The sequence below is a fragment of the Halomonas sp. G11 genome (assembly GCF_001663515.1).
Taxonomy (GTDB): domain Bacteria; phylum Pseudomonadota; class Gammaproteobacteria; order Pseudomonadales; family Halomonadaceae; genus Vreelandella.
On record NZ_LYXG01000014.1, the window covers coordinates 1 to 54898 of the forward strand.

Below are 54898 nucleotides of genomic sequence, written 5' to 3' on the forward strand. Positions count from 1 at the left end.
GACGAGTTCGCCATCTACCTGCGCCAAGGGCGGTTCATCCCCGCCCGTGCGGGGATCGGTTCATGCTTCGCCTTACACGCCTCCTCCGCTGCGGTTCATCCCCGCCCGTGCGGGGATCGGCGAATGCGAAGAAAAAAGAAAAGGAGAGAAAGCGGTTCATCCCCGCCCGTGCGGGGATCGGGGATGCAGTTTGCGCACCATTTATCGTGAAATGGGTTCATCCCCGCCCGTGCGGGGATCGGCTCTCCACGTAGACGCGGGCAAATTCGTTTATCGGTTCATCCCCGCCCGTGCGGGGATCGGGCATCTCCCATGATTAACGTGATATCCGTTATCGGTTCATCCCCGCCCGTGCGGGGATCGGATCAGCAAAACCCTCTATAGCCTCACTCAATTCGGTTCATCCCCGCCCGTGCGGGGATCGGTATCACATCTTCTGGGTAAAACCAAGTGCCATCGGTTCATCCCCGCCCGTGCGGGGATCGGACGATGATCCGGTATGGGTGCCCGCCAGTGAGCGGTTCATCCCCGCCCGTGCGGGGATCGGGGCGGGGTCACGACTCATGCCTGCGTACTGAACGGTTCATCCCCGCCCGTGCGGGGATCGGCGAATCGACGATGCTCGGCCTCTGTATCACCACGGTTCATCCCCGCCCGTGCGGGGATCGGTGGTGGCATTGCCATCAGTTAACGTTACCGTACGGTTCATCCCCGCCCGTGCGGGGATCGGGGTGAATAGGGCGTGTAGTCCTTGTCGATGCGCGGTTCATCCCCGCCCGTGCGGGGATCGGCGGCCAACAGGTCCAGGTCGGGCGCCTGCAGGCGGTTCATCCCCGCCCGTGCGGGGATCGGGCCATCGAGCAACTGGCATGGCCGCACGTTGACGGTTCATCCCCGCCCGTGCGGGGATCGGGGGCACGTTCCACCATTCGACAACGACTGAATCGGTTCATCCCCGCCCGTGCGGGGATCGAGCGACTTCGCCTGCCGTCAGCTGGTCCATCGGCGGTTCATCCCCGCCCGTGCGGGGATCGGCGAGAGAATGGAACAGCCAGCCCGACTAACAGCGGTTCATCCCCGCCCGTGCGGGGATCGGATGCCTGCCGTCGTGCCGACACCTATGCGGCACGGTTCATCCCCGCCCGTGCGGGGATCGGATGCCGTGTCACATATCACTGAGCAAAGAGCGCGGTTCATCCCCGCCCGTGCGGGGATCGGGAAGTCACGATCAGCCGCAAAGAGTACGACCGCGGTTCATCCCCGCCCGTGCGGGGATCGGAACGCTGACGATGACAAGCATCTTCATGGTGCCGGTTCATCCCCGCCCGTGCGGGGATCGGTTGCAAGTTCTCGCTGTGTTGCTGTGTGGAAACGGTTCATCCCCGCCCGTGCGGGGATCGGAGCAACGCCACCAGCGCAATCCCCGCCAATCGCGGTTCATCCCCGCCCGTGCGGGGATCGGGTTGAAGTCATCACGCTGTATCAGGCAAGGTGCGGTTCATCCCCGCCCGTGCGGGGATCGGAGGGGTCGTCAGAAGTTGGCACTGACGTAAGGCGGTTCATCCCCGCCCGTGCGGGGATCGGGTGGGTTCGAGCTTGAGTTCGAGTCGTGATTGCGGTTCATCCCCGCCCGTGCGGGGATCGGTGGTCAATGGCAGTCGGCATCGCCTTAGCTGGCGGTTCATCCCCGCCCGTGCGGGGATCGGCTGGGCTTTGCGCTTGAGCAGAAGGCGACACACGGTTCATCCCCGCCCGTGCGGGGATCGGCAAGAAGGTAACGCGCAATGACACCACGAATGCGGTTCATCCCCGCCCGTGCGGGGATCGGCAAGCACGTCAACGGCGCCACCTGTCTCGTCGCGGTTCATCCCCGCCCGTGCGGGGATCGGTCGATGCCAACTACGACAATCTGACAAATGCGCGGTTCATCCCCGCCCGTGCGGGGATCGGATCGTGTCGGGCTCTACAAACCCGCCGCAAGGCGGTTCATCCCCGCCCGTGCGGGGATCGGACTCCTTGCCCACGGTGTCCAGCGCCGTTTTGCGGTTCATCCCCGCCCGTGCGGGGATCGGCACAACGCAAGATCAACTACCTCATCCGGCCACGGTTCATCCCCGCCCGTGCGGGGATCGGTGCAGGAAGCGACTAGACATTGGCAAGTGGAACGGTTCATCCCCGCCCGTGCGGGGATCGGATCCAAGTCGTCCGGGTCTGCGTAACATAGACCGGTTCATCCCCGCCCGTGCGGGGATCGGGGGGTCGCGAGGGGGCACCACAACAGAGCTAACGGTTCATCCCCGCCCGTGCGGGGATCGGACTTGTTGTAGACATTTGATCTACAAGAAGAAAATAGCAGATAAAAAATCTACCAGCTATTTTGCTTACTTTTTAACCACATTAAGTTTTTAAAGAACCAATAAAATCAGCTAGTTAACCTGTGGGGGTAAAAAGCGCACCAAACGTAACCCGTCATGATCGACCGGTTCCCGGCGATTTTCACCATAGGTTTGGAACTCGAAGCCGGATTCATGGTTGCTGGCCCAGGCCATTGCAACGTTGCCGCCTTCTGCGAGGGCTTCCACCTGCTCCCAAATCATTTCGCGAATGCGCCGACTTACATCGCCAACGTAAACACCGGCTCTAATTTCCAAGAGCCATACTGCCAACCTGCCACGTAGTCGCGGCGGCACGGCTTCTGTAACCACTACGAGCATCGCCATTTATCCACTCCTGTGCCCAGCATCCCCCACCGAAGGCGGCTCCGGGATAGCCGGTGGCACCGCGTCGGGTGCAGGCGGAGGAGGCTGTATATCGCCAGCGGCAAGCACATCTTCGATCATGGGGATTAAGCGCTGGAGTATACGGGATTGCTTGAATGCATCGCGGCAAGCAATACGAACTTCTCTTTCCGGCATTGGCGGGTTACGCGCCGCCACTCTAAAGGCCGCAGGTACTACGGTTTCAAACTTAACGATGTCGGCGATATCGTACACGAAACTCAATGGCTTGCCGGTGTGCAGATAGCCAATCGCGGGAGCGTAGCCTGCCGCCAAAATAGCGGCTTCGGTGATTCCATATAAGCAGGCAGTCGCGGCAGAAAGGCATTGGTTAGCCACATCGGAGGCATCCCACTGTTTAGGGTCGTAACGACGTCCGTTCCATTTCACGCCATACTGCTTGGCTAACAGTTGATAGGTTTTGCGCACTCTTGCGCCTTCCATACCCCGCAGTTGCTCAACGCTTCGACGCGAGGGCGGTTCCTCACCAAAACGCAGCTCAAACATTTTGCGTACCACTTTTAGGCGCAGTTTTTCATCCAGCGCCAGCTGCGCTTGGTAGAGCAATTTATCTGACCGCGCGCCGCCCGGCTGGCCAGCGCTATAGAGCCGTACGCCAGCATCACCGACCCAAATCAGTAGCGTACCTACCGTCGCGGCGAGCTTAATGGCGGCATGAGAAACCCGTGTGCCCGGTTCAAGCAACAGGCATGCGACCGAACCCACCGGGATGTGCATGCGCTCGCCATTCACTTCATCAATGACGACGAAAGCGCCGTCGCGCACATCGATCTGCCCCATCCCGATAAAGATCATCGACATTCGGTCTTTTTCGGGAATGGGCTTTAGTGGAATAAAGCCCATGTTGGTCTCCTAAGGTCGGCGCAGTAGTAGCAAACCACCGCCAAATGCCTTGGCCCGCCCAATGCCGTGGGCCATTGTTTCGATCAGCTTTCCTGGATGGGTAACTTCCAACAAGCCTTCGTAATCCACCGTAGAGAACTGAACCGGCTTGCCGCTGCCTTTAGTCAGTACATGCTGGCGGTAGGCACCCAGCTCTGGCGTAACCGGCAAGCTAAAGCCCCATGTTTCAGCACGTCTTTCGAGCCATTCACGGGCCTTGCCGCTCATTGCATCAACACAGGCTTGGCTGGTGCGTTGTCCTGGCGGGAATGGTTTTTTGGCTGCCATTAACACATCGGCGCGCTGGCCGCGTTGCCCTGGCACGGGAACCGCTATCGTGGGGTTAGCACGCAGGCGAAATGCCAGTGTCTCGCCCACTTTGAGCTCAGGTGCGTAGGGTTTGCTCTCAGCGGACAGCAAACCTGGCACTGATGTGGGTTCACGATCTGAAAGAACGTAAAATAGCGGTAACCCTTTAGGGCCTCTGCCCCCTTCGGTTTCTTCCAACTCTTGTCGGAAAATAAATGGCCTTGAGCCTTCGTAGTCGGGAAATAGCTGCCATAAAAGCTGATGGGCCGTATAAGCTTCAGCGTTCATCACATCAAACAGCTTTTCGCGAGAAAGCCCGTTAAGGTCAATACGTACGCGTGAGAGATACATTAGCGCGCCTCCTCTGCTGCTATAACCCGGCGAAACTCTAACCGAGGGCCAAACTGCCAGCGGCGGCGATTGAGTGGTAAATCCCACACATCGTTGTACTCTGCCACTTGGCTGCCGTCTAACCCACTCGCCTCCCCTTCCCAGGCGTATAGTGCCTCATTGGGAAAACGCAGCGCCTTTCTGTCTTCTTGGCAGTTAAACGCCAGCTTAGGGAACGACGTATCAAGCGCCTCTTTAAGCGTGTGGCACTGCCGCACTTGAGGCGCCAATGGCGCGGAGGGCGGGCAGGATTTCCGCCCTAAATATAGCGGGTAATGGGGTGTTTTCAGCGCTTGCTCAAGCTCGGCAAGTGCCAGGGTTGCCGCAGGCGTTAACCATACGGCCACTGTCCATAGGCCATCGCAGCGATAGTCGCGGCTGGAAAGAATCGTTTTCAGCATATCGCGCGGCGCGCTTAGCTCTTCTTTGCGCGTATGATAGCTCACTTTTGACTGTGCCGCGGGCACCTGCACCGTGTGGTAGTCGCGCATCAGCATACCGGGAGTGGACTGTTTGACGCCCATGGCAATGCTTTCACGGAGCTGCATTTGGCCTTCATCGTCATCCCGGCGAATACCTAATGCGGCCCCAAGCAACCCCAAAACAGCCCCTTTGCCGGGGTAAGTAGCGGTAGGACGCGTTTCACCAACGGCGGCTTCCCCCCAACTGGCAAGCGGCGCATAGAGCCGAAAAATAAGATAGTCGGTCATGCGGCCTCCTTACTGGTCGGCTTTTAAGAAAGCGATCAGTTCTGTAAGGCTGCCTTTTTTAACATTGCCTTTTAACTGCGGTTCTTCATAGCCGGTCTCGGCACTGGTGACAAAGCGACTGTCAGCACCTGCGTCATAGGCGCTATCAAACGCGTTAGCTTGCTCTTCAATACGCTTAATAGCATCGAGTGCTTGATCCTGCCCCACGATAGGCCGTAGATAAGCGGTTGAGAGTGAGCGTGGCTGCTGGTTGCCTTTTTCAGCCAGTACGTAGCTCGCATGGGCTCGGGAGCCAAAGCTGTTTTGCTTACCTTTGGGTGACATTTTAGCCGCAGCTTCCACCAATGCAGCAATTGCCTGGTTGGCCAGCTCACTGTTGCCCTGCAGGTTCTCAACAAGCTGCTGCCGGTCAATGCAGATATAGAGATAGAATAGCCCGGCACCATAGCCAGATTCGCCAATATGCGCGGCCCCCCGGTCTTCATCGCCGCTGTTTAAGTCATCGACAGCAGTAAAGTAATCATCTTCCACTTCGGCAGCGTGCACGGTAATCGCGTGGGCAACCTGGCAGGCAGCATCGACGTTGTACTCGGGCACGGCGGCCAACATGCGACCAAACAGCGCCACATCGGCGGCGGCAGGTTTGTGGCGCAATAGCTTTAACTCATCATCGTTTGGCTCACGCTTTTCCGCCGCCAGTGTCTCCACTAAATCGCTGATGGCTTGGCGTTCTTCCAGGCCCACATGGACGAGCTGCTCTATCTCAAACTCTTTGGGTTCGCCTTTTTCTACTTTGCGCAGCTTGCCAAATACGCCCGCTATTTTTTCTGCGCAAGCCCCTGCCATTTTTTGGTCAACACCTTTCGCGACCAACTGATCGTAAGCCTCTTTGCCTAAACGCTTGGTGCGCGTGCCCACATGCCCAGCCAGTGCTTCTTCAAAGAGCGCAGAGGTACGCCAAGTGCGTTTAAGGCTTTGTGATGAAACACGTAGACGCTTAGCACCACCCATCAAGGCAGTTTTGGGGCGGCCTAAATCATCACGGTTCAGATTGGCAGGCGGATAAGAGGTCAGCAGGTGCAGTTGAATAAAATGGCTCATGGATAACTCCGATAGTGAGGTAAGTATGAAACTTAAAAGGATGGAAACTAATCGCTGCGATGGGTATAGCGAGACGTTGCCGCGAAATAGTCATTTGCCAGGACAAAGCCAAGCCGCTGGGTAGGCTTGGCAGATAAACGCCCACGATGCTCGCGCCACCAGAGTGAGATAACACTCGCCAGCAGTACGACACTGACATCCCTCTTCTCTGCAAGCGCCAGTGCGCGACGTAAGCGCTGGATAAACTCTTCCGGCGTACGGCAAGAAAGTAGCTGTTGAAAACGCAGCTCACTCATTAGCGGTTTACCGGTTTGCTCTTTTTGCTGGCCAAGGCGTGAGGCTAACGACGCGCTCTTCTTTTCTTCGCGCAACTCTGCGGCTATTAACGCGATGCATGACCACACTTGCAGCTTTTCATCGCGATAATCCGTTTGTTTCGTCGTCTCCGGCAGCATCGCCCAAAGCTCGCGAAAACCTTGGGTTAACATCACGGCTTCCGCGCTATTACAGCGGCGCAGTACCGCTCGTACACCACGGGGTAGCGGTGGCTGGGGGGTCAATGCTTTCAAAGCCTGTGGCGGCAGCGTCAACCGCTGCCACCAACGACGTAGGGCGACGGCTTCATCCCGTTTCAAAGCGACGAGAGACTTTTTCTCCGCCTCGGTCAATAAATCTTCTTTCTCGGACGTTTCCGGCGTTAACATGTCACTCATCAGGCATCTCCTGTCGTGATTGCAGCAGAGGCCGCGATACGCTTGGCCTGCGCGGAGGGGTCAAAACCACCCTGCTGGATAAAGTCACTCACCACTTTGCTACCTTTACTCTTGCCACCAAGAAAGCTTTGTAGCTGCCTATTAGCAGCGGTGGCACGTTCAAGATCCATGCTTTCCTGGGCACCGCTTAGTGCCAGTTCTTCGAATACGCGCATGGCTTCACGCTTAAGGGCGAAGTACCAACGTTCTGCGATGCCGGGAGGAATATGCGGAGGCGGCGAGTCTTGTTGCAGCACCTGCTGGAGGGCTAGCAACGTTTTAAAAAATTCAGGCTGGGTTACATCGTAAAATTGGTTATCAATGGCGCTCATATCGCCCTTGGCATCTGATGGCCGCGAGAACCAGGCATTTTTCACCTGGGTGCGCACCATCCAGGCGATATTGCGTGAAAGTTCGGTCAACTGGTGAATCCACGAGCGGAGCCTTTCCTGCTGACCGGGTGGAATTTCCACCAGGGGCATTTCCACGCTGTACCACCCCCGCGGCTTCATATTGTCCATGTCGTAGCCAAACACCCATAGCCGCGCCTCTCTCTGCGGCTCCGGAATGCCTGAATCGAAACGACGCGCATCCCTTACCACCACTTGTTTCTCGATGTAACTTTTCAGCACTGCCGCCGCTATCGCGCCGCTGTTGTCCTCGTCATTAAGAACAAAACCTGACCAGTGCCGATAGCCCAGCCCGCCCGGTTGGCCTTTGCCGGAAAGCGGAAGTTCATTAGGCTTTTTGGGATCACGTCTATAGGGGGTTAGCGGGTGTAGCCATGGGCCATCGTAGTTTGCCCCCTGTTTTTTAGCACGTAACTCGCGCACTATTCGCTGCGTTTTTCGCCCGCAAATATCGCACGGGCATTCATCTGCGTCTTCAAATAGCAGCCGGAAGCGGCGCGGCATTGACCAGTAAGCGTGTAGTGGGTGGGTGTCTTCAGGTAGCACCTCGGTGCCTTTTTTATCGCTTACCCGCGTATTAGCCATCCAGAAAAATAGTGAAGGTTCTTCTGGGTGCGGCGTCGACCACTGCTGCCCTTTCTGAATGGTTTCTTTCTGCGTAATGACGTTTAGCCACAGCCGCTCCCACAGGCTGGCATCTGATGACTCCGGCATCACCAGCGTTGTCAGTGGGCCACCACCACGCAAACCCACACGGATACCGGCACCGCCCGCAGGTGCGTTAATCTGCATGGTGTACAGCGCTATGGCCGCGCAGGCGTCACACATCACCTCAACACGGCCGCGCTTGACGAAAAAGTCGGTATTGTTTTTGATGCCGTTAGCACCGGGGGCATCAATTAATAAACCGCTGACAGTGGCGTTTTTCACATCTTCCAGCGGATCAAGATCCTGCATAAAGCGTGGGCCGTCGCCGTCCAGTTCAAAAGCACTACTGAAAGGGACGAACGCTTTTTCCAACGCCTCAACACTGGGAGGCACCATTAACCAATCAAGCCAATCGTCGTGAGTTTTCGGCGATAGCGCTGTTTGTAGCAGGCCGATCAGGAACTGATAGGCCGCCCCTTGAAAGTCCGCTCGCGGCAGAGCGAGGTTAATTACATCAGAATCAGCCACTGCGGAGGGAGGGCGATTCTCTACCTCACCATCTTTCAACAGGAAGGGTAACCATGGGTCGTCAAGTAGGTTCATGAGCACCTCAGAAATGCTATAAATTAAAAAAAGCTGGCCTCATTACTGAGACCAGCCAATACAATCAACTATTTCTTTGGTTTCTTACTTTTGCGTGTTGGCCGAGGTGAGATTGGCCAGGCTTGGTGCCCGTAGTCATGCGCATCGAGAACCTTCCCATTTTTTGTCTTGCGATAGCGTCGGAAAATCATCTTAGCCTCCTTCGAAGGCGTTGAATTCGAAGTAGACGACTTCTACTTGCGTAGTAGCACCGAAGACCTTAACTTTGTCGTTGCGAGCAACAATGCATGGTTTGGTGATTAGTCGCCTTTCTATGCATCAATTTTACAAGGTTCTCTCCAGTTCTGGTTGCTTATAATCATTGAGTGCCTGAGAAGTATGTTCTCCCCATGCGTAACATGTCAACTGTGATGATAAGATGCTTTTCTCTGCTCTAGCGGAGATCAACCGGTTCTGTCCAGAGCTGAAGCACGTTCCCCGCATCTGCGGGGCCACCTAAATATTCATTTTCAGCTTTCTATGTTCATCAGACAGACCTTCTTATCAGCAAACAGCCGAGTGAGGATCAGAACAATGGCGATTCATTATGAGCAGGACGCCTACGCCTGGGCGCTTGAACAGGCGGGGCTGCTGCGGGCTGGAAAACTGGACAAGCTGGATCTGGAGCATCTTGCCGAGGAGATTGAGAGCATGGGGAAAAGCGAGCGACGCGCCTTGATTAGCCAACTGGCCCGCTTGCTGATGCACCTGCTGAAATGGGATCACCAGCCGGAACGCCGCTCGCGTAGCTGGCGGTTGACGATCCAGGATGCTCAAAGCAAAGTAAATCGCCTGCTGCAGGACAACCCCAGCTTGAAGGCATCGCTGCCTGAACTGATGGACGCAGCCTACGATGACGCCCGTCGTGCCGCGGCTATCGAAACTGACCAGGAACCCCAGGAGTTTCCCGAACAGTGCCTGTACAGCTTTGAAGAAGCGATGGACTTTCAACCCAACGAACATTGAACGCCTCATGACGTTTGTTCCTTACTGCCTAACCGTAAGCCCCACTGGGTATCGTAGTCACAACCAGGGTCATCGCTTGGCAACCAGGGCTGGGTATACTTCAGTGCTTTATAGCGCTCTTGAAGGGTAAGCCACTGGCTTTCATAGCGGCTTGACAGTGCTGCCAACTTGGCGGCTTGGCTTTGGCGTAGCTTCACCTGGCTAAGCATATCGGCATGGCGGCTCTCGCCCGCCCATAGCGCCAGCTCGTTATCATCGGTGAGTGACAGCAGCACAACATTAACCGTGGGCTCGTCCATCAGCCTTGTGCCTATCTCTTGCTCTTCCTGCCACTGGTCGCTTTTTATGTAGCCCTCCTCAAGATTGAGGGCGTTGAAGTTCGCTATCGAGCCAGCCGTTCTTTGCATTCCTTTTTGCTCATAGCGCGCTGCCTGCAGGGCATCAGGAATATCATCAGACACTTGTCCATACACCCTCTCAATAAGATCTCTTGCCCTCTCCGGTATACAAATCTCACCCAGGCGGCGCAGCACCCGCTGGGTTAGCCAGCATAGGGACGTATCCCGATAAACCGCCTGGGTGCCTGGCAACGTGCGCTGCAACCATTTTTCGTCAGGATCATCTGCCCAGGGCGGCGCTAGCACCAGTAAGCGCGGCAAACAGCGCTGCCCTCGATGATGGCGTTGTAACCGCCCTGCCCGCTGAATAAGCAGATCAATGGGTGCGATATCGCTAATCATCACATCGACATCGCAGTCGAGAGATTCCTGAAATACCTGGGTACTGATCAATACTTGCCCCTTGCGTATTTCAGGCGTTGAGTCTTTGCCTAATCGATCAATGACCTGGGACTCAATGCGCTGCCTATCTACCATGGCAAAGCGGCTGTGGAACAGCAGGCAGCGCTCGGGTTCAAGGTGGCGGGCAGCGATGGCTTCGAATGCACGAATAGCGTCATCTACTGTATTGCGCACCCAAGCGATACACTCACCGGCCTCCACAGCTTCCAGCACCGCCTCTATCGCCTGCTCTTCTTCGTTAAGCCAAGCGACTGTAACGCTTCTGGACACCTCTTTGCGCGATCCCAGCGGCAACTCCAACGGCTGCTCCTCGCTCACATGGGTCAGTAACGGAAAGTCATCTTTTTGTGGTTTCGTTGCTGGCTGACCAAGCCCTGATTGCCAAGCAACCATTAAGGCACTGCGCATGGCACGGGGGAGCGTGGCCGTTAACAGAATCGCGCTACCGCCCTGGCGAGCATGGTAGACCAGCAGTTGGCTGAGAAGTGTTTGCATGTAATTGTCGTAAGCGTGCACCTCATCAATCACTAACACCTTTCGCGCCAGCCCGTACAAGCGAAGCGACTGGTGGCGAAACGGCAAAATAGCCATTAAGGCTTGGTCAATGGTGCCTACACCCACTTCCGCCAGCAGCGCCTTTTTACGTGAATCCGCTAGCCATTGGTTACAGCGGCTCGTGGCTGATAGCTCTCCAGCGGTGTAATCCAGATCACTAGGCTGAAGTGCGGCAACGGCGGCGATAAAATCGTCGTTTAAATCCCGCGCGCCGTGGGCAAGGACAAAGGAGGGAGAAGATTCTGCTGTATAAAACCGGCGATGCAAATTACCCAACCGCGAATACATGGCGTTAGAAGTCGCCATAGTAGGCAGTGCGAAATAGAGCCCATCGCCGTGACCTGCCGCTAATAGGCGCTGGGTCAAAATGCAGGCGGCCTCGGTTTTGCCTGACCCGGTGACGTCTTCCAAGATAAACAGCTGCGGCCCGCCTGAGATCTCTACTGTCTCGGCAGCCTGCTGCAAGGGCGTTGGCGTTATGGATTGCTTACCAAACCAATCTGACATTCCAGCATACGGCAACGGCTTGGAAACGTTGCTAAACCCTGCTTCTTCCAATGCTTTCTCAGCATTGTGTAACGCAATTTGCCAATAATCGGCGAGAGTAAGCTGCTTTTGGAGGTAGGGAAAGTGATCCTGGTTCGAGCCCAACCAATCACTTATGGTTGCCCAGCCTGCAATTGACCAGCTTAGCGTCTGTAGCGCATACACCCACTCTTCTGAAAAAAGCTGTTCGACTGGCCACTCTGGTGGAACGACGCTGGCCCAATCGGCAATAAATTGGCGCGTTGCTTCAATATCGTCGGCATGCTCGTCACAGCAGAAAAACATCTCTACGTCGATATTGCCTGCGCTTACTGGCTGGCCGTGATGACCAAAGAAAGGAGCACTGATAACAGGAAAGGCCGCGCGAAGCGCTTTGACTGTAGAGCGGCTCGGATCACAAGGCCACTGCAAAGTGCCATCCTCTAACCAGTCTCGCCATTTAGCCTCCCAAACCACTGCCCCTAAGCGGTCATGGCGCTCGGTATAGGCATATTGCGCAGCGGGAGGTACTAATGCCAAGTTTGAGGTCGGTTGAAAAAGCCCCTGGAAAGATCGTGAAAATTTGCCAATGTCGTGCAAGCCCAACCAAAAAACCAATAGATTACGCAGCACTGCAGGCTCAAGACTTAGTTGCGCTGCCAAACACTGTGTCAGGGGTCTATCAGGTGAAAGCAGCCGCCAGCCCACGGCTGCAACATCGAGGTTGTGATACGGCAATAGATGACACTCTACGGCCATTCCCTTGGCTTGCGCTTTGCCCCAATAGCGATAGTAAGTCACCATTGCCCCTCCATCGTTTTTCTAGCCTCATCTAATCATTCTTTATAACGAAACACCATTGACCCTCGTCATACGTCTCTACCCCTAAATCCTCCCCGTCTGATCTGATGGCATCGCGGCATGATTAGCGTTGCCCTGCGCCGCTGAGCGAGTAGAATAATTGGCAAATTTATTGGCATCGCCAATTGTTATGTTATAACCTATTTTGCCATTCACGAGGTCGGTTTAATGAGTGAGCATTCGCATCGCCATAACAAGGAAGGCCCTTGCCATTTTTCGCTGATGTCGCTGTCGGCGTTGCGGCGGCTGCTGTCGGTCTCGGTACCCTTGCTGGTGCTGTGGTTGATGGTGTGGTGGGCTAACGGGTGGGCGTCATGAGTCAGCGTTCACTATCACGCCTGCAGTTGCATAACCTGCATTTGGCCCAGGGGCACCGTACGGTGCTTGAGCATGTGGAAGGCGACTTTCAGCCTGGGGCGATCACCGCCTTGATTGGCGCGAACGGGGCGGGCAAAAGCACCCTTATTCAAGCCATCATGGGTGAACTCCGCCCGATGAATGGCAAGGTCGTATGCACCGTGCCCAAGGAACGCCGGGCCTGGCTGCCACAGCAGTTGGCGCTGGACCTATCCTTCCCGATGAGCGTGGAAGAGCTGGTGATGACCGGCAGCTGGCCGAGCCATGGGGCGCTGAAAGGCTATTGCGCGGCGCACTACCGCAAGGGCCGCGATATCATGGCGCGGCTGGGTATCTCACACCTGGCGCACCGCCCGTTGGGTGAGCTTTCCGGCGGCCAGCGCCAGCGCGCCCTGATTGGCCGTACGCTGATGCAGGAAGCCGAGCTTCTGCTGCTCGACGAGCCGTTTGCCAATGTGGATAGCGAGACGGTGGATATTCTGATCCGTATTCTGCGCCAGATGGCCGACAACGGGGCCACCCTGATTCTGGTGCTGCACGACATGGATCACCTGCGCCGCCTGGCCGATGAGGTGTTGATGCTCAACGGCGGTCACGGCCGCTGGGTCTCGCCAAGCGCCTTGACGCATCAACATGCCCCGGCGGAAGTGGTGCCGTTCACACTGGGAGGCCGTCATGCTGGCACTGCTTGATGCCTGGTTTATCGCGCCTTTCGATTACGGCTTCATGCGCCGTGCGGTGGTCGGCGGCCTGGCGCTGTCGTTGGCGGCGCCCACCCTGGGGGTATTCCTGGTGTTGCGCGGCATGAGCCTGATTGGCGATGCCATGGCCCATGCCATTCTGCCGGGGGTTGCGCTGGGCTTTTTGCTGGCGGGTTTTTCGCTGCCGGTAATGAGCATCGGCGGCGTGCTGTTCGGCGTGATGGTGGCATTGCTTGCCGGGGCAGTTTCCAAGATGGGCGGCCAGCGCGAGGACGCCGCCATGGCGAGCTTTTTCATTATTTCCTTGGCGGCAGGCGTGATGCTGATCTCGATCGGTGGCAGCAGCGTCGATCTGACCCATGTGCTGTTTGGTTCGATTCTGGCGATCAACTCCACCGCGCTGCTGCTGATCGCTGGGATGAGCACCTTGATTGTGCTGACCCTGGCGGTGATTTTCCGCGCCCTGGTGGTGGAATGCCTGGACCCGCTGTTTTTGCGCGGCCAGAGTCGCCGCAGCGGCTGGGTGCACAGCGTGTTTTTGGGGCTGCTGGTGCTCAACCTGACCGCCGGGTTTCAAACCCTGGGAACGCTGATGGCAGTGGGCTTGATGATGCTGCCAGCTACCTCGGCGCGCTTCTGGAGCAAGCGCCTGGAGGGGTTGATCGGGATTGCCGTGGCGCTTGCGATGATTGCCAGTACCGGCGGTCTGTTGCTGTCGTTTCATCTCGATATTCCCTCAGGCCCCAGCATTATTCTGCTGGCCGGCAGTGGCTATCTGTTGTCTGCCCTGTTCGGCCGTTATCACAGCTTGGCGGCGAGGTGGCGGCGTAGAACGGCGCCGCTGCCAGCCGAGCCGAGCACTTGACGTTCGGGCGTGGCCCGCTGCATTTCCACAGGAGTGATGACATGAGATTGCCCCCTTCCCGCTGGCTGGTTGGCGTATCGGCCCTGCTGGCGTTACCCGCCGCCATGGCGTCTGAACGTGTCCAGGTGGTCACCAGCTTTTCGATACTCACCGATATGGTCGAACAGGTCGGCGGCGAGCACGTCGAGGTGACCTCACTGGTCGGGCCCGACGGTGATGCGCATATGTATACCCCGAGCCCGGGGGACGCGCGGGCGCTGGCTGACGCGGACCTGGTGGTGTTCAACGGGCTGCTGTTCGAAGGCTGGATGGAGCGCTTGATCGACGCCAGCGATTACACCGGGGCGCTGGTGACCGCAACCGCAGGCATCGAGCCACTTGGCCGGTCAGGCCACGATGACCACGGGCATGACGACCACGCTCACGATAACCATGGACATGACGATCACGGTCACGCTGATGAACACGTCCATGGCGACGATGACCCCCACGCCTGGCAGGACTTGGCACGCGCTGAAACCTATGTGGCGAATATCCGCGATGGCTTGATCGAAGCCGATGACGACAATCGCGAGGCTTATCAGGCCAATGCCGAGCGCTATCTGGCCGAGATCCAAGCGGCGGATGAAGAAATTCGCACGCTGATCGAAGAAATTCCTGGCTCTACCAGCGTGATTACCGGCCACGATTCGTTTGGCTATTTTGCCGATGCCTACGGCGTGCGCTTTCTATCCCCGGTGGGCCTGTCGACGGAAGCCGACCCCAGCGGCGCCAGCATGGCCGAGCTGATCGACGTCATTGAAGAAGAGAACGTCGAGGCGCTGTTCCACGAGAACATGACCAATCAGTCGGTGCTTGATCAACTGGCGGAAGAAACCGGATTGAGCGTGGCTGGCACGCTATATGCGGATGCCCTGAGCAGCGAGGGCGAAGCAAGTACTTACTTAGGAATGATGCGTCACAATGCCAGAACGTTGCACGATGCGTTAGCCGAGCCCGGTCATGAAGAGACTGACCACGAAGATCATGGTCATGATGATCACGGCCACGACCACGGCGAGCATGACCACTGATCGGAGCCAATCAACCCGCGCTACTCAGGCGTTGGTCGCCTTGAGCAGCCACGCCCGGAAACACGCCATGGCATGGGTTTCGGGGCGTGTCTGCAGGCGCGTCAGCCAGTAACCGCCCAAACTGACAGCGGTGCTGAAAGGCTGTACCAGCGCGCCGCTGCTGAGTTGACGGGGGAACATCAGGGGTGGCGCCAACGCCACTCCCGCGCCTTGCAAGGCTGCCTCCACCATGGCGATGGATGAGTCGAAAACGATGCTTTTCGACATCGGATAGCTGCTGGGCAACCCCGCCGCCAGTAGCCACTCGGTCCACTCATCAGCGCGATAGGAGCGTAGCCAGGTCTCGCCCAGCACATCCGCTGGGGTGTTGAGCCGGGCAGCGATCTCTGGCGTGCACATTACCGACAGCGACGCCGGTAACAAGGGCTGTGCGGCGGTACCATGCCATGCCCCGCTACCAAAACGGATCGCAAAGTCGAGGCCCTCGGCGGCCAGCTCGGCGCGATTGTTATGGGTGGAAAGGCGTAGGTCGATAAACGGGTACTGTTGCCGAAACTCATCCAGACGTGGCAATAGCCAGCCGACGGCAAAGGTCCCCACCACGCCCACATGCAGCACTTCCCGATAACCGCTCTCGCCTATCCGGTCCAGGGTATGTGCCATCTGGTCAAAGGCGCCATTCAGTACCGGCAACAAGCGCTCGCCCTCTTGCGTCAACATCAGCCCTCGGGGCAGGCGTTTAAATAGCGGTACCTTCAACTGGCTTTCGAGCCGTTTGACCTGGTGGCTAACGGCCGCCTGAGTAACGCATAGCTCATCCGCTGCCTGGGTAAAGCTCAAATGCCTCGCCGATGCCTCAAAGGCACGTAACGCGTTTAGCGGCAGATAGGAGCGCGCCATCCAGACCCCCTAATTTTTCTAATGGCTTGGGCAAAATATCGCCGTTTGTGGCCCTCACCTGCCCACCCTATATTAGCGACTGTCAGGCGCGTATCGGCTGGCGACAACACCCGGCCCACTGACACTCACCTTCTTTCACAACCGCAACAGGATCCATGTATGCGCAGGATGTTAGCAGCAAAAACCGGCTTTATCATGACAGGTGCTCTGCTTTTCGCCAGCACTGTCTGGGCGCTTGAAGACGCTGACGAGGCACACATCGAGGCGCTAGTAAACGATACGATCGCTCCGCTCATGGCCGAGCAGCGTATTCCAGGGATGTCAGTTGCGCTTAGCATCAATGGCCAGCCGTATTACTTTAATTATGGCGTTGCCGATCTGGAAGCAAAAACCCCGGTCACCCAGGAGACGCTGTTCGAACTTGGCTCCATCAGCAAGGTGTTCACCGCTACGCTGGCGGCTTACGCGGCCTCCCGCGGCGACCTGTCGCTGTCTGATTCAGCCAGTCAGCACCTGTCGGCCCTTGAAGGCAGCGCCTTCGATGAGATCACCCTGCTGGAACTGGGTACCTACACGGCAGGCGAGCTTCCTCTGCAATTCCCGGAAGCCGTGCAAGATGAAGCGGCGATGGTGGACTATTATCGCCAGTGGCAGCCTGAGTCACCGCCCGGCAGCCATCGACTCTACTCCAACCCGAGCATGGGCCTGTTCGGTTATCTCGCCGCGCAAAGCCTTGGCAAGCGGTTCGAGACGCTGATGCAGGAAGACCTGTTGGCACCGCTGGGCCTTGAGAACAGCTACTACCAGGTGCCCGACGCGCAACAGCCGCGTTACGCCTACGGTTACTCCCAAGATGACGAACCGATCAGGGTGAACCCGGGCGTGCTGGACGCCCAAGCCTACGGCTTGAAATCAACCGCGGCAGACGTGCTGACGTTTGTGGAAGCGAATATGGATGCTACCGGGCTTGATGGACCACTCGGCCAGGCCATGGCGACTACGCGCGCGGGTTACTTTGACGTCGGCAACATGACCCAGGGTCTTGGCTGGGAAAGCTACGCCTATCCGGTCACCCTTGATGCGCTTGTCCAGGGCAACTCGCTTGAGATGATCCTCAACGCCAACCCTGTCAGCCGCTTGAGCCCACCGCAGGCCCCCAGGCAGCAGGCGTTCTACAACAAGACGGGCTCTACCAATGGCTTTGGCGGCTATGTGGCCTTTGTGCCCAGCGAGCAGATCGGTATCGTGATGCTGGCCAACCGCAATTACCCCAATCAGGCACGCATTGAGGCGGCTCATCGACTCCTGACCGCGCTGACTGACGGGCGCTGAGTGCAGGATTGGCATCAGCGAAAGTTGCATTTTTCGCTGTCGATAAGGAGACTAGCACCACTTCCTTTGCCTGCAAGAGTCAGCCCCATGCGTTTAAACGCCGACTTTACCCGCTTTGCCTGTGTGACACCGGAAGATTACCGCTGGGTGGCCTCGCCCAGCGCTGGCGTCGAACGGATGATGCTCGACCGTATTGGCGACGAAGTCGCCCGTGCCACCAGCCTCGTACGCTACGCCCCCAACACCCAGTTCGACCCGCATACCCACGGGGGCGGTGAAGAAATTTTGGTGCTGGAAGGCGTGTTCGCCGACGAGTATGGCCGTTATGCCGCCGGCAGCTACTTGAGGAACCCCATCGGTACCGGCCATACGCCGAAAATTGGCGATGAAGGGGCCTTGATACTGGTCAAGCTGCACCAGTTCGACCAAAACGATGAGCTGCAGCTTGCCGTCCCTGCCCACCGCCTGCCCTGGCAGCCGGACCGTCGCCCCGGCATCAGCTACAAGATGCTGCATACCTTTAAACAGGAGAGAGTCAGCCTGGAACACTGGGAGGCTGGCCAGGCCATTGAGTATCCGGTGCTGACCGGCGGGCTTGAGTTTTTCGTGCTGGAGGGTGCCTTGAGCGACGGCGACCGGGAATACACCGCGGGTAGCTGGTGCCGCTACCCCAGCGGTATGGCCCTGACCCTCACAGCCGGAAAGAACGGTGTGCAGATGTACCTCAAACGCGGCCACCTACCGCCTGTCCAGGACGCTTCAGCCTAAGGCCATAAAGGGCAACAGCGTCAACGCCACCAGCAATACAATGGCCACGCCCACCAGCGTGATTTGCACGGGGTGGGCACTAAAACGCTGCCATAAGGTGGGCGCATCGCCCCGTGCGAGGGCCTCGTTGTGCTCTTGCCTGGCCCGCGCCTGGCGCTCGGCCTGATACTCCGCCAGCAGCGCATTGGCATCATCTAGCTGGCTCAAGTCGTGCAGCCAGATGGCATCCACGCCCAGCCGGAAGAAGCCAGCCTGCGTCTCGTAGGTATCCAGGCCGTGGGCATCGAGCAACTGGCGAACCTCCATGGCCTCTTCGTCGGTCACATGGCGCAGGCGGAAAAGCAGATGCGCCATGCTAATCGCCCTTGTTGACCATCAGATCCGCCTGGACCACTTCAATCCAGTAGCCGTCCGGGTCTTTGACAAAAATCACGTCTTGCATCTTGCCCTGATCGGCACGCTTGACGAAGGTGACGTCGTGCTCGTCGAACCACGCCTGGGCCGCCGCCAGATCGGGCACGCTAAAGCAGATATGGCCAAACCCCTGGGGCTCGGCGTTGCCATCGTGGTAGGCAAAGCCGTCCTGATTTTCCGTGCCCCAGTTGTGGGTCAGCTCCAACAGCCCCTTTTGACTGAACGTCCAGGCGGTTCTTGCCTGCGTCTCTTCAGGCACTTGGTCAGCGTCTTCCAGGTTAGCCAGGAAGTAGAGGGAAAATTGCATTTCTTCAAAATCAAGCCGACGCATCACCTGCATACCAAACACCTGTGAATAAAACGCCAGCGCACGCTCGGGATCCTTGACCCGCAGCATGGTGTGGTTCAAACGGAATCCCTGGGTCTGCTCGGGTGCCGGGGCAACCCCTGGATGCTGCTCACCTTGAAACGACATGCACTATCTCCTTTGACGTATCGGTTACTTTGTACAAGGCTGTAGAATCCTGGCTACCAGTCTTGAGAAACCGTCTGTACCCGCAGCCTTTAACCACCATCGTGACTCGCCCTCATGGTTCACCAGGATGATCGGTGTCTATCGTTTCATCATGAGGGCAGTCTGACAAAATACCAGCCCTTGCGCTAAGGAGGCCTTATGGCCCGCGATCTCAATGTGCTGGGTGAGCCGCTCACCCCGTGCTGCCATGACCCCAAAACCGGCTTTTACCGCGATGGATTCTGTCGCGTGGGGGCGGATGATGTGGGCGTTCACTCTGTGTGCGCCATGCTGACGGAGGAGTTTCTGGCCTTTTCGCTGGCACAGGGCAACGACCTGGTAACGCCACGGCCTGAATTTGGCTTTCCTGGCCTGCAGCCCGGCGACCGTTGGTGCCTGTGCGCGTCACGCTGGCTGGAAGCCGCCGAGGTAGGCCTGGCACCGCCCGTCGTCCTGTCCGGCACTAATCAGAAGACCCTCGACATCATCGGCCTGGACACCTTGCGCCAGCACGCCCTGGATGCCGTGCATTGAGGAGGTTGCGCCTTGGATATTCTGTGCAAACATCCTACACTTCCATTATAAATTTTATACACCCATCAGTTGGTCCCCACCGGACGGGTATCCCACAGGAGTAGGTCATGGCCTCGATTGATACGACCCTTGGCGATCAGATCACCTTGAAGCAGCTTTCCCAGGCGCTCCGCAATGGCTTCTCGCCAATTGTGGAGGTTGAATCAATGGACGGCATCTATAAAGTGCGCTTTCACCATGCCAATGGGGTTTCCGATTTATCCAATGCCCAGGGGCATGTCAGCACCTTTCTGGGTACTGGCGAAATCCGCGATACCCTGGGTGAATTGGGCTTGACCCATGGCGTGCTTACCTTTGCCGATCAATGCGGCGACGAAATGATCGGTGTGGCGGGGAAAGCCATAACGCCCGATGAAATGCTCACCTACGGAACGCGCATCTCGTTTCGTTAAACGAGCCTTTCCAGGGCTTTACAGACTCGTCCAAGCCACGGATAGTAGGGGCACGACAGGGGCGCTCGTCACCGAACGGGCTGAGAAGCACCCTTATAACCTGAACCGGCTAATACCGGCGTAGGGAGTCGTGGTGCCCCGTCACCACCTCCCTGCCGGGAGGACTTCATGACCATCCCCAACTTTGGCGACAGCTTGACGGCGCTGCGCGACACCACCCCGCTTATTCACTGCATCACCAACTATGTCGCGATGAACAGCACCGCCAACGTGCTGCTGGCCACCGGGGCGTCACCCGCCATGCTGCATGCCACCCAGGAGGTTGCTGAATTCACCGCGCTGGCCGATGCGCTGTCGATCAACATCGGGACGCTTTCATCGCCCTGGGCGGAGGCCATGCTGCTTGCCGCGCGCACCGCTCGCGCACACGACACGCCCTGGGTGCTGGACCCCGTCGCCGTGGGCGCGACCCGTTATCGCCAGGAAGTCTGCGCCGACCTTTTAGCCCTTCAGCCCAGCGTCATTCGTGGCAACGCCTCTGAAATTCTGGCGCTGGATGGGCTGGCCCACCAGGGCCGTGGGGTTGATGCCACTGCGTCCACCGACGATGCCGTAACGGCCGCCATGGCACTGGCCGAGGGGCAACAGTGTATCGTCGCCATGACCGGTGAACGGGATAGAGTCACCGACGGAAAAGCCTGCTACACGATCAGCGGCGGGCATCCTTTGATGCCCCGTGTCACGACCTTGGGGTGCGGGCTCAGCGCTCTGGTGGCCGCCTTTGTCGCCGCCAACCCGGACGAGCCGCTGAACGCCAGCAGTGCCGCCGTGGCGTGTTTTGCGGCAGCCGGAGAGCGTGCCGGGGAGACCGCCCAGGGGCCGGGCAGTTTTTACGTTGCCTTGTTGGACGCGCTTTATCAGCTCACGCCTGATGCGCTTAACCACTTCGCCCGGCGGGAGGTCCGCGATGCCCTTTGATCTGTCGCTTTATCTGGTCACCGACGCAACCCTGTGCCAGCACCATGGTCTTGAGCGCACTGTCAGCGAGGCTGTCCGCGGTGGCGTCACCATGGTGCAGCTGCGCGACAAGCAGGCAAGCGATGCACAGATGATTGACCAGGCACGGCGTTTGAAAGCCTTGCTGGCAGGTAGCGGGGTGGCGTTGATCATCAACGACCGCCTTGAGGTGGCGCTTGCCAGTCAGGCCGACGGACTGCATGTCGGTCAGAGCGATACCACGGTACGCCAGGCCCGGGCGGCGATGGGGCCACAGGCCATATTGGGGCTTTCGATCAACACCGTGGAACAACTTCATGACGCGCCCATTGATCAGCTTGACTACGTGGGCATCGGGCCGATCTTTGCCACCCCCAGCAAACAGGATCACGCCCAACCGATTGGTTTTGGCGGCCTTGCTTCCTTGATCAAGGAATGCCCGATTCCCAGCGTGGCCATCGGCGGGCTGAATGCCAGCCATGTGACTTCGATACGGCGGGCAGGCGCTGACGGGCTAGCGGTCATCTCGGCGATCTGCGGCCAGCCCGACCCCGAGGCGGCGGCTCGCGCCTTCCAGCGTTAACAGCCTAGGCCGTTGGGCGGCGCTTCAAGGTGGTTCGCCGGTCGTGATAGGCAATCGCCAGGCCGCTTGCCATGATCAAGGCGCTGCCCACCCATACCCAGAGGTCGGGCAGCTCGCCCCAGAACCACCAGCCGAGCAGCACTGCCCAGAGCATGGCGGTGTAATCGAATGGGGCGGCTATCGCTGCTGGCGCGAAGCGAAACGCCAGGGTAATAAACGCCGTCGCGCCCACGCCCAGTACGCCAGACGCCAAAAACCCCAGCCAGTGCCAGGGCAGCGGCGTCTGCCAGACCCAGGGCAGGGTCAGCCCCGTCACTATAAGGGGCACAGAGGTCATGTAGAACAGCATCGCCCAAAGGTGTTCACGGCCCCCGTAGCGGCGTGCGGTAATCATCATCAGGGCATAGAACAGCGCCGCCCCCACCAGCACCAGGGCGCCCAGTTGAAAGGCATCGCTATCAGGACGAACAATAATCAACACCCCGACAAACCCCACCAGTGAGGCAATAAGCACCGGCGGTTCGATGCGCTCTCCCAACAACGGCACCGATAGCAGGGTGACAAACAGCGGCGCCACGAAGGCGATCGCCGTGGCCTCGGCCAGCGGTAAGAGCGTCAACCCCCATACGAAACAGACCATGGTGGCGGTATAGATCAAGCCGCGTAGCAGATGCACACCCGGGCGCCGGGTCCGCAACTTGCGCAAGCCACCGGCAAAATGAGCAAGCAGCGCAATCAGCGGCAGCGAGACCAGCGCCCGAAAGAAGATGATCTGCAGTGGCGAATGCACCTCGCCCAACCACTTGGAGACAGCGTCCCCCAGTGCCAGGAAAAGGACACCAGTACACATGCAGAGTATGCCTTTCAGCGACGTTGTCACCGCTCCCTCCTTTTTATTGCCTAACATTGATTGACTGAAAACTAAAAAACCCCGCCAAAAGAACCTTTGGCGGGGTTTTTGGCACTTTTCCGCGCTACAGGCTGGCGTTGACGACCATGCAGTCCATTCCCCGCGAGCGAAGCTGTTCGCAGGCCTGGCGCGCCTGCTGCTCTTCAAGCGCCATCAGCCGGGCCCGAAATATCGGGCTTTGCCCTACCGAGGTATCGATCGCCACTTGGCCATCGAGGTCACGGGGCAGGTAGGTGGCAGCTTGACGTGCATAGCGCTGGGCTTGATCTTCCTGGCTGAAGGCGCCCACCTGGATCCCCCAGCCACCTGCCGCACGGGTTGCCATGACACGCTCGCGGTCGATAAAGGCCTGCAACGGATCCGTTTGCGGCGCTGAATCTTGCGTTGTTGCCACCGTCGGCGGCTCAAATGGCGCCGTTTCAGGCGAGTAAGACGCCACAACGGGTGACGCTTCAACCGGTGCAGGCGTTGGTGTTGGCGTGGGCGTATGAGAAGGGGTTGGGGCAAAGGCCATGTATTCTTTGGAAAAATCAAGATCGGCCAACCAGTTAGACTTATCCAGAAGGGCGGCACGGGTGAAGCTACGATCCAGCAGATTGGCCATGTGCTTATCCCGCGACTGGGCGGTAAACCCGCCCATCACAATAGCCATCAAGCGTCGGTCACCCCGCTTGGCCGTGGTGATCACGTTGAAGCCTGAAGCGCGGATGAAACCGGTCTTCAAGCCATCTGCACCGGGGTAGTCACGCACCAGTCGGTTGTGACTGGTGTGCCGGGTGCCGCGATAAGTGAATTCCTGCAGGCCAAAATAATGGTAGTAGTCGGGGAAGTCCCGCATCACGCGGACTGCCAGGGTGACCATGTCGCGTGCTGTCGTAATCTGCCGATCATCGGGAAGCCCGGAGGCATTGCGGAAGGTGGTATGGCGCATCCCCAGCTCGCGAGCTTTTTCGGTCATTAACTGGGCAAAGCGCCGTTCGCTGCCACCCAACGCCTCGGCCATGACGACCGCCACGTCATTGGCAGAACGAACGGCGAGCGCGCGAATGGCTTCATCGACCAGAATCGAGCTGCCTGGGGAAAGCCATAATTTTGTTGCGGGCATGGACGCTGCCTGTGACGATACCGGCAGCGGCTGATCCAGCTGCAATCGGCCTTCTTCAAGTGCTTCAAACGTCAGATAAAGGGTCATGACCTTGGTCAGCGAGGCCGGGTAACGGCGAGCATCCGCGTTTTCCGAATACAGTACCTCACCTTCATCAAGGTCGACGACCATCCCGGCATAGCGTGGATTGGCCGCTTGAAGGGGCAGTGACATGGCAATGAACAACATTCCTGTGATCAGCGATGCTGCCCTGATGGATGCGCCTCGCCAACATTGTCTCGCTCTCATACGTCCCCCTGACATTTTGTTTTATACCACTGCCATGATAATTGCCTTTACTTCAGGCTAATGCCCTGAGTATATACGTTGAACTGGTTAATCGGCACCATAAAAAAACCGACCCACAAGGGGTCGGTTTTGGTGTTGACCAGGTGTCAAAGAAGCGAATTACTCTTCTGCAACGGCCTCTTCAACCACCGGACGATCGACAAGCTCAACGTATGCCATGGGCGCATTGTCGCCGGTGCGGTAACCGCACTTGAGAATACGGACGTAACCGCCCGGACGCTCGGCGTAACGCGGACCCAACTCGTTGAACAGTTTGCCGACGGCTTCTTTAGAGCGCGTGCGGGCAAACGCCAGACGGCGGTTGGCAACGCTGTCCTGCTTAGACAAGGTGATCAGCGGCTCGATAACGCGACGCAACTCCTTGGCTTTGGGCAGGGTTGTCTTGATAACTTCATGTTCGACCAGCGAGACAGACATGTTCTTGAACATGGCCTGCCGATGCGAGCTGGTGCGATTCAGATGACGACCACTCTTACGATGACGCATGGTTGTAATTCCTTACCAAACTGGGACTCGAGTCGACACTCACGCGGAGGCCTTGTCGTCCTTCAGGCTAGCGGGTGGCCAATTTTCCAACCGCATGCCGAGGGACAAGCCGCGCGCCGCCAATACATCCTTGATTTCATTCAAGGACTTTTTACCGAGGTTCGGGGTCTTCAACAGCTCAACTTCAGTACGCTGAATCAGATCACCGATGTAATAAATATTCTCGGCTTTCAGGCAGTTCGCGCTGCGAACGGTCAACTCAAGATCGTCTACGGGGCGCAATAGGATCGGATCGACGTGATCCTCTTCCTCTTCGACTTCCTGCTCTTTATCTGCTTCCAGGTCGACGAAGGCGGCCAGCTGCTCTTGCAGGATGGTCGCACTGCGGCGGATAGCCTCTTCCGGATCCAGAGTACCGTCGGTTTCCAGATCGATAATCAGCTTATCGAGGTCAGTACGCTGTTCTACACGAGCAGCTTCGACCGCGTAGGAAACTCGGCGGACAGGGCTGAAGGTAGCATCCAGCTGCAGGCGGCCAATGGCACGGGACTCTTCATCAGAGCCACGGGCGTCAGCCGGTTCGTAGCCACGACCCATCGCTACCTTAAGCTGAATCTTCAGCTCGGTACCTTCATTGACATGCGCAATGATGTGGTCCGGGTTGACGATTTCGACGCTATGATCAAGCGCAATGTCGCCAGCGGTGACGACGGCTGGGCCCTGCTTGTTCAGCGAGAGCACCGCCTCATCGCGGCTGTGCATCTTGATCGCAACATCTTTCAAGTTCAGGAGGATTTCAATGACATCTTCCTGCACCCCTTCGAGAGCACTATATTCGTGCTCGACACCCGCAATTTCAGCCTCTACCACGGCACAGCCGGGCATGGACGAAAGCAGAATGCGACGCAGTGCATTCCCCAGGGTGTGACCAAAGCCGCGCTCGAACGGTTCGAGAACGATCTTGGCATGATGTGCGCTGATTTCTTCGACCTTGATGTCACGAGGACGGAGAAACTCTGTCACTGAACGCTGCATATGAACACCTTTCAGGCTGCCAAACGGATACTTGATACTCGGTACGGCTGGGTGCCAGTGCTAAACCGGCACCCAGCCGACAAGAAACAGAAAACTGCTTACTTGGAGTAAAGCTCGACGATCAGGTTTTCGTTGATGTCGGCAGACAGGTCACCGCGTTCAGGCAGAGCCTTGAAAGTGCCTTCCATCTTCTTGGCGTCGGTTTCGATCCACGCCACATCACCACGGTTGGCCGCAATGGACAACGCGTTTTGAATGCGAGCCTGGTTCTTCGCCTTTTCGCGAATGGAAACAACGTCACCCGGCTTCACTTGGTAGGAAGCGACATTGACGCTGCGACCGTTCACGCTAATCGCCTTGTGGCTGACCAGCTGACGCGCTTCAGAGCGAGTCGAGCCGAAGCCCATACGGTAGACGACGTTATCCAGTCGGGATTCGAGCAACTGCAACAATACTTCACCGGTCGCGCCTTTCTGGCGAGCGGCTTCTTTGTAGTAGTTACGGAACTGCTTTTCGAGTACGCCGTACATGCGACGTACTTTTTGCTTCTCGCGAAGCTGCAAGCCGTAGTCTGAAAGACGTTGACGGCGCTGGCCGTGTACACCCGGAATCTGCTCGGATTTACACTTTTTCTCGAAGGGAGTCACGCCACTCTTCAAAAAGAGGTCGGTGCCTTCACGACGAGACAGTTTGCACTTCGGTCCAATATAACGAGCCATGAATCTGTCTCCTTAAACGCGGCGTTTCTTCGGCGGACGGCAGCCATTATGGGGGATGGGCGTCGCGTCGATAATGCTTTGCACGCGGAAGCCGGCGGCATTCAGTGCGCGCACGGCGGATTCACGACCGGGACCTGGGCCTTTGACCAGCACGTCGACGTTTTTCACACCATACTCGGCTGCAGCAGTTGCTGCACGTTCACTTGCCACTTGAGCAGCGAACGGGGTGCTCTTGCGAGAACCACGAAAACCCGAACCACCGGCAGTCGCCCATGACAGAGCGTTGCCCTGGCGGTCTGTGATCGTCACGATCGTGTTGTTAAAAGAGGCATGGATATGCGCAACGGCATCCACTACCTGCTTTTTAACCTTTTTACGGTTACTACGCGGGTTAGCCATGTTGATGTCTATTCCTGTCTTTACGCCAGAACGTGCGTGTTATTTGCGGATCGGCTTACGCGGGCCCTTACGGGTACGCGCGTTAGTCTTGGTCCGCTGACCACGCAGCGGAAGACTACGACGATGACGCAGACCACGGAAACAACCTAAGTCCATGAGACGCTTAATGTTAAGCGTGACATCACGACGAAGGTCGCCCTCTACGGTGTACTTACCAACTTCAGAACGCAGGGTGTCGACTTCATCAGAAGACAGGTCCTGGATCTTGGCAGTCGGCGCGATACCGGCAGCAACACAGATGTGTTCTGCACGTGTACGGCCAATCCCGAAGATATAGGTCAGCGAGATCGCCGCATGCTTGTTGTCCGGGATATTGACGCCTGCAATACGGGCCATCAGCTTACTCCGAAATTTGAGCGGCTTGCTCGTTAATCATCTTTAAAAGGCGCAACAGCATACCCCCTTTTTACACCCGAAGGCAAGGGGTATGCCGGCACCCGCTTAATACAGACCAGGAAAATTAACCCTGGCGCTGCTTGTGCCGCGGTTCGATGCAGATGACGCGAACTGCGCCATTGCGACGAATGATCTTGCAGTTACGGCACATTTTCTTTACGGAAGCTCGAACTTTCATCGTTCTCTCCAATACGGGCGGCAGGCGCCTTAGCGCATGATGCCGCCACTACCGTAGCCTTTCAGGTTGGACTTCTTCATCACTGAGTCATATTGATGCGACATGAGATGCGACTGCACCTGGGCCATGAAGTCCATGATGACCACTACCACGATCAAAAGCGAGGTACCGCCAAAGAAGAACGGCACGTTCCACGCTACGATCAGGAACTGGGGCATCAGGGAAACCGCAGTGATGTACAAGGCACCAAACAACGTTAACCGCGTCATGACCTTGTCAATATAGCGAGCGGTCTGCTCGCCAGGACGAATACCCGGCAGAAAAGCACCTGACTTTTTAAGATTGTCAGCTACATCCTTGGGGTTGAAGACCAGCGCTGTGTAAAAGAAGCAGAAGAATACCACTGCCGCCCCAAAAAGCAAGATGTAAAGCGGTTGGCCGGGGCCTAATGCTTGCGAAGCACGCTGCAACCACTCCATGCCATCGCCTGCGCCTACCCATTGGCCGATCGAGGCCGGGAAGAGCAGGATACTGGAAGCGAAGATGGCCGGGATAACACCCGCCATATTCACTTTCAGTGGCAGGTAGCTGCTTTGCCCTGCATACATCTTGTTGCCGACCTGGCGCCGCGGGTAGTTCACTTTAAGGCGGCGTTGACCGCGCTCGATGAACACCACGAACGCAACAGTCGCGATACCCAGTGCCGATAGCGCTAACAGTGGCAGTACGTTCCAGGCCCCTTCGTTGCGGGCCAGTTCAAACGCCTGACCTGCCGCACTGGGCAGCCCGGCCACAATACCGGCAAAGATCAGCAACGAGATACCGTTGCCAATGCCTTTCTCGGTAATCTGCTCACCTAGCCACATCATGAATACCGCGCCCGATACAAATGTAATCACGGCGGTAAAATAGAAGCTGAAATCAGCAGTGTACGCGATACCCTGGCTCGCCAGACCGACAGACATACCGACAGCCTGGATAAACGCCAGCAGCACCGTGCCGTAGCGGGTGTACTGGCTAATCTTGCGGCGGCCGGCCTCGCCTTCCTTCTTGAGCTGTTCAAGATGGGGAGAGACCGCAGTCATCAGCTGCATGATAATCGACGCCGAAATATAGGGCATGATACCCAGGGCGAGGACGCTCATGCGCTCCAGCGCACCACCCGAGAACATGTTGAACATGCCCAGGATGGTGCCCTGTTGCTCCCTGAACAAGGCAGCAAGCTGGTCAGGATTGATACCGGGAACGGGAATGTGGGCACCGATACGGTACACCACGATGGCGAGGAGCACGAAGCGCAAACGCGCCCACAGTTCACTCAGACCGCTGCCCATCGCCGGCATGTTTCCTGACTTGGCCATTTAGTCCTCTACCTTGCCGCCAGCGGCTTCGATCGCTTCACGGGCACCCTTGGTGACCTTGATGCCGCGAACGGTAACCGCTTTTTTCAGTTCGCCAGAAAGGATGATCTTCGCGTGTAGCGTTGCATCCTTCAGCACGTTTGCCTGCTTCAGCGTCTCGAGGGTCACCTCTTCGCCAGCCACCTGGGCCAGCTCAGCCAGGCGAACCTCTTCCGAGACCATCGACTTGGCCGAGGTAAAACCAAACTTCGGCAGACGACGCTGCAACGGCATCTGACCGCCTTCGAAACCTGGCTTGACGCTGCCACCGCTGCGTGCTTTCTGGCCTTTGTGGCCTCGGCCACCGGTCTTGCCCAGACCGGAACCGATACCACGACCAACGCGCTTTGCAGCGTGTTTAGAGCCCGCTGCCGGGCTCAAGGTATTGAGTTTCATGGATTACTCTCCCTCAACGCGCACAAGGTAGTTCACCTTGTGGATCATGCCGCGTACGGCAGGGGTGTCTTCCAGCTCAACCGAATGACCGATGCGACGCAGTCCCAGGCCGTTGATAGTGGCCTTGTGCCGGGGCTGAACGCCGATGGTGCTACGGATCTGGGTAACCTTGATCGTTGCTGCCATGGTGCCTTACCCCGTGATCGCTTCGACAGACAGGCCGCGTTTGGCGGCCACGTCATCCGGTGCTTGCATGGAAGCGAGACCTTTGACAGTCGCTCGCACCACGTTAACCGGGTTGGTGGAACCGTAGCACTTGGCCAGTACGTCATGGACACCAGCGAGCTCCAGTACAGAGCGCATGGCGCCACCGGCGATAATGCCGGTACCTTCAGAGGCCGGCTGCATGAATACCTTGGAAGCACCGTGACGGGCTTTAACCGGGTATTGCAGCGTATGGCCTGAAAGGTTGACCTTGACCATGTTGCGACGAGCTTGGTCCATGGCTTTCTGAATCGCGATCGGCACTTCACGCGCCTTGCCACGACCGAAACCAACACGACCTTTACCATCACCAACGACGGTCAGTGCGGTGAAGCCGAAAATACGACCACCCTTGACCACCTTGGCGACGCGGTTGACCTGCACAAGCTTTTCCTGCAGATCACCGCTTTGCTGTTCGTTCTTCGCCATCGTAAAAACCCTTTAGAATTCCAGGCCGCCTTCACGCGCGGCGTCGGCCAGAGCCTTGACGCGACCGTGATACTTAAAGCCAGCACGGTCGAAGGCCACCTGGGTGATGCCTGCTTCTTTAGCGCGTTCGGCAATCAGTTCGCCTACTTTCGTAGCGGCTTCTGAGTTGCCGGTCGCACCCTCGCGCAGTGCCTTGTCCAGCGTAGATGCGCTGGCCAGCACTTTGCCACCATCCGGCGAGATAATCTGCGCATAGATGTGACGCGGGGTACGGTTGACGCACAGGCGATACACGCCCAGCTCGCGGATCTTGGCGCGAGCGCGGCGGGCACGACGGAGACGAGATTCTTTCTTCGCGTTCATAACCCTGCCTTACTTCTTCTTGGCTTCTTTGCGACGCACCTGCTCGTCGGCGTACCGAACACCCTTGCCTTTATACGGCTCAGGGGGACGGAAGGCGCGGATTTCCGCGGCGCACTGACCGAGCTGCTGCTTGTCCGCGCTTTTCAGCACGACCACGGTGTTTTTCGGCGTTTCCGCTGATACACCTTCAGGCAGTTCGTAGTCGACCGGGTGCGAGAAGCCCAGTGAAAGATTGAGCGTCTGGCCCTTTACTTGGGCACGATAACCGACGCCAACAATTTCGAGGGTCCGTGTAAACCCCTCGGATACGCCCGTCACCAGGTTCTGGACCAGGGCGCGGGTAGTACCGGCCATTGCCCAGCTCTTGGCAGATTCACTCGGGGCGAAGGTCAGCTGGCCATCTTCTTGAGCCACTACCACGTCGTGGTGAATGGTCATTGACAGCGTGCCTTGGCCGCCCTTGGCGGTCAGCTGGTCGGCATCGATTTTAATCTCAACGCCGGCAGGCACTTTAACCGGATATTTCGCTATGCGGGACATTCCAGCCTCCTAGAATACGGTGCAGATGACTTCGCCACCAACACCCGCCTGGCGAGCGGCACGATCGGTCATCACCCCATTGGAGGTGGTCACGATCGCAATACCCAGACCATCGGCGACCTTAGGCAGGTTGTCCTTGCCCATGTAACGGCGCAAAGACGGCTTGGAAACCCGCTGGATATGGTCGATAACCGGCTTGCCCTCAAAGTACTTGAGGGTCACGGTTAATTCGGGCTTGGTGCTTTCAGCCACCGTGAAATCGGTGATATAGCCCTCTTCTTTCAGCACGCGGGCCACTTCCACTTTCAACTTGGAAGACGGCATGGAAACCGTCTCCTTGGTGGCCATCTGCGCATTGCGGATACGGGTAAACATATCCGCCAGAGTGTCTTGCATGCTCATTTAATGTGCGCTCCTGATGATTCTACGTGGCGTTACCAGCTGGACTTTTTCAGACCAGGAACGTCGCCACGCATGGCGGCTTCACGCAGCTTGTTACGGCCGAGGCCGAACTTGTTGTAAAAACCGTGCGGACGGCCTGTGACGCGGCAGCGGTTACGCTGGCGTACCGGGCTCGAATCGCGCGGCAGTTGCTGCAGCTTCAGCGTCGCCTCGAAGCGATCTTCCTCAGAAGCGTTCACATCTACGATGATTGCCTTGAGCTCAGCGCGCTTGGCCGCGTACTTCTCGACCAATTTGGTGCGCTTGAGCTCACGCTCTACCATGCTTTTTTTAGCCATGATCCAACCCTTATTTCTTGAACGGGAAGTTCAGCGCGGATAATAGCGCGCGACCTTCCTCGTCGGTGTTGGCGGTAGTGGTGATAGTGACGTCCAACCCACGGATTCGATCGATCTTATCATACTCGATCTCCGGGAAGATGATCTGCTCACGCACACCCATGGAGTAGTTGCCGCGACCGTCGAAGGACTTCGGGTTGAGACCACGGAAGTCACGCACGCGAGGAATCGCGATGTAGACCAGACGGTCCAAGAAGTCCCACATACGCTCGGCGCGCAGTGTTACCTTGATCCCGATGGGCCAACCTTCGCGCACCTTGAAGCCCGCGATGGACTTGCGTGCCTTGGTCACCAGCGGCTTTTGACCGGACAACATCTCCAGGTCGCCGATGGCATTGTCGATCAGCTTTTTATCGCTGACCGCATCGCCGATGCCCATATTAAGCGTCACTTTCGTGATGCGGGGCACCTGCATTACGTTGGCGTAGCTGAACTGCTCTTTGAGCTGTGCTACGACCTCGTTTTGATAACGTTCTTTCAAGTTCGCCATTTTGCTACCCGACTCGCGTTAGGCGTCGATCTGCGTCTGCGTCGACTTGTAGATACGTACCTTGGTACCGTCTTCCTTCACTTGGAAGCCGACGCGATCCGCCTTACCGGTCTCCGAATTGAAGATGGCTACGTTGGACGCGTGAATCGGAGCCTCACGCTCGACGATACCGCCCTGATTTCCCGCCATGGGATTTGGCTTGGTGTGACGCTTGATCATGTTCACACCGGACACCAAGAAGCGGTTTTCTAGTACCCGCTTAACAGTGCCACGCTTGCCCTTATCCTTCCCGGCGATGACGATGACTTCATCGTCACGTTTGATTTTTTGCATATCCGCCTCGCTCCTTACAGCACTTCAGGCGCTAAGGAAATGATCTTCATGAACTTCTCGTTACGAAGCTCACGAGTGACCGGCCCGAAAATACGAGTACCGACTGGCTGTTCGTTGGTGTTATTCAACAAAACCGCCGCATTTCCATCGAAACGGATCAGCGAACCGTCGTTACGACGGACGCCACTACGGGTCCGGACCACAACCGCTTTCATGACCTGGCCTTTCTTGACCTTGCCACGCGGAATGGCTTCCTTCACCGTTACCTTGATGATGTCACCAATGCGAGCGTAGCGACGGTGTGAACCGCCCAACACCTTGATGCACTGCACCCGGCGCGCTCCGCTGTTGTCGGCGACATCCAGCATTGTCTGAGTCTGAATCATCGGTTTTCTCCAAACCTAATCTGACTGCACTGGTTGAACAGGTGCATGGGTTACCCCTTGGCCTGCTCGACCACCTCGATTAGCGCCCAGGCTTTCTTCTTGGAAAGCGGACGGCACTCCTCAATGGAAACCGTATCGCCTGCCTTAGCCTGGTTCGCCTCGTCATGGGCGTGCAGCTTGGTGGAGCGCTTAACGTATTTTCCGTAGATCGGGTGACGCTCACGACGCTCGATCATTACGACGATGGACTTGTCCATCTTGTCGCTCACCACCTTGCCGGTGAGCGTACGTGCTTTTTTCTCTTCGGCCATCTCAGTCACCTGCCTTCTCGTTGAGCACAGTCTTCACACGGGCAATATCCCGACGGACCTGCTTGAGCAGATGAGTCTGGCTCAGTTGGCCGGTGGCCTTCTGCATGCGCAGGTTGAACTGCTCGCGGAGGAGTTCGAGGAGCTGCTCATGGAGCTCTCCTGCGGACTTTTCACGAATTTCCTGGGCTTTCATCACATCACCGTCCGTTTCGCAAAGGTGGTGGATATGGGCATTTTCTGTGCGGCAAGCTCGAATGCTTCACGAGCGAGCTCTTCAGGCACACCTTCGATTTCATACAGGACCCGACCCGGCTGGATCTGGGCTACCCAGTATTCGACGGAGCCTTTACCTTTACCCATACGAACTTCGAGCGGCTTCTTGGAAATCGGCTTATCAGGGAAGACGCGGATCCAGATTTTACCGCCACGCTTTACGTGACGTGTGATCGCACGACGGCCGGCTTCGATCTGGCGCGCAGTAACGCGACCACGACCGGTAGCTTTCAGGCCGTACTCCCCGAAGCTGATCTTGCTTCCGCGATGCGCCAGACCACGGTTGCGGCCTTTCTGCATCTTGCGGAATTTCATACGCTTGGGCTGTAACATCGACTCGCTCTCCCCTTACCTGGAACCTTTCTTCTTGGGCGCGTTGCCGGAAGGCTGCTGTTGCTTGGCCTTGGCACGTACTTCCTCGATACCACCGAGGATTTCACCCTTGAAGATCCACACTTTGACGCCGATAACGCCATAGGTGGTGTGAGCTTCGTAAGTGGCGTAGTCGATGTCCGCACGCAATGTATGCAACGGAACACGACCTTCGCGGTACCATTCGGTACGTGCGATTTCAGCACCACCCAGACGACCTGACAGCTGAATCTTGATGCCGCCAGCGCCAAGACGCATTGCGTTTTGCACCGCGCGCTTCATGGCACGACGGAACATCACGCGACGCTCAAGCTGGCCCGCTACGTTAGCAGCGACGAGCTTGGCATCCAGCTCCGGCTTGCGAACTTCTTCGATGTTCACGTGAACAGGAACACCCATCAACTCGGTGAGATCGCGACGCAGACGGTCGACATCTTCACCTTTTTTACCAATCACGATACCCGGACGGGCAGTGTGAATGGTGATGCGGGCGTTGTTCGCCGGACGCTCGATGTGGATACGGCTAACGGAGGCGTTTTTGAGACGCTGCTCCAGGAAGCTTCGCACTTCGAGATCGTTATTGAGCTTATCGGCATATGCGCCGCGCTCGGCATACCAGACAGAAGCATGGTCTTTGACGATGCCCAGTCGAATGCCTGTTGGATTGACTTTCTGACCCATCGGTCGACTCCTACTTCTCGGCTACCTTGACGGTGATGTGGCAGGTGCGCTTCAAGATACGATCCGCCCGCCCCTTGGCGCGCGGCTTGATACGCTTGAGCGTCATGCCCTCATCGACGCAGATGGTCGAGACACGCAGCTCGTCAATATCCATGCCGTTATTTTCTTCCGCGTTTGCAATGGCGGACTGAAGCACTTTCTTGACCAGTTGGGCAGCCTTCTTCGGTGAGAAGGTCAGCAGGTCGAGTGCCTCGGCGACAGGTTTACCGCGCACCTGATCAGCCACCAAACGGGCCTTCTGGGCGGATAATCCGGCGCCACGCAGCTTAGCTGTGACTTCCATCTCTCAATCCTCTTTGGCTTACCGTTTGGCTTTCTTGTCCGCCACGTGCCCGCGATAAGTGCGAGTGGCAGCGAATTCGCCTAGCTTGTGACCAACCATTTCCTCGGAGACGTGCACCGGGACGTGTTGGCGACCATTATGGACTGCGATGGTCAGACCCACCATGTTTGGCAGGATCATCGAACGACGCGACCAGGTCTTGATCGGTTTGCGATCGTTCTTTTCCACTGCAGCCTCTACCTTCTTCAAAAGATGAAGGTCAATGAAAGGACCTTTCTTTAGTGAACGTGGCACAGCCGTTACCTCTTAATGTCTTGGCAATTTAGATCAGCTACGAGCCTTGCGGCGACGTACGATCAGCTTGTCGGTGCGCTTGTTCTTACGCGTCTTATAACCCTTGGTCGGCACACCCCATGGAGTGACCGGGTTACGACCACCACTGGTGCGGCCTTCACCACCACCGTGCGGGTGATCCACCGGGTTCATTGCGACACCGCGAACAGTCGGACGCACACCTCTCCAGCGCTTCGCACCGGCCTTGCCAAGTTGACGCAGGCTGTGCTCGGAGTTGCTCACTTCGCCCAGGGTCGCACGGCACTCAGCCAGGACCTTGCGCATTTCGCCGGAACGAAGGCGCAGGGTGGCGTAGTTGCCTTCACGCGCAACCAGCTGAGCGCCAGTACCGGCACTGCGAGCAATCTGCGCGCCTTTACCCGGCTTCAGCTCGATACCGTGAACGGTCGAACCCAGCGGGATGTTGCGCAGCGGCAAGGCATTGCCTTTCTTGATGGGCGCGTTAACACCAGATTCCAGCACGTCACCCGCGCTGACACCTTTCGGTGCGATGATGTAACGACGCTCGCCATCGGCGTATTTCAGCAGCGCAATGTGCGCACTGCGGTTCGGGTCGTGCTCCAGGCGCTCAACGGTGGCAGGAATGCCATCCTTGGTGCGCTTGAAGTCGATCAACCGATAGTGATGACGGTGACCACCGCCCACGTGGCGGGTGGTGATGCGACCGTAGTTATTACGGCCACCGGACTTGGACTGCTTTTCCAAAAGCGGTGCATAAGCACGGCCCTTGTACAGTTCCTCGCCAACGATCTTGACGACGTGGCGACGACCGGCGGATGTGGGTTTGGTCTTGACGATTGCCATTATCCGTACTCCTGCCCTTATTCGGCGCCAGAGAAGTCTTCGAGCGTTTCACCGGCAGCGAGGGTTACATACGCTTTACGGTAACCCTTACGCAAGCCAACGCCGTTTGCAGTACGCTTGGTTTTCCCTTTCACGTTCAGTACCTGAACGCTACCGACCTTCTTGCCGAACAGAACTTCTACGGCCTTCTTGATCTCAGGCTTGGTGGCATCGGTCGCCACCTTAAAAACGTACTGGTTGCGCTCGGCAGCCATCGCGGCCTTCTCGGTCACGTGCGGTCCAAGCAGAACCTTGAATACGCGTTCCTGGTTCATGCCAGCTTCTCCTCGAATTTACGCAGGGCGGAGACGGTGACCAGGACCTTATCAAAGGCAACCAGGCTCACCGGGTCAGCGGCCGCAACATCCACCACATCAACGTGAGGAAGGTTGCGTGCGGCTAGATAGAGCTTTTCGTCAACGTCTTCGGTGACGATCAACACTTTTTCAAGGTTGAGCTCTTTCAGCTTGGCAGCGACCTGCTTGGTTTTCGGCGCTTCAACGTTGAACTCTTCGACCACGACCAGGCGCTCTTGACGTACCAGCTCTGACAAGATGGAGCGCATGGCGGCGCGATACATCTTGCGGTTCACCTTCTGGGTGTAGTCTTGCGGACGCGCCGCGAAGGTGACACCGCCGCTACGCCAGATTGGCGAACGGATGGTACCGGCACGAGCACGGCCAGTCCCTTTCTGACGCCACGGCTTTTTACCACCACCGCGTACATCGGAACGGTTCTTTTGAGCGCGGGTGCCCTGACGACCACCAGCCAAATAGGCAGTGACAACCTGGTGAACCAGCGCTTCGTTGAATTCTTTGCCAAAGGTGGCGTCGGCTACTTCAACGGTACCCGCGCCTGCAGCAAGATTCAGATTCATTGGTAATTATCCCCTTCAGCCTGCTTTAACGGCGCTGCGAACGATAACGTCACTGCCGGTTGCACCCGGCACGGCGCCCTTGATCAGCAGCAGGTTACGCTCGGCGTCGACACGGACGATCTCTAGGCTCTGCACGGTGCAACGGGCGTTACCCATTTGACCGGCCATCTTTTTGCCTTTGAAAACGCGACCCGGGGTCTGACACATACCGATAGAACCCGGCGCACGATGCGACAGCGAGTTACCATGGCTGTTGTCTTGGGTACGGAAGTTCCAGCGCTTAACGGCACCCTGGAAACCTTTACCCTTGGAGGTACCGGTCACATCGATCATCTGACCAGCTTCGAAGAGGGATACGGTGAGTTCGCCGCCGACTTCAGGAGCTTCTTCGCCATCTTCCAGACGAAACTCCATCAGTGAACGACCAGCCTCAACACCCGCTTTAGCAAATTGACCCGCCTGGGCTTTGCTGAGGTGTTTGGCCTTGCGAGAGCCGGTTGTTACCTGAACCGCCGCGTAACCGTCAGACTCGACAGATTTGACGCGTGTAACACGGTTAGGATCAACCTCAATAACGGTTACGGGCACGGATGCACCGTCTTCGGTAAAGACACGAGTCATCCCGGCCTTTTTACCGACTAAACCGATAGTCATTCTCAGTTCTCCTATAGTGTACGGGGCTATCACCCGCTATGGCTGCCCTTTCCAGAGCATTCCACTAGCACATTGTGTAGCGCCTCACGGCGCGGCGGCTGCTGCTCAATGTCAATGCGTAATGAGCGCTGGGCCGCAAGTGTCTAGTGTGGTTAGTCGAGCTTGATTTGCACGTCTACGCCGGCGGCGAGATCGAGTTTCATCAGCGCATCAACGGTTTTCTCGGTCGGCTCGACGATATCGAGCACACGCTTGTGCGTACGAATCTCATACTGGTCGCGCGCGTCCTTGTTGACGTGCGGCGAGATCAGAATGGTGTAGCGCTCGCGGTTGGTTGGCAGCGGAATCGGACCACGAACCTGAGCACCAGTACGCTTAGCGGTTTCAACAATCTCCGCTGTGGACTGATCGATCAGGCGATGGTCGAACGCTTTCAACCGAATGCGAATCTTTTGGTTCTGCATTTGCCCTAAACTCCAATGGATGTCGACGGCGCGAGCCGTCTACCCACGCATTCAAAGGATGCGCATTATAGGCACGCCAAAAGCCCATGTCAAACATTTGCTAGAGGTGCGCAGAAAAGGGGGCTCAACCGAGCCCCCTTTCACATTCAGCGGATCTACTTACTGAATGATTTTGGCCACTACGCCCGCGCCGACGGTACGGCCGCCTTCACGAATAGCGAAGCGCAGACCGTCATCCATGGCGATCGGAGCGATCAGGGTGACAACCATTTTAACGTTGTCGCCCGGCATGACCATCTCAACGCCTTCCGGCAGTTCACAGGTACCGGTGACATCGGTGGTACGGAAGTAGAACTGCGGACGATAGCCCTTGAAGAAAGGCGTGTGACGACCGCCTTCTTCTTTGGACAGTACGTAGACTTCTGCTTCGAAAACGGTGTGCGGAGTGATGGTGCCGGTTTTCGCCAGAACCTGACCACGCTCAACGTCATCACGCTTGGTACCACGCAGCAGGGCGCCAACGTTCTCGCCTGCACGACCTTCGTCGAGCAGCTTGCGGAACATTTCAACGCCGGTAACGACCGTCTTGGTCGTGTCGCGCATACCCACGATTTCGACTTCTTCGCCTGCCTTGATGACACCACGCTCTACACGACCGGTAACAACAGTACCGCGGCCAGAGATAGAGAAGACGTCTTCGATCGGCATCAGGAACGGCTGATCGATGGCACGCTCGGGCTCCGGAATGTAGTCATCCAGCGCCTTGATCAGGTTGGCAACGGCGGTGGTACCCATGCCGTTGTCGTCCTTGCCTTCCAGGGCCATCAGTGCAGAGCCAGTGATGATCGGCGTGTCGTCACCCGGGAAGTCGTACTGGTCGAGAAGTTCACGAACTTCCATTTCAACCAGCTCGAGCAGTTCTTCGTCATCGACCATGTCCGCCTTGTTCAGGAACACGACGATGAACGGAACGCCAACCTGACGAGACAGCAGGATGTGCTCACGCGTCTGCGGCATCGGGCCGTCGGCGGCAGAACATACCAGGATTGCGCCGTCCATCTGCGCAGCACCGGTAATCATGTTCTTGACGTAGTCGGCGTGCCCCGGGCAGTCAACGTGCGCGTAGTGACGCGTCTCGGACTGGTATTCCACGTGAGACGTCGCGATGGTGATACCGCGCTCACGCTCTTCCGGCGCGTTATCGATAGCGTCGAACTCACTCCAGTCACCACCGAATACTTCAGCGGAAACGCGGGTCAAGGCCGCAGTCAGAGTCGTTTTACCGTGGTCGACGTGACCAATGGTGCCGACGTTGATATGCGGTTTGGAACGTTCAAATTTTTCCTTAGCCACTGCTATAACCTCTTTACGTTAGCTAACGGTTAACCGTTTTGGTTGATGACGGCTTCAACGACGCTGGAGGGCGCCTCCTCGTACTTCGCGAACTCCATAGAGTAGCTCGCACGGCCCTGGGTTTGCGAGCGGAGATCGGTTGCGTAACCGAACATCTCACCCAGCGGCACCGTTGCACGAATGATTTTACCAGAAGAAGAATCATCCATGCCCTGGACCAGGCCGCGACGACGGTTCAGGTCGCCCATGACGTCACCCATAAACTCTTCGGGGGTCACGACTTCGACCTTCATCACCGGCTCCAGCAGCACGGCCTTGGCTTTCCTGGCACCTTCTTTCACTGCCATAGAAGAAGCAATCTTGAACGCAGTCTCGTTGGAGTCCACGTCGTGATAGGAGCCATCAAACAGCGTCACTTTAACGTCAATCATCGGGTAACCCGCAATGACGCCATTTTTCAGCTGTTCATATGCCCCTTTCTCTACTGCCGGGATGTATTCCTTGGGAACCACACCACCGACGATTTCCGAGTTGAACTTGAAGAAGATTTCATCATCCCCTTCACCCTTCTCCTCGTAGGTCAACGGCTCGATACGCATGATAACGTGACCGTATTGACCACGACCGCCAGACTGGCGTACGAACTTGCCTTCCTGCTCGACGCTGCCGCGAATCGTTTCACGGTAGGCCACCTGTGGCTTACCGATATTGGCTTCAACCTTGAACTCGCGACGCATGCGGTCGACAAGAATATCGAGGTGAAGCTCGCCCATTCCCGAAATGATCGTCTGACCAGTCTCTTCGTCGGTCTTCACCTGGAAGGACGGGTCTTCCTGGGCCAGTTTACCCAGTGCAACACCCATCTTCTCCTGGTCAGCCTTGGATTTCGGCTCAACCGCTACCGAGATAACCGGGTCGGGGAATTCCATACGCTCAAGCACGATCTTGTGATTGATATCACACAGGGTATCCCCGGTCGTGACGTCTTTCAGACCGATACAGGCCGCGATATCGCCTGCGCGTACTTCCTTGATCTCTTCACGCGAATTCGAGTGCATCTGAACGATACGGCCAACGCGCTCTTTCTTGCTCTTGACCGAGTTGTAGACGCCGTCACCGGAATTCAGCACACCCGAATAGACGCGGATAAACGTCAGGGTGCCGACAAAGGGGTCGGTGGCGATCTTGAACGCCAGTGCAGCAAACGGCTGATTGTCGTCGGCTTCACGGGTATCGATGGTACCGTCTTTATCGTCAAGCTCACCTTCGATGGCCTTGACTTCGGTCGGCGACGGCATGTATTCGATGACGCAGTCCAGTACCGCTTGAACGCCCTTGTTCTTGAAGGCGGACCCGCAGGTGATGAGGACGATTTCGTTAGCCAGGGTACGCGCACGCAGACCGGCCTTGATCTCTTCAGTGGTCAGCTCACCACCTTCGAGATATTTTTCCATCAACTCATCAGAACCTTCTGCCGCGGCTTCGATCATCTGCTCGCGGTAGGTTTCTGCCGTTTCGACGAGCTCTTCGGGAATATCAACCAGGTCATAATTCATGCCCAGGTTCTCTTCGTCCCAAAGGATGCCCTTCATCTGGATCAGGTCGATGACGCCCTTGAAGTTCTCTTCCGTGCCCCAGTTGATCTGGATCGGCACGGCATTGGCACCCAGGCGCTCTTTCAACTGGTCGACGACCATGAAGAAGTCGGCGCCGGTCCGGTCCATCTTGTTGACGAAGACCATGCGCGGCACTTCGTACTTGTTGGCCTGGCGCCATACGGTTTCGGTCTGCGGCTGAACGCCGGAGGAACCGCACAGCACGACAACCGCGCCGTCAAGTACGCGCAGAGAACGCTCGACTTCGATGGTGAAGTCAACGTGCCCCGGGGTATCGATGATGTTGATGCGGTGCTCAGGGAACTGCTTGTTCATGCCCTGCCAGAAACAGGTCGTTGCAGCTGAGGTGATGGTAATACCACGCTCCTGCTCCTGCTCCATCCAGTCCATGGTCGCCGCACCGTCGTGCACCTCACCCACTTTGTGGGAAAGGCCGGTGTAGAATAGTACACGCTCAGTCGTCGTGGTTTTACCCGCGTCGACGTGAGCGACGATACCGATATTACGGTAACGATTTAGTGGAGTCTTGCGTGCCACGGTGGAACTCCCGTTTGTTGGCGATGCTCGTGAATCTGGTGTCGCGTTTTTTGCTTATGCCACCGCCGCCATCGATCACGATAGCGGCGGTGTGTTGCGAACTGGCGCCCAATTGTCTCGACACGGCGCAATACAGCAAAAAAAACAACCCCAGAAAACGCCGAATTTAAAAACGCTGATATTAAAAGCGCCGATCTTAAAAACGGTAGTGCGAGAAGGCCTTGTTGGCTTCTGCCATACGATGCACGTCTTCGCGCTTCTTGACGGCAGAACCTTTGCCTTCAGCGGCATCCAGCATTTCGCCTGCAAGACGCTGAACCATCGTTTTCTCACCGCGACGACGCGCCGCGTCAACCAGCCAGCGCATAGCAAGCGCCTGACGACGTGACGGACGAACTTCAACCGGCACCTGATACGTCGCACCACCGACACGGCGCGACTTCACCTCGACCATGGGCTGGATAGCTTCCAGCGCCTTGTCGAAGATTTCCAGCGGCTCTTCTTTACTACGCTCGGCAACCTTGTCCAACGCACCATAAACAATGCGCTCAGCTATGGACTTCTTGCCGCTGAACATCAGGTGGTTCATGAACTTCGCCAGGCGCTCACTTCCGAACTTGGGATCCGGCAGGATTTCGCGCTTAGCTACAACTCTTCTTCTAGGCATGATAAGCCCTCAATTTAAGGATCCTTCAGGTAAACTCGGAACTCGCACAAATCAATCGCTCAGTGCCGCCCGACCTTACTCTTATCAGACCATCATATACGTGATAAACATCTCGTACGGACGCCACTTGCGCGACCCAGCACCGACTTAAGACTTCGGACGCTTGGTACCGTACTTGGAACGACCCTGCTTACGATTCTGCACGCCAGAGGTGTCAAGGGCACCGCGCACGGTGTGATAACGCACACCGGGCAAGTCCTTCACACGACCGCCGCGAATCAGCACAACAGAGTGCTCCTGGAGGTTGTGACCTTCACCGCCGATATAGGAAGCCACTTCGAAGCCGTTGGTAAGGCGCACACGGCAGACCTTACGCAGGGCCGAGTTGGGCTTCTTCGGGGTGGTGGTGTAAACGCGCGTACATACGCCGCGCTTTTGCGGACAAGCCTGAAGCGCGGGCACGTCACTCTTGGTGACGGGGCGCTTACGCGGCTTGCGCACTAGCTGATTAATCGTTGCCATGGTGTTTAGCTGACTCCAATGGTTGCCTGGCCTTCCAGCGGCTGCGGGCGTACCCACCCCACTGTTAAAGGCTGCGCATTCTAAAGGCTGACCCTAGCCGACGTCAAGTCCTGCCGGTCGCTAAACCGGCAGGACCGTGATGGCAAAAGGTCAGGTCGCAATGTTAGAGCTCGTCGTCGGAATCCAATGCGGTCAACTGAGCTCCCAGCTCCTGCTCTACCTCGGTTGCCGAGGGATTGTACAGGCGCTCTACGTCTTCGCGTTTGCGACGACGTTCCGCGTGGTGAGTCAGACCGGTACCTGCCGGAATCAGACGACCCACTACGACGTTTTCTTTCAGGCCGCGCAGATAATCGCGCTTGCCGGTTACCGCTGCTTCGGTCAATACGCGGGTCGTTTCCTGGAACGACGCCGCCGAAATGAACGATTCGGTGGCCAGGCTGGCCTTGGTGATACCCAGCAGCAAGCGCTGATACTTGGCGGGGAATTTGCCTTCCTTCTCGAGAGCGGCATTCTGCTCCAGTACCCGCACAAGCTCAGCCTGATCGCCGGTGATGAAGTCGGAATCACCCGAGTCGGTGATCTCTACCTTGCGCAGCATCTGACGCACAATGACTTCGATGTGCTTGTCATCGATGCCAACGCCCTGCAGACGGTAAACATCCTGAACTTCGGCAGCGATGTACTTGGCAAGCTCGGCCACGCCCAGCAGGCGCAGGATATCGTGAGGGTTGCTCGGCCCGTCGGAAATCACCTCGCCCTTCTCAACCGTTTCACCTTCGAAGACGGCAATCTGGCGCCATTTGGGGATCAGCGCTTCAAACGGATCACCGGATTCCGGTGTGATCGTCAGGCGACGCTTGCCTTTGGTTTCCTTACCAAAACTCACCACGCCGCTGATCTCGGCCAGAATGGACGATTCTTTCGGTTTGCGCGCCTCGAACAGATCCGCCACGCGTGGCAGACCACCGGTGATGTCCTTGTTGCCCGACGCCTCGACCGGAATACGGGCCACGACTTCACCCACGCCGATCGGCGCACCGTCATCGACGGAAATGATCGATTTACCCGGCAGCAGATACTGAACCGGGGTGTTCGCCCCGGAGACCGAGACATACTCGCCCGCGGTATCCTTGAGCATGACCATCGGGCGCTTGTCGCGACCGGCCATGGGGCGTGCCGCGGCCTCGATCACCTCGATGGACGACAGACCGGTCATCTCGTCGACGGTACGGTGCATGGTGACACCCTCGTCGAGATCGATGAACTGGGCCTTACCTTCCACTTCGGCAACGATCGGGTGAGTGTGCGGATCCCACTTGGCCACCGTGGCACCGGCATCGACGACATCGCCGTCACGTACGGATAGCTCGGCACCGTAGGGCAGTTTGTAGTACTCACGCTCGCGACCGTGGTCGTCAGCAACGGCCAGGGCGCTGGAGCGGGATACCACGACCAGCTTGCCGTCGGCACGCTCGACGTGCTTGATGTTGTGCAGGCGTACCTTGCCGCCGTGCTTGACCTGGACGCTGTCCACCGCGGACGTCCGCGACGCCGCACCACCGATGTGGAAAGTCCGCATGGTCAGCTGGGTACCCGGCTCACCGATGGACTGAGCGGCGATGACGCCGACAGATTCACCGATGTTGACCTGATGGCCGCGAGCAAGGTCACGCCCGTAACAGGCAGAGCACACGCCATGGGGCGTATCGCAGGTAATCGTCGAACGAACGACGATTTCGTCGACGCCCATGGTATCCAGCGACGCGCACCATTTTTCATCGAGCAGCGTGCCGCGCGGGATAAGGACTTCTTCCGTGCCCGGATCGACCACATCCTGGGCCACCACACGACCCAGCACACGCTGGGACAGCGGCACGATGATATCGCCGCCTTCGATGATCGGGTGCAGCGTCAGGCCGTTTTCGGTACCGCAATCGGACTCGGTGATCACCAGGTCCTGTGCGACATCGACCAGACGACGGGTCAGGTAACCGGAGTTGGCCGTCTTCAGGGCCGTATCCGCAAGACCTTTCCGCGCGCCGTGGGTCGAGATGAAGTACTGCAGTACGTTCAGGCCTTCACGGAAGTTGGCGACGATCGGTGTTTCGATGATCGAGCCATCCGGCTTGGCCATCAGACCCCGCATACCCGCCAGCTGACGGATCTGGGCAGCACTACCACGGGCACCGGAGTCGGCCATGATGAAGACGCTGTTGAACGAATCCTGTTCGACTTCGTTGCCGTCGCGGTCAGTTACCGTCTCCTTCGAGATACCGGTCATCATGGCCTTGGCGACTTTGTCGTTGGCCTTGGACCAGATGTCGATAACCTTGTTGTACTTCTCGCCCGCCGTTACCAGGCCAGAAGAGAACTGGTCTTCGATTTCCTTAACTTCCGCCTCGGCGGCGTCGACGATTTCGGTCTTCGCTTCGGGAATGACAAAGTCGTTAACGCCGATAGAGGCGCCTGACATCGTCGCCAGACGGAAGCCGGTATACATCAACTGGTCAGCGAAGATGACGGTCGGCTTGAGGCCCGCACGACGATAGACTTCGTTGATCAGGCTGGAGATCGCCTTCTTTTTCATCGGCTGGTCGATCAGCTCGAACGGCACGCCTTCCGGCAGGATGCGGAATAGCAATGCCCGACCCACGGTGGTGTCGTAAACACGGCGATGGTGAGAGCGCTCGCCCGTCTCTTCGTCGACGTCCACTTCGTCCAGGCGGACTTTAACCCGCGCATGCAGCGATACCGCCTTGGTACCAAAGGCGCGCTCGACCTCGTCGAGGCCGGAAAAGATCATGCCTTCGCCTTTATCGTTGATCCTTTCCCGGGTCATGTAGTAAAGACCCAGAACAACGTCCTGCGAGGGCACGATGATCGGTTCGCCATTGGCAGGCGACAGCACGTTGTTGGTCGCCATCATCAGCGCCCGGGCTTCGAGCTGGGCTTCCAGCGTCAGCGGTACGTGGACCGCCATCTGGTCACCGTCAAAGTCGGCGTTGTAGGCGGCACACACCAGCGGGTGCAGCTGGATCGCCTTGCCTTCGATCAACAGCGGTTCAAACGCCTGGATACCCAAACGGTGCAGGGTCGGCGCGCGGTTGAGCATGACCGGGTGCTCGCGGATAACATCGGCGAGGATATCCCACACTTCCGGCAGTTCGCGCTCGACCATCTTCTTGGCGGCTTTGATCGTTGACGCGTAGTCCAGCGACTGCAGCTTGGAGTAGATAAACGGCTTGAACAGCTCCAGCGCCATTTTCTTGGGCAGACCACACTGGTGCAGACGCAGGGTCGGCCCCACGGTAATCACCGAACGGCCCGAGTAGTCGACGCGCTTACCCAGCAGGTTCTGGCGGAAGCGGCCCTGCTTACCCTTGATCATATCGGCCAGCGATTTCAGCGGACGCTTGTTGGTGCCGGTAATCGCACGGCCACGGCGGCCGTTATCCAGCAGCGCATCGACCGCTTCCTGAAGCATACGCTTCTCGTTGCGCACGATGATATCCGGCGCGTTGAGGTCGAGCAGCCGCTTCAGGCGGTTGTTGCGGTTGATCACACGACGGTAAAGGTCGTTGAGATCCGAGGTCGCGAAGCGGCCACCGTCCAGCGGTACCAGCGGACGCAAGTCCGGCGGCAGCACGGGCAGCACTTCCATGACCATCCACGCCGGCGCGTTGCCGGAGTGGTAGAAAGCTTCCAGCAGTTTCAGGCGCTTGGAGAGCTTCTTGATCTTGGTTTCAGAGTTGGTCTGCGGAATCTCTTCGCGCAGATGGTTGATCTCTTCTTCCAGATCGATGTCTTTGAGCAGCTCCTGAACGGCTTCAGCGCCCATACGGGCATCGAAGTCGTCGCCAAATTCTTCCAGCGCTTCGAAATACTGCTCATCGTTCAACAGCTGACCACGCTCCAGCGTTGTCATGCCCGGATCGATCACCACAAAGCTTTCGAAGTACAACACGCGCTCGATATCACGCAGGGTCATATCGAGGAACATGCCGATACGCGACGGCAGTGATTTCAGGAACCAGATGTGGGCAACCGGCGAGGCAAGCTCGATATGCCCCATGCGCTCACGGCGCACGGCGGCCTTGGTCACTTCTACGCCACACTTTTCACAGATGATGCCGCGGTGCTTCATGCGCTTGTACTTGCCGCACAAACACTCGTAGTCTTTGACTGGGCCGAAGATCTTGGCGCAGAACAGACCATCCCGCTCCGGTTTAAAGGTGCGGTAGTTGATGGTCTCGGGCTTCTTCACCTCGCCAAACGACCAGGAGCGAATCATGTCCGGCGACGCCAGGGTAATCTTGATCGCGTCAAACTCTTCGGACTGAGATTGCGATTTGAGTACTTTCACCAAATCTTTCATGGGACGGCTCCTAGCTCTCTAACTCGATATCGATGCCCAGCGAGCGGATTTCCTTCACGAGTACGTTGAAGGATTCCGGCATGCCTGCCTGCATGGTGTGGTCGCCATCCACGATGTTCTTATACATCTTGGTGCGCCCTTCGACGTCGTCCGATTTGACGGTGAGCATCTCTTGCAGCGTGTAGGCCGCGCCATAAGCTTCCAGCGCCCACACTTCCATCTCACCAAAGCGCTGACCACCGAACTGCGCTTTACCGCCCAGCGGCTGCTGGGTGACGAGCGAGTAAGAACCGGTAGAACGCGCGTGCATCTTATCGTCGACCAAGTGGTTCAGCTTGAGCATGTACATGTAGCCAACGGTAACAGGGCGGTCAAACGCATCACCGCTACGGCCGTCGTACAAGGTCATCTGACCCGACTCGGGAATGTCCGCCAGCTTGAGCAGGTGCTTGATCTCGTGCTCTTGAGCACCGTCAAACACCGGCGTTGCCATGGGCACACCCGCCTTGAGATTCTTCGCCAGCGCAATGACTTCGTCATCGCTCAGCGAATCGATGTCTTCGACACGGGTACCTGGCGTGTTGTAGACCTGTCCCAGGAAGTCGCGAATCTCTGCCACCTGCTGTTCACGGGCGTCGCGCAGCATGGCTTCAATCTTGACACCGAGACCACGCGCCGCCATGCCCAGGTGGGTTTCAAGGATCTGACCCACGTTCATCCGTGACGGTACGCCCAAGGGGTTCAGCACCACGTCGACCGGCTCGCCCTGATCGTCGAACGGCATGTCTTCGATGGGCATGATCGCCGAGATAACACCCTTATTACCGTGACGGCCAGCCATCTTGTCGCCCGGCTGGATGCGACGCTTCACGGCCATGTAGACCTTGACGATCTTCAGCACGCCCGGCGCAAGATCATCGCCCTGGGTCAGCTTGCGCTTCTTGTCTTCAAAGCGCTCGTCCATTTCTTTACGGCGATTTTCCAGCTGCTCATCGGCCTGGGCCAGCAGCTCGTTAACGCTTTCATCCTGCATGCGCAGCTTGAACCACTGCTGACGCGGCAGCTCGTCCAGGTACGCGGCATCAAGGGTATCGCCTTTCTTCAGGTTCGGACCGCCATTGACCACCTGCCCTTCCAGGGTCCGCTTGAGACGCTCGAAAGTCGCGTCTTCAGCGATACGGTAGGTTTCCTGCAGGTCCTTGCGCACTTCATCCAGCTGCATCTGCTCGATGGCCAGAGCACGCGAGTCCTTTTCGACACCGTCACGGGTAAACACCTGAACGTCGATCACCGTGCCTTTCATGCCGGTCGGGGCACGTAGCGAGGTGTCTTTAACGTCAGATGCTTTCTCGCCGAAGATGGCACGTAGCAGCTTTTCTTCCGGCGTCAGCTGGGTTTCACCTTTCGGCGTTACCTTACCGACCAGGATGTCACCCGGGCCGACTTCGGCACCGATGTAGACGACACCGGCCTCGTCCAGCTTGCCAAGCGCCGATTCACCGACGTTGGGGATATCCGAGGTAATCTCTTCCGGGCCCAACTTGGTGTCACGGGACACGCTGGTCAGTTCCTGGATGTGAATGGTGGTGAAACGGTCTTCTTGGGCCGCCCGCTCGGAAAGCAGGATGGAGTCCTCGAAGTTGTAGCCGTTCCAGGGCATGAAGGCGATGCGCATGTTCTGACCCAGCGCCAGATCGCCCATGTCCACCGACGGGCCATCGGCGAGGATATCGCCACGCGCCACGTCGTCACCAGGCCGCACGATGGGGCGCTGGTTCATACAGGTATTCTGGTTGGAGCGGGTGTACTTGGTCAGGTTGTAGATATCCACACCGGCTTCGCCGCCGATGATCTCGTCTTCATTGACCCGCACCACGACGCGACGCGCATCGACGGAGTCGATCACCCCGCCGCGACGGGCAACGGCACAGACACCCGAGTCACGGGCAACGAAGCGTTCCATGCCCGTACCCACCAGCGGCTTCTCGGCACGCAGCGTGGGCACCGCCTGGCGCTGCATGTTGGAACCCATCAAGGCACGGTTGGCGTCATCGTGCTCAAGGAAGGGGATCAATGCCGCTGCCACCGACACCACCTGGCGCGGCGACACGTCCATCAGCGTGACCTGCTCAGGGCGCATGAAGGTGGTTTCGCCCTTGTGACGCGCCTGCACCAAATCGTCGCTCAGCTTGCCGGACTCATCCACGGCCGCCGATGCCTGGGCGATAACGTAGTCACCCTCTTCGATCGCCGAGAGGTGAACGATATCGTCGGTCAACTGGCGGTCCACGACCTTACGGTAAGGCGTTTCCAGGAAGCCGTAGCTGTTGGTATGGCTGTAGGTGGCCAGCGAGTTGATCAGCCCGATGTTCGGGCCTTCCGGCGTCTCGATCGGGCATAGGCGACCATAGTGCGTGGCGTGTACGTCACGCACTTCGAAGCCGGCACGCTCACGGGTCAGACCACCCGGGCCGAGTGCTGAAACACGGCGCTTGTGGGTCACCTCGGAGAGCGGGTTGTTCTGGTCCATGAACTGGGAAAGCTGCGAGGAACCAAAGAACTCTTTCACCGCCGCCGCCACCGGCTTGGCGTTGATCAGGTCTTGCGGCATCAGGCCTTCGCTTTCCGCCATGGAAAGACGCTCTTTCACGGCGCGCTCGACACGCACCAGACCGACACGGAACTGGTTTTCGGCCATTTCGCCAACGCAGCGAATGCGGCGGTTACCCAGGTGGTCGATGTCGTCGACGTCGCCGAAGCCGTTACGGATGTTGATCAGCTCGCGCAGCACGTCGAGGATATCTTTGCGGTCCAGTATGCCGGAGCCGGTATCGCCTTCACGACGCAGGCGACGATTGAACTTCATGCGGCCCACGCCCGACAGGTCGTAGCGGTCCTCAGTGAAGAACAGGTTGTGGAACAGCGTCTCGGCGGCTTCCTTGGTAGGCGGCTCGCCGGGGCGCATCATGCGGTAGATTTCCACCAGCGCTTCCAACTGCGACCCTGTGGTGTCCAGCTTCAGCGTGTCGGAAATGAACGAGCCGCAGTCCAGGTCGTTGGTATACAGCGTTTCAATCCGCTTGATACCGCCCTTGGCCATGGCCTCGAGCACGTCCGGGGTAATTTCGGTATTACACGGGCAGATCAGCTCGCCAGTCTTGCTGTCGATCTGGTCCTTGGCCAGGGTCTTACCGAACAGGTACTCCATCGGTACGTCCAGGCGCTCGAGTCCTGCTTTCTCGAGCTGGCGGATGTGCTTCTGGGTAATCCGGCGACCTTCTTCAACGATGGTCTCTCCGCTGCCGTCCTTGATATCGAAGGTAGCGGTTTCACCACGCAGCCGCGACGGCACCAGCTCCACGGAAAAGCCTGACTTCTCAACGTGGAAAATGCTGGTTTCAAAGAATTCGTCGAGGATCTCTTCCGCGCTCATTCCCAGCGCACGCATCAGCACCGTGGCCGGCAGTTTACGGCGACGGTCAATGCGCACAAAGACGTTGTCTTTGGGATCGAATTCGAAGTCCAACCAGGAACCGCGGTAAGGAATCACCCGCGCGGAATAGAGCAGTTTGCCGGATGAGTGGCTCTTGCCCTTGTCATGATCGAAGAAAACACCGGGTGAGCGGTGGAGCTGGGACACAATGACCCGCTCGGTACCGTTGATCACAAAGGTACCGTTCTCCGTCATCAGGGGGATTTCCCCCATGTAGACTTCTTGCTCTTTGATATCTTTGATTGCTTTATTCGAGGAATCGCGATCATAAATGATCAAGCGAACCTTGACGCGCAGCGGCGCGGAATAGGTAACCCCGCGCAGCTGGCACTCCTTAACATCGAACGCCGGCGTGCCGAACCGGTAGCTGACATACTCAAGCGCCGCATTACCGGAGAAGCTCTCGATCGGAAACACGGACTTGAATGCCGCGTGCAGACCGATCTCGTGCCGCTCGTCGGGCGAACGATCTTGCTGGAGGAAGTCGTAATAGGAATCAAGCTGGATGGCCAGCAAGTAAGGCACATCCATCACTTGTGGCAGTTTGCCGAAATCCTTGCGGATGCGTTTTTTCTCAGTATATGAGTAAGCCATCTGTATTCCCCAGCTTGTTCACCATGGGTGACCGATGCGTGGTCATCTGCCCTGCGGCCGTGTCAGACGCGAACAGCAAGCTCCTGATCGGGTAGCTCGCCGTCGAAAATCTTGATCGATAACAGTCTTGCGATAACCGTACTACAACGATTCTGCTTCACCGTTCAGTTACAACAGAAAAAGGCCGGCAGCGGGAGTTCCCGCCGCCAGCCGTGGAAGCTTACGCAGCGCGTGAAGCCATCGGCACAAGAATTACTTGAGCTCGACGCTTGCGCCCGCTTCTTCCAGCTTCGTCTTGGCTGTTTCAGCGTCTTCCTTGGCCATGCCTTCTTTGATGGTCGCCGGTGCGCCGTCAACGGCACCCTTAGCTTCCTTAAGGCCAAGACCGGTGATCTCACGTACTGCTTTGATGACGTTAACTTTCTTGTCACCAGCAGAGGTCAGCACCAGGTCAAACTCGGTCTGTTCTTCTTCAACAGCCGCTTCGCCGCCGCCAGGGCCAGCCACAACGGCTGCCGCGGCAGTAACGCCGAATTTCTCTTCCATTGCTTCGATAAGCTCGACAACTTCCATGACGGACATGTCGGCTACAGCATTGATGATATCGTCTTTGGTCAGTGCCATTGTTTCATTCCTAACTTTGCGGGAGTCTCGGTTTGCCGACGACTCGGGATTCATTGCTCGGTTCAAGCAACCTCAGGTTGCACAGGAGAAGCGTTTACGCCGCTTCTTCTTTCTGGTCGCGCAGAGCGGCCAGGGTGCGAACCAGCTTGCCAGCGGAGGCTTCTTTCATTACCGACATCAGCTTCGCAATTGCTTCGTCATAAGTCGGCAGGGTTGCCAAACGGTCGATGTCAGCAGCCGGGATCAGCTCACCTTCGTAGGCCAGCGCCTTGACTTCGAAGTCTTTGTCATCTTTGGCAAACTCTTTGAACAAACGAGCGGCAGCGCCCGGATGGTCAGTCGAGAAGGCCAACAGAGTTGGACCCACGAAGCTCTCGGTCAGGCATTCCCACTGGGTGCCTTCGAGGGCGCGACGCGCCAGGGTGTTGCGGACAACACGCAGCTGGACGCCATTCTCACGTGCCTGCTTGCGCAGATCGGTCATCTTGCTGACCGTCACACCGCGAGAATCGGCAACTACGACGGAGAGTGCGTCCTTGGCCGCTTCACTGACCTCGGCAACAATCGCTTTCTTGCCTTCAAGTGCTAGTGGCACAGTGATCACTCCTTCGTGCCGAAACCTGTTATAAGTCTCGGTGGTTACCATCTCTTCCAGGTGATCAGTCGATCAACGCTGGAAGCCTTAGGGATGGTGCTCACCAGAAAGCGGTTTGCTAAAAAAGCGTACCAACTGGCGGCCACACCATCTGCGCAGGCGCTTTGAGCCATTAAGCCGCGCTTTCCAGTACCAACAGCATACGTTCGAAGCGCGGCACCTGCGGTCTTTGACGGTGCCTCGGCCTGACCGAGGGACCGCAAAGTTATTGCTCGGTTGTTGCTAAAACCTGACGAACACCCGCTTATACGTAAGCGGAATGATCGATTGTCAAACCCGGGCCCATGGTAGTAGACAGGGTGACTTTCTTAAAGTAGATGCCTTTTGAAGTGCTCGGCTTGAGACGCTTCAGGTCGGCGACCAGCGCTTCAACGTTGCCGTTGATAGACGCTGCATCGAAATCCACCTTACCGACTGTGGTGTGGATGATGCCGTTCTTGTCGGTACGGAAGCGAACCTGACCCGCCTTGGCGTTCTTGACCGCTGTTGCCACATCGGGTGTGACGGTGCCCACTTTCGGGTTAGGCATCAGGCCACGCGGGCCCAGAATCTGACCCAACTGACCGACAACGCGCATGGCGTCAGGAGAAGCAATCACGACGTCAAAATCCATCACGCCTTTCTTCACCTGCTCGGCCAGATCGTCCATACCCACAATGTCGGCGCCTGCTTCTTTAGCGGCATCGGCATTGGCACCCTGGGTGAAGACCGCAACACGCACGTCTTTACCGGTACCGTTGGGCATGACGGTGGCGCCACGCACTACCTGGTCTGATTTACGCGGGTCAACGCCAAGGTTGATCGCCACGTCGACAGACTCCTTGAACTTGACCGTCGACAGCTCGGAGAGGAGGGCAACCGCTTCTTCAAGGGAATAGACCTTGTTGGTGTCGACCTTTTCACGAATCTGCTTGGCACGCTTGGTAAGTTTCGCCATGATTAGAGACCCTCCACGTTGAGGCCCATGCTACGGGCACTACCCGCGATGGTGCGAACCGCTGCGTCCATGTCAGCCGCTGTCAAATCCGGCTCTTTGGTCGTGGCGATTTCTTCAAGCTGTTCGCGCGTTACCGTGCCGACCTTCTTCTTGTTCGGCTCGCCAGAACCCGACTTGATGCCGGCTGCTTTCTTGAGCAGCACAGCCGCCGGTGGCGTCTTGGTAATGAACGTGAAGCTGCGGTCAGAGTAGACCGTAATCACGACAGGCGTCGGCAGGCCGGGCTCAATGTCTTGAGTCTCGGCGTTGAACGCCTTACAGAATTCCATGATGTTCACGCCGTGCTGACCCAGCGCAGGGCCGACGGGCGGACTAGGATTGGCTTTACCTGCAGCAACCTGCAGTTTGATGTAAGCCTGTACTTTCTTGGCCATCGTTTTACTCCAGTTGGGTGATAGCGCCTTTCGGCTCCCCGGTAACAGTCAGATGGCGGCATCACCACCTGACACGAATCAAATCACAACATGACGCATCGCAAACGCCTGGCGACTGCTAGCCGCCAGGCTATCGCGGTTATTCTTTCTCTACCTGCGCAAACTCAAGCTCGACAGGCGTGGCACGCCCGAAGATCAGGACGCTGACCTGCAGACGGCTTTTCTCGTAATTGACCTCTTCCACAACGCCATTGAAGTCGGCGAAGGGCCCATCAACAACGCGGACAGACTGGCCCGGCTCAAACATGTGCTTGGGCCGCGGCCTGTCGGTGCCGTCTTTGACTCGCCGCAGGATGGCATCGGCTTCCCGGGTGGTAATGGGTGCCGGCTTTTCCTTGGTGCCACCGATGAACCCCATCACGCGGGGGGTTTCGTTGACCAGGTGCCAAGTATCGTCGGCCATTTCCATCTCGACAAGTACATAGCCGGGATAGAACTTGCGCTCGCTCTTGCGACGCTTGCCGTCGCGCATTTCAACGACTTCTTCGGTCGGCACCAGAATCTCGCCAAAACGATCTTCCACGCCGTACATCTTGACGCGCTCGATCAGGGAGCGCATCACGTGCTTCTCAAAGCCGGAATAGGCGTGAACGACGTACCAACGTTTGGACATGCAAGCTCCTAACCAATAACGCCGGACATCGCCCAGCCAAGAAGAGTGTCAATCAACCAAAGCATCAGCCCGACCACCAGCACGGCGACGAGCACAATGGCCGTGGTCTGAATGGTTTCAGGCCGAGTTGGCCATACAACGCGCTGAATCTCTTTCTTAGCGCTTATTGCCAGCTCTACCAGCTCACGCCCCTTGGTCGTGGTAAGCGCCAGCAGACCCGCTGCGACACATAGCACCACGACGCCCAACACGCGGTAGATCAGGCCAATATCGGCAAAATAGGTATTACCTACAACGGCAACGACGAGCAACGCAATGACTACAGCCCACTTGAGCCCGTCATGGCGCGACTGTTGCACCTCAGCGCC

General features: G+C 57.6%; 64 protein-coding genes, 1 CRISPR repeat array and 1 riboswitch (1 of these 66 cut by a window edge). Of the genes, 11 read left to right on the forward strand and 53 right to left on the reverse strand.

All coding sequences use genetic code 11. From position 1 onward, the window contains the following. Positions 1–30 precede the first annotated feature (30 nt). Positions 31–2316: a CRISPR direct-repeat array (repeat unit 29 nt; unit sequence CGGTTCATCCCCGCCCGTGCGGGGATCGG). A 110-nt stretch (positions 2317–2426) separates the two neighbouring features. The 7 genes from cas2e to casA are packed head-to-tail and all read right to left on the reverse strand — an operon-like array spanning position 2427 to position 8603. Next, positions 2427–2720, reverse strand: a complete 294-nt coding sequence (gene cas2e, locus ADS46_RS07800; protein WP_066318466.1) for a type I-E CRISPR-associated endoribonuclease Cas2e — start codon at positions 2718–2720, stop codon at positions 2427–2429. After that, positions 2721–3641 carry a type I-E CRISPR-associated endonuclease Cas1e gene (gene cas1e, locus ADS46_RS07805; RefSeq protein WP_066318470.1) on the reverse strand — a complete coding sequence of 307 codons (921 nt, stop codon included), beginning with the start codon at positions 3639–3641 and terminating at the stop codon, positions 2721–2723. Between the two features lie 9 nt (positions 3642–3650). Beyond that, complete coding sequence (gene cas6e, locus ADS46_RS07810) at positions 3651–4340, reverse strand: type I-E CRISPR-associated protein Cas6/Cse3/CasE (RefSeq protein ID WP_066318480.1); 690 nt, start codon at positions 4338–4340, stop codon at positions 3651–3653. Next, positions 4340–5089 (reverse strand): type I-E CRISPR-associated protein Cas5/CasD, encoded by a 750-nt coding sequence (gene cas5e / locus ADS46_RS07815; RefSeq protein WP_066318482.1) that lies wholly within the window; start codon positions 5087–5089, stop codon positions 4340–4342. Before cas5e ends, cas6e begins: the two co-directional genes overlap by 1 nt. A gap of 9 nt (positions 5090–5098) precedes the next feature. Then, a complete protein-coding gene (gene cas7e / locus ADS46_RS07820) occupies positions 5099–6190 on the reverse strand; it encodes a type I-E CRISPR-associated protein Cas7/Cse4/CasC (RefSeq protein WP_066318483.1) in 1092 nt (363 codons plus the stop codon). A gap of 47 nt (positions 6191–6237) precedes the next feature. Next, entirely contained in the window at positions 6238–6903 is a 666-nt protein-coding gene (gene casB, locus ADS46_RS07825) for a type I-E CRISPR-associated protein Cse2/CasB (RefSeq protein WP_066318485.1), read from the reverse strand. Then, positions 6903–8603, reverse strand: a complete 1701-nt coding sequence (gene casA / locus ADS46_RS07830) for a type I-E CRISPR-associated protein Cse1/CasA (protein ID WP_066318487.1) — start codon at positions 8601–8603, stop codon at positions 6903–6905. Before casA ends, casB begins: the two co-directional genes overlap by 1 nt. Positions 8604–9176: 573 nt before the next feature. Here casA and ADS46_RS07835 point away from each other — a divergent pair. Beyond that, positions 9177–9608, forward strand: a complete 432-nt coding sequence (locus tag ADS46_RS07835) for a DUF29 domain-containing protein (protein WP_066318488.1) — start codon at positions 9177–9179, stop codon at positions 9606–9608. Positions 9609–9613: 5 nt separating this feature from the next. Here ADS46_RS07835 and cas3 read toward each other — a convergent pair whose 3' ends face one another. Continuing rightward, complete coding sequence (gene cas3 / locus ADS46_RS07840) at positions 9614–12292, reverse strand: CRISPR-associated helicase Cas3' (RefSeq protein WP_234346787.1); 2679 nt, start codon at positions 12290–12292, stop codon at positions 9614–9616. A gap of 225 nt (positions 12293–12517) precedes the next feature. Between cas3 and ADS46_RS18860 the strand changes: the two genes are divergently transcribed. The 4 genes from ADS46_RS18860 to ADS46_RS07855 are packed head-to-tail and all read left to right on the forward strand — an operon-like array spanning position 12518 to position 15345. Further along, entirely contained in the window at positions 12518–12667 is a 150-nt protein-coding gene (locus ADS46_RS18860) for a hypothetical protein (RefSeq protein WP_175474716.1), read from the forward strand. Further along, positions 12664–13398: a metal ABC transporter ATP-binding protein gene (locus tag ADS46_RS07845; RefSeq protein ID WP_066318490.1), complete on the forward strand. Its 735-nt coding sequence runs from the start codon at positions 12664–12666 to the stop codon at positions 13396–13398. The genes ADS46_RS18860 and ADS46_RS07845 overlap by 4 nt, the downstream gene beginning before the upstream one ends. Next, positions 13382–14272: a metal ABC transporter permease gene (locus tag ADS46_RS07850; RefSeq protein WP_066318495.1), complete on the forward strand. Its 891-nt coding sequence runs from the start codon at positions 13382–13384 to the stop codon at positions 14270–14272. The genes ADS46_RS07845 and ADS46_RS07850 overlap by 17 nt, the downstream gene beginning before the upstream one ends. 41 nt (positions 14273–14313) lie before the next feature. Further along, positions 14314–15345 carry a metal ABC transporter solute-binding protein, Zn/Mn family gene (locus tag ADS46_RS07855; protein ID WP_066318497.1) on the forward strand — a complete coding sequence of 344 codons (1032 nt, stop codon included), beginning with the start codon at positions 14314–14316 and terminating at the stop codon, positions 15343–15345. A gap of 24 nt (positions 15346–15369) precedes the next feature. On the opposite strand, the gene ADS46_RS07860 is transcribed toward ADS46_RS07855, so the two are convergent. After that, a complete protein-coding gene (locus ADS46_RS07860) occupies positions 15370–16245 on the reverse strand; it encodes a LysR family transcriptional regulator (protein WP_066318500.1) in 876 nt (291 codons plus the stop codon). Between the two features lie 168 nt (positions 16246–16413). On the opposite strand from ADS46_RS07860, the gene ampC reads away from it, so the two are divergent. Further along, a complete protein-coding gene (ampC, locus tag ADS46_RS07865) occupies positions 16414–17577 on the forward strand; it encodes a class C beta-lactamase (RefSeq protein ID WP_420706112.1) in 1164 nt (387 codons plus the stop codon). 87 nt (positions 17578–17664) lie between these two features. Next, positions 17665–18345 (forward strand): cupin domain-containing protein, encoded by a 681-nt coding sequence (locus tag ADS46_RS07870; RefSeq protein WP_066318503.1) that lies wholly within the window; start codon positions 17665–17667, stop codon positions 18343–18345. On the opposite strand, the gene ADS46_RS07875 is transcribed toward ADS46_RS07870, so the two are convergent. Continuing rightward, positions 18337–18699 (reverse strand): DUF6164 family protein, encoded by a 363-nt coding sequence (locus ADS46_RS07875; protein WP_066318504.1) that lies wholly within the window; start codon positions 18697–18699, stop codon positions 18337–18339. The genes ADS46_RS07870 and ADS46_RS07875 overlap by 9 nt on opposite strands. A gap of 1 nt (position 18700) precedes the next feature. Continuing rightward, positions 18701–19234, reverse strand: coding sequence for a lactoylglutathione lyase (gloA, locus tag ADS46_RS07880; RefSeq protein ID WP_066318506.1), 534 nt, complete (start codon positions 19232–19234; stop codon positions 18701–18703). A gap of 198 nt (positions 19235–19432) precedes the next feature. Here gloA and ADS46_RS07885 point away from each other — a divergent pair, with 198 nt between their 5' ends. From ADS46_RS07885 to thiE, 4 genes are all read left to right on the forward strand, one after another. After that, positions 19433–19807 (forward strand): DUF2237 family protein, encoded by a 375-nt coding sequence (locus tag ADS46_RS07885; protein WP_066318507.1) that lies wholly within the window; start codon positions 19433–19435, stop codon positions 19805–19807. Between the two features lie 107 nt (positions 19808–19914). After that, positions 19915–20259, forward strand: a complete 345-nt coding sequence (locus ADS46_RS07890; protein ID WP_066318510.1) for a hypothetical protein — start codon at positions 19915–19917, stop codon at positions 20257–20259. Positions 20260–20306: 47 nt separating this feature from the next. Continuing rightward, positions 20307–20403, forward strand: a riboswitch (TPP riboswitch). A 24-nt stretch (positions 20404–20427) separates the two neighbouring features. Next, positions 20428–21237, forward strand: coding sequence for a hydroxyethylthiazole kinase (gene thiM / locus ADS46_RS07895; protein WP_066318513.1), 810 nt, complete (start codon positions 20428–20430; stop codon positions 21235–21237). Next, positions 21227–21838, forward strand: coding sequence for a thiamine phosphate synthase (gene thiE, locus ADS46_RS07900; protein ID WP_066318516.1), 612 nt, complete (start codon positions 21227–21229; stop codon positions 21836–21838). The genes thiM and thiE overlap by 11 nt, the downstream gene beginning before the upstream one ends. A 4-nt stretch (positions 21839–21842) precedes the next feature. On the opposite strand, the gene ADS46_RS07905 is transcribed toward thiE, so the two are convergent. The 42 genes from ADS46_RS07905 to secE all read right to left on the reverse strand — a co-directional run. Beyond that, positions 21843–22718: a DMT family transporter gene (locus tag ADS46_RS07905; protein WP_234346788.1), complete on the reverse strand. Its 876-nt coding sequence runs from the start codon at positions 22716–22718 to the stop codon at positions 21843–21845. 94 nt (positions 22719–22812) lie between these two features. Then, positions 22813–24066: a D-alanyl-D-alanine carboxypeptidase gene (locus ADS46_RS07910; RefSeq protein WP_234346789.1), complete on the reverse strand. Its 1254-nt coding sequence runs from the start codon at positions 24064–24066 to the stop codon at positions 22813–22815. Between the two features lie 234 nt (positions 24067–24300). Then, the gene (gene rplQ / locus ADS46_RS07915; protein WP_066318522.1) at positions 24301–24687 is read right to left on the reverse strand and encodes a 50S ribosomal protein L17; all 387 of its coding nucleotides are present in this window, start codon (positions 24685–24687) and stop codon (positions 24301–24303) included. Between the two features lie 39 nt (positions 24688–24726). Then, complete coding sequence (locus ADS46_RS07920) at positions 24727–25722, reverse strand: DNA-directed RNA polymerase subunit alpha (RefSeq protein ID WP_066318524.1); 996 nt, start codon at positions 25720–25722, stop codon at positions 24727–24729. Positions 25723–25820: 98 nt separating this feature from the next. Then, the gene (rpsD, locus tag ADS46_RS07925) at positions 25821–26441 is read right to left on the reverse strand and encodes a 30S ribosomal protein S4 (RefSeq protein ID WP_066318527.1); all 621 of its coding nucleotides are present in this window, start codon (positions 26439–26441) and stop codon (positions 25821–25823) included. A gap of 12 nt (positions 26442–26453) precedes the next feature. Continuing rightward, on the reverse strand, positions 26454–26840 hold the full coding sequence (gene rpsK, locus ADS46_RS07930) for a 30S ribosomal protein S11 (RefSeq protein ID WP_027337525.1): 387 nt from the start codon (positions 26838–26840) through the stop codon (positions 26454–26456). 39 nt (positions 26841–26879) lie between these two features. After that, entirely contained in the window at positions 26880–27236 is a 357-nt protein-coding gene (gene rpsM / locus ADS46_RS07935; RefSeq protein ID WP_066318529.1) for a 30S ribosomal protein S13, read from the reverse strand. A 124-nt stretch (positions 27237–27360) separates the two neighbouring features. After that, entirely contained in the window at positions 27361–27474 is a 114-nt protein-coding gene (gene rpmJ, locus ADS46_RS18500; RefSeq protein ID WP_009099023.1) for a 50S ribosomal protein L36, read from the reverse strand. A 29-nt stretch (positions 27475–27503) separates the two neighbouring features. Next, complete coding sequence (secY, locus tag ADS46_RS07940; RefSeq protein ID WP_066318532.1) at positions 27504–28835, reverse strand: preprotein translocase subunit SecY; 1332 nt, start codon at positions 28833–28835, stop codon at positions 27504–27506. Further along, positions 28836–29270 (reverse strand): 50S ribosomal protein L15, encoded by a 435-nt coding sequence (gene rplO, locus ADS46_RS07945; RefSeq protein ID WP_066318535.1) that lies wholly within the window; start codon positions 29268–29270, stop codon positions 28836–28838. A 3-nt stretch (positions 29271–29273) separates the two neighbouring features. Continuing rightward, positions 29274–29456 (reverse strand): 50S ribosomal protein L30, encoded by a 183-nt coding sequence (rpmD, locus tag ADS46_RS07950; protein WP_066318538.1) that lies wholly within the window; start codon positions 29454–29456, stop codon positions 29274–29276. Between the two features lie 6 nt (positions 29457–29462). After that, positions 29463–29963: a 30S ribosomal protein S5 gene (rpsE, locus tag ADS46_RS07955; RefSeq protein ID WP_066318541.1), complete on the reverse strand. Its 501-nt coding sequence runs from the start codon at positions 29961–29963 to the stop codon at positions 29463–29465. A 12-nt stretch (positions 29964–29975) separates the two neighbouring features. Next, positions 29976–30326: a 50S ribosomal protein L18 gene (gene rplR, locus ADS46_RS07960; protein WP_066318549.1), complete on the reverse strand. Its 351-nt coding sequence runs from the start codon at positions 30324–30326 to the stop codon at positions 29976–29978. 9 nt (positions 30327–30335) lie between these two features. Next, positions 30336–30866, reverse strand: a complete 531-nt coding sequence (rplF, locus tag ADS46_RS07965) for a 50S ribosomal protein L6 (RefSeq protein WP_066318551.1) — start codon at positions 30864–30866, stop codon at positions 30336–30338. A 9-nt stretch (positions 30867–30875) separates the two neighbouring features. Beyond that, on the reverse strand, positions 30876–31268 hold the full coding sequence (rpsH, locus tag ADS46_RS07970; protein ID WP_066318553.1) for a 30S ribosomal protein S8: 393 nt from the start codon (positions 31266–31268) through the stop codon (positions 30876–30878). 32 nt (positions 31269–31300) lie between these two features. Beyond that, the gene (gene rpsN, locus ADS46_RS07975) at positions 31301–31606 is read right to left on the reverse strand and encodes a 30S ribosomal protein S14 (RefSeq protein ID WP_066318556.1); all 306 of its coding nucleotides are present in this window, start codon (positions 31604–31606) and stop codon (positions 31301–31303) included. A 10-nt stretch (positions 31607–31616) separates the two neighbouring features. Continuing rightward, entirely contained in the window at positions 31617–32156 is a 540-nt protein-coding gene (gene rplE, locus ADS46_RS07980) for a 50S ribosomal protein L5 (protein ID WP_066318557.1), read from the reverse strand. Between the two features lie 18 nt (positions 32157–32174). Beyond that, positions 32175–32489 carry a 50S ribosomal protein L24 gene (gene rplX, locus ADS46_RS07985; RefSeq protein ID WP_007111996.1) on the reverse strand — a complete coding sequence of 105 codons (315 nt, stop codon included), beginning with the start codon at positions 32487–32489 and terminating at the stop codon, positions 32175–32177. Between the two features lie 14 nt (positions 32490–32503). Next, on the reverse strand, positions 32504–32875 hold the full coding sequence (gene rplN, locus ADS46_RS07990; protein WP_066318559.1) for a 50S ribosomal protein L14: 372 nt from the start codon (positions 32873–32875) through the stop codon (positions 32504–32506). Between the two features lie 50 nt (positions 32876–32925). Then, the gene (rpsQ, locus tag ADS46_RS07995) at positions 32926–33186 is read right to left on the reverse strand and encodes a 30S ribosomal protein S17 (protein ID WP_066318561.1); all 261 of its coding nucleotides are present in this window, start codon (positions 33184–33186) and stop codon (positions 32926–32928) included. Position 33187: 1 nt separating this feature from the next. Continuing rightward, the gene (rpmC, locus tag ADS46_RS08000) at positions 33188–33379 is read right to left on the reverse strand and encodes a 50S ribosomal protein L29 (protein WP_066318563.1); all 192 of its coding nucleotides are present in this window, start codon (positions 33377–33379) and stop codon (positions 33188–33190) included. After that, positions 33379–33792 (reverse strand): 50S ribosomal protein L16, encoded by a 414-nt coding sequence (gene rplP, locus ADS46_RS08005; RefSeq protein ID WP_066318565.1) that lies wholly within the window; start codon positions 33790–33792, stop codon positions 33379–33381. Before rplP ends, rpmC begins: the two co-directional genes overlap by 1 nt. Positions 33793–33807: 15 nt before the next feature. Continuing rightward, a complete protein-coding gene (gene rpsC, locus ADS46_RS08010) occupies positions 33808–34512 on the reverse strand; it encodes a 30S ribosomal protein S3 (protein WP_066318566.1) in 705 nt (234 codons plus the stop codon). 10 nt (positions 34513–34522) lie between these two features. Further along, positions 34523–34855, reverse strand: coding sequence for a 50S ribosomal protein L22 (gene rplV / locus ADS46_RS08015; RefSeq protein WP_027337512.1), 333 nt, complete (start codon positions 34853–34855; stop codon positions 34523–34525). Positions 34856–34873: 18 nt separating this feature from the next. Beyond that, positions 34874–35149 (reverse strand): 30S ribosomal protein S19, encoded by a 276-nt coding sequence (rpsS, locus tag ADS46_RS08020; RefSeq protein WP_027337511.1) that lies wholly within the window; start codon positions 35147–35149, stop codon positions 34874–34876. 33 nt (positions 35150–35182) lie between these two features. Next, entirely contained in the window at positions 35183–36013 is an 831-nt protein-coding gene (gene rplB / locus ADS46_RS08025; protein ID WP_066318572.1) for a 50S ribosomal protein L2, read from the reverse strand. A gap of 17 nt (positions 36014–36030) precedes the next feature. Next, complete coding sequence (rplW, locus tag ADS46_RS08030) at positions 36031–36327, reverse strand: 50S ribosomal protein L23 (protein WP_066318574.1); 297 nt, start codon at positions 36325–36327, stop codon at positions 36031–36033. Next, complete coding sequence (gene rplD / locus ADS46_RS08035; protein WP_066318576.1) at positions 36324–36929, reverse strand: 50S ribosomal protein L4; 606 nt, start codon at positions 36927–36929, stop codon at positions 36324–36326. Before rplD ends, rplW begins: the two co-directional genes overlap by 4 nt. Before the next feature lie 15 nt (positions 36930–36944). Next, the gene (gene rplC / locus ADS46_RS08040; protein ID WP_066318578.1) at positions 36945–37583 is read right to left on the reverse strand and encodes a 50S ribosomal protein L3; all 639 of its coding nucleotides are present in this window, start codon (positions 37581–37583) and stop codon (positions 36945–36947) included. A gap of 152 nt (positions 37584–37735) precedes the next feature. Next, on the reverse strand, positions 37736–38047 hold the full coding sequence (rpsJ, locus tag ADS46_RS08045) for a 30S ribosomal protein S10 (protein ID WP_009098983.1): 312 nt from the start codon (positions 38045–38047) through the stop codon (positions 37736–37738). Between the two features lie 159 nt (positions 38048–38206). Continuing rightward, positions 38207–39400, reverse strand: coding sequence for an elongation factor Tu (gene tuf, locus ADS46_RS08050; protein ID WP_066318581.1), 1194 nt, complete (start codon positions 39398–39400; stop codon positions 38207–38209). 29 nt (positions 39401–39429) lie between these two features. Beyond that, on the reverse strand, positions 39430–41553 hold the full coding sequence (gene fusA / locus ADS46_RS08055; protein WP_066318583.1) for an elongation factor G: 2124 nt from the start codon (positions 41551–41553) through the stop codon (positions 39430–39432). A 196-nt stretch (positions 41554–41749) separates the two neighbouring features. Further along, on the reverse strand, positions 41750–42220 hold the full coding sequence (rpsG, locus tag ADS46_RS08060) for a 30S ribosomal protein S7 (RefSeq protein WP_027337504.1): 471 nt from the start codon (positions 42218–42220) through the stop codon (positions 41750–41752). 147 nt (positions 42221–42367) lie between these two features. Further along, the gene (gene rpsL, locus ADS46_RS08065; RefSeq protein ID WP_066318585.1) at positions 42368–42742 is read right to left on the reverse strand and encodes a 30S ribosomal protein S12; all 375 of its coding nucleotides are present in this window, start codon (positions 42740–42742) and stop codon (positions 42368–42370) included. 163 nt (positions 42743–42905) lie between these two features. Continuing rightward, positions 42906–47120 carry a DNA-directed RNA polymerase subunit beta' gene (gene rpoC / locus ADS46_RS08070; protein ID WP_066318587.1) on the reverse strand — a complete coding sequence of 1405 codons (4215 nt, stop codon included), beginning with the start codon at positions 47118–47120 and terminating at the stop codon, positions 42906–42908. A gap of 10 nt (positions 47121–47130) precedes the next feature. Then, positions 47131–51207 carry a DNA-directed RNA polymerase subunit beta gene (rpoB, locus tag ADS46_RS08075; protein WP_066318593.1) on the reverse strand — a complete coding sequence of 1359 codons (4077 nt, stop codon included), beginning with the start codon at positions 51205–51207 and terminating at the stop codon, positions 47131–47133. Between the two features lie 252 nt (positions 51208–51459). Beyond that, the gene (rplL, locus tag ADS46_RS08080; RefSeq protein WP_066318605.1) at positions 51460–51831 is read right to left on the reverse strand and encodes a 50S ribosomal protein L7/L12; all 372 of its coding nucleotides are present in this window, start codon (positions 51829–51831) and stop codon (positions 51460–51462) included. A 94-nt stretch (positions 51832–51925) separates the two neighbouring features. Then, positions 51926–52426, reverse strand: a complete 501-nt coding sequence (gene rplJ, locus ADS46_RS08085; RefSeq protein ID WP_066318608.1) for a 50S ribosomal protein L10 — start codon at positions 52424–52426, stop codon at positions 51926–51928. 304 nt (positions 52427–52730) lie between these two features. Further along, positions 52731–53423, reverse strand: a complete 693-nt coding sequence (gene rplA / locus ADS46_RS08090; RefSeq protein ID WP_066318611.1) for a 50S ribosomal protein L1 — start codon at positions 53421–53423, stop codon at positions 52731–52733. 2 nt (positions 53424–53425) lie between these two features. Further along, positions 53426–53857 (reverse strand): 50S ribosomal protein L11, encoded by a 432-nt coding sequence (rplK, locus tag ADS46_RS08095; RefSeq protein WP_066318614.1) that lies wholly within the window; start codon positions 53855–53857, stop codon positions 53426–53428. A gap of 139 nt (positions 53858–53996) precedes the next feature. Next, entirely contained in the window at positions 53997–54530 is a 534-nt protein-coding gene (gene nusG / locus ADS46_RS08100; protein ID WP_066318615.1) for a transcription termination/antitermination protein NusG, read from the reverse strand. Positions 54531–54538: 8 nt separating this feature from the next. Beyond that, positions 54539–54898, reverse strand: partial view of a preprotein translocase subunit SecE gene (secE, locus tag ADS46_RS08105; RefSeq protein ID WP_066318617.1) — the 3' portion only. The gene runs 24 nt beyond the window's last position; only the last 360 of its 384 coding nucleotides appear in the window; its start codon lies off the right edge, out of view; it ends in the stop codon at positions 54539–54541.

Excerpts from the sequence above, each read along its gene's own strand:
- cas2e (WP_066318466.1), bottom strand. The coding sequence starts at position 2,720 with ATGGCGATGCTCGTAGTGGTTACAGAAGCCGTGCCGCCGCGACTACGT.
- cas1e (WP_066318470.1), bottom strand. The coding sequence starts at position 3,641 with ATGGGCTTTATTCCACTAAAGCCCATTCCCGAAAAAGACCGAATGTCG.
- cas6e (WP_066318480.1), bottom strand. The coding sequence starts at position 4,340 with ATGTATCTCTCACGCGTACGTATTGACCTTAACGGGCTTTCTCGCGAA.
- cas5e (WP_066318482.1), bottom strand. The coding sequence starts at position 5,089 with ATGACCGACTATCTTATTTTTCGGCTCTATGCGCCGCTTGCCAGTTGG.
- cas7e (WP_066318483.1), bottom strand. The coding sequence starts at position 6,190 with ATGAGCCATTTTATTCAACTGCACCTGCTGACCTCTTATCCGCCTGCC.
- casB (WP_066318485.1), bottom strand. The coding sequence starts at position 6,903 with ATGAGTGACATGTTAACGCCGGAAACGTCCGAGAAAGAAGATTTATTG.
- casA (WP_066318487.1), bottom strand. The coding sequence starts at position 8,603 with ATGAACCTACTTGACGACCCATGGTTACCCTTCCTGTTGAAAGATGGT.
- ADS46_RS07835 (WP_066318488.1), top strand. The coding sequence starts at position 9,177 with ATGGCGATTCATTATGAGCAGGACGCCTACGCCTGGGCGCTTGAACAG.
- cas3 (WP_234346787.1), bottom strand. The coding sequence starts at position 12,292 with ATGGTGACTTACTATCGCTATTGGGGCAAAGCGCAAGCCAAGGGAATG.
- ADS46_RS18860 (WP_175474716.1), top strand. The coding sequence starts at position 12,518 with ATGAGTGAGCATTCGCATCGCCATAACAAGGAAGGCCCTTGCCATTTT.
- ADS46_RS07845 (WP_066318490.1), top strand. The coding sequence starts at position 12,664 with ATGAGTCAGCGTTCACTATCACGCCTGCAGTTGCATAACCTGCATTTG.
- ADS46_RS07850 (WP_066318495.1), top strand. The coding sequence starts at position 13,382 with ATGCTGGCACTGCTTGATGCCTGGTTTATCGCGCCTTTCGATTACGGC.
- ADS46_RS07855 (WP_066318497.1), top strand. The coding sequence starts at position 14,314 with ATGAGATTGCCCCCTTCCCGCTGGCTGGTTGGCGTATCGGCCCTGCTG.
- ADS46_RS07860 (WP_066318500.1), bottom strand. The coding sequence starts at position 16,245 with ATGGCGCGCTCCTATCTGCCGCTAAACGCGTTACGTGCCTTTGAGGCA.
- ampC (WP_420706112.1), top strand. The coding sequence starts at position 16,414 with ATGTTAGCAGCAAAAACCGGCTTTATCATGACAGGTGCTCTGCTTTTC.
- ADS46_RS07870 (WP_066318503.1), top strand. The coding sequence starts at position 17,665 with ATGCGTTTAAACGCCGACTTTACCCGCTTTGCCTGTGTGACACCGGAA.
- ADS46_RS07875 (WP_066318504.1), bottom strand. The coding sequence starts at position 18,699 with ATGGCGCATCTGCTTTTCCGCCTGCGCCATGTGACCGACGAAGAGGCC.
- gloA (WP_066318506.1), bottom strand. The coding sequence starts at position 19,234 with ATGTCGTTTCAAGGTGAGCAGCATCCAGGGGTTGCCCCGGCACCCGAG.
- ADS46_RS07885 (WP_066318507.1), top strand. The coding sequence starts at position 19,433 with ATGGCCCGCGATCTCAATGTGCTGGGTGAGCCGCTCACCCCGTGCTGC.
- ADS46_RS07890 (WP_066318510.1), top strand. The coding sequence starts at position 19,915 with ATGGCCTCGATTGATACGACCCTTGGCGATCAGATCACCTTGAAGCAG.
- thiM (WP_066318513.1), top strand. The coding sequence starts at position 20,428 with ATGACCATCCCCAACTTTGGCGACAGCTTGACGGCGCTGCGCGACACC.
- thiE (WP_066318516.1), top strand. The coding sequence starts at position 21,227 with ATGCCCTTTGATCTGTCGCTTTATCTGGTCACCGACGCAACCCTGTGC.
- ADS46_RS07910 (WP_234346789.1), bottom strand. The coding sequence starts at position 24,066 with ATGTCACTGCCCCTTCAAGCGGCCAATCCACGCTATGCCGGGATGGTC.
- rplQ (WP_066318522.1), bottom strand. The coding sequence starts at position 24,687 with ATGCGTCATCGTAAGAGTGGTCGTCATCTGAATCGCACCAGCTCGCAT.
- ADS46_RS07920 (WP_066318524.1), bottom strand. The coding sequence starts at position 25,722 with ATGCAGCGTTCAGTGACAGAGTTTCTCCGTCCTCGTGACATCAAGGTC.
- rpsD (WP_066318527.1), bottom strand. The coding sequence starts at position 26,441 with ATGGCTCGTTATATTGGACCGAAGTGCAAACTGTCTCGTCGTGAAGGC.
- rpsK (WP_027337525.1), bottom strand. The coding sequence starts at position 26,840 with ATGGCTAACCCGCGTAGTAACCGTAAAAAGGTTAAAAAGCAGGTAGTG.
- rpsM (WP_066318529.1), bottom strand. The coding sequence starts at position 27,236 with ATGGCCCGTATTGCAGGCGTCAATATCCCGGACAACAAGCATGCGGCG.
- rpmJ (WP_009099023.1), bottom strand. The coding sequence starts at position 27,474 with ATGAAAGTTCGAGCTTCCGTAAAGAAAATGTGCCGTAACTGCAAGATC.
- secY (WP_066318532.1), bottom strand. The coding sequence starts at position 28,835 with ATGGCCAAGTCAGGAAACATGCCGGCGATGGGCAGCGGTCTGAGTGAA.
- rplO (WP_066318535.1), bottom strand. The coding sequence starts at position 29,270 with ATGAAACTCAATACCTTGAGCCCGGCAGCGGGCTCTAAACACGCTGCA.
- rpmD (WP_066318538.1), bottom strand. The coding sequence starts at position 29,456 with ATGGCAGCAACGATCAAGGTTACCCAGATCCGTAGCACCATCGGCGTT.
- rpsE (WP_066318541.1), bottom strand. The coding sequence starts at position 29,963 with ATGGCGAAGAACGAACAGCAAAGCGGTGATCTGCAGGAAAAGCTTGTG.
- rplR (WP_066318549.1), bottom strand. The coding sequence starts at position 30,326 with ATGAACGCGAAGAAAGAATCTCGTCTCCGTCGTGCCCGCCGCGCTCGC.
- rplF (WP_066318551.1), bottom strand. The coding sequence starts at position 30,866 with ATGTCCCGCATAGCGAAATATCCGGTTAAAGTGCCTGCCGGCGTTGAG.
- rpsH (WP_066318553.1), bottom strand. The coding sequence starts at position 31,268 with ATGAGCATGCAAGACACTCTGGCGGATATGTTTACCCGTATCCGCAAT.
- rpsN (WP_066318556.1), bottom strand. The coding sequence starts at position 31,606 with ATGGCTAAAAAAAGCATGGTAGAGCGTGAGCTCAAGCGCACCAAATTG.
- rplE (WP_066318557.1), bottom strand. The coding sequence starts at position 32,156 with ATGGCGAACTTGAAAGAACGTTATCAAAACGAGGTCGTAGCACAGCTC.
- rplX (WP_007111996.1), bottom strand. The coding sequence starts at position 32,489 with ATGCAAAAAATCAAACGTGACGATGAAGTCATCGTCATCGCCGGGAAG.
- rplN (WP_066318559.1), bottom strand. The coding sequence starts at position 32,875 with ATGATTCAGACTCAGACAATGCTGGATGTCGCCGACAACAGCGGAGCG.
- rpsQ (WP_066318561.1), bottom strand. The coding sequence starts at position 33,186 with ATGGCCGAAGAGAAAAAAGCACGTACGCTCACCGGCAAGGTGGTGAGC.
- rpmC (WP_066318563.1), bottom strand. The coding sequence starts at position 33,379 with ATGAAAGCCCAGGAAATTCGTGAAAAGTCCGCAGGAGAGCTCCATGAG.
- rplP (WP_066318565.1), bottom strand. The coding sequence starts at position 33,792 with ATGTTACAGCCCAAGCGTATGAAATTCCGCAAGATGCAGAAAGGCCGC.
- rpsC (WP_066318566.1), bottom strand. The coding sequence starts at position 34,512 with ATGGGTCAGAAAGTCAATCCAACAGGCATTCGACTGGGCATCGTCAAA.
- rplV (WP_027337512.1), bottom strand. The coding sequence starts at position 34,855 with ATGGAAGTCACAGCTAAGCTGCGTGGCGCCGGATTATCCGCCCAGAAG.
- rplB (WP_066318572.1), bottom strand. The coding sequence starts at position 36,013 with ATGGCAATCGTCAAGACCAAACCCACATCCGCCGGTCGTCGCCACGTC.
- rplW (WP_066318574.1), bottom strand. The coding sequence starts at position 36,327 with ATGAACCAGGAACGCGTATTCAAGGTTCTGCTTGGACCGCACGTGACC.
- rplD (WP_066318576.1), bottom strand. The coding sequence starts at position 36,929 with ATGAATCTGAATCTTGCTGCAGGCGCGGGTACCGTTGAAGTAGCCGAC.
- rplC (WP_066318578.1), bottom strand. The coding sequence starts at position 37,583 with ATGACTATCGGTTTAGTCGGTAAAAAGGCCGGGATGACTCGTGTCTTT.
- rpsJ (WP_009098983.1), bottom strand. The coding sequence starts at position 38,047 with ATGCAGAACCAAAAGATTCGCATTCGGTTGAAAGCGTTCGACCATCGC.
- rpsG (WP_027337504.1), bottom strand. The coding sequence starts at position 42,220 with ATGCCTAGAAGAAGAGTTGTAGCTAAGCGCGAAATCCTGCCGGATCCC.
- rpsL (WP_066318585.1), bottom strand. The coding sequence starts at position 42,742 with ATGGCAACGATTAATCAGCTAGTGCGCAAGCCGCGTAAGCGCCCCGTC.
- rpoC (WP_066318587.1), bottom strand. The coding sequence starts at position 47,120 with ATGAAAGATTTGGTGAAAGTACTCAAATCGCAATCTCAGTCCGAAGAG.
- rpoB (WP_066318593.1), bottom strand. The coding sequence starts at position 51,207 with ATGGCTTACTCATATACTGAGAAAAAACGCATCCGCAAGGATTTCGGC.
- rplL (WP_066318605.1), bottom strand. The coding sequence starts at position 51,831 with ATGGCACTGACCAAAGACGATATCATCAATGCTGTAGCCGACATGTCC.
- rplA (WP_066318611.1), bottom strand. The coding sequence starts at position 53,423 with ATGGCGAAACTTACCAAGCGTGCCAAGCAGATTCGTGAAAAGGTCGAC.
- rplK (WP_066318614.1), bottom strand. The coding sequence starts at position 53,857 with ATGGCCAAGAAAGTACAGGCTTACATCAAACTGCAGGTTGCTGCAGGT.
- nusG (WP_066318615.1), bottom strand. The coding sequence starts at position 54,530 with ATGTCCAAACGTTGGTACGTCGTTCACGCCTATTCCGGCTTTGAGAAG.